Origin of the sequence: Streptomyces sp. NPDC007863 (assembly GCF_040633895.1) — a bacterium.
In the GTDB taxonomy this organism is placed as follows: domain Bacteria; phylum Actinomycetota; class Actinomycetes; order Streptomycetales; family Streptomycetaceae; genus Streptomyces.
Genome location: NZ_JBEYEI010000012.1, coordinates 169,676 through 226,350, shown reverse-complemented (window position 1 = coordinate 226,350; position 56,675 = coordinate 169,676). Strand labels below are relative to the sequence as shown.

Here is a 56,675-nt window from a genome sequence, read left to right as displayed (position 1 = left end):
GCGGTGCGGCTGCCGGAGCGGGCCGCGGAGACCGACAAGCGGCTCGTGTCGCTGCGGACCCGGGCCGAGGCGCTGGGGACGCGGGCCGAGGCCGTCGAGCCGGTGCTGTCCGAGCTGCGCCGGCGGTACTCCGTCGCCTGCTGGCAGGACCTCCAGCACGTGCCGGAGCAGGCCGCCGAGACCGTACGGCAGGCGCGGGAGCGGCTCGGGGAGGCCGCGACGGCGCGGGCCGAGCAGCGGTGGCCGGACGTGACCGCCCTGCTGTCGACCGTACGCGCGCTGCTCGACACCACCGGGGAGGCCGTCTCCGCCGCCGGTGACCGGCTGCGGCGGCTCGACGCGGTCGCCAAGGACCCGAAGGCGGAGACGGACCGGGCGAGGTTCGCGGTGCGGGACGCGCAGCGGCTCGCCATGGAGGGGCGCAGCCGGCCCGATCCGCGCCACGCCCGCCCCCTCGACGAGGCCGTCGCCCGGATCGAGCGGGCCGTGGACGGGCTGGAGGGGCGCCATCCCGACTACTGGCACTTCCTGATGGAGCTGGAGGCGGTGCGGGACGAGGCCGCCCGGGTCGTCGCCGCCATTCGTGAGGAGCGCGGCGCGGGGGCCCACTAGCCTGGTCCCATGCCTCGTTACGAATACCGCTGCCGCACCTGTGGTGACACCTTCGAGCTCAGCCGGCCCATGGCCGAGTCCTCCGACCCCGCCGCGTGCCCCGCCGGGCACGACGACACCGTGAAGCTGCTGTCGGCCGTGGCCGTCGGCGGATCCGCGGGGTCGTCGTCCGCCCCCGCCGCCTCCGGTGGGGGCGGTTGCTGCGGCGGGGGGTGTTGCGGCTGACCCTGAGGACCTCAGGACCTCAGGACCTCAGGGCCTCAGGGCCTCAGGACCTCACGGCCTCACGGCCTCAGCTCAGTGCCGCCGCTCTGAAGCGGCGGAGGATCTCCTCGCCCGCCGCCACGCCCCGCTCCGCGAGGACGTCGAGGTGGGGGGCGGTCCAGGCGCTGTCGGCGAGTTCGCCGTGGCCCGGGCGCCAGGCCCGGTCCGCGGCGAGCAGCAGATCCGCGTCGAGGAGCGAGTCGCCCGCCGCGAGGGTGAGCGCGGCGCCGGTGCGCCGGGCGACCTCGCGGACGGCGGCGCTCTTGGTGAGCGGCTTCGGCACCGCGTACACCTTGCGGCCCTGGAGCGAGACCGTCCAGCCCCGCTCGCCGGCCCAGGCGCCGAAGCGGTCCAGCCAGTCCTCCGGGAGCCGCTCCCGCTCGACGACCAGATACGCGAAGAGGTCTTCGGCGACCCGGTGCTTGCGCACCCAGGAGAGGTCCGTCGTGGCGGTCAGGTAGGCGCGGATCTCGGAGAGCGGGGCGCACTCGTCGGCGAGCCTGCGGAGGACGGACGCGTGCCATTCGTCGTCGGTGACGCCGTCGACGAGGATGTGCCCGCCGTTGGCGCAGATCGCGTACTTCGGCGCGCTGCCCGGGAGTTGGATGCGCTGGTACTGCTTGCGCGTCCGGGTCGTGGTGGGCACGAAGACGGTCTCGGCGGTGAGCCGGGCGAGGAGTTCGGCGGCCTCCTCCGTCATGTACGAGAGCGGCTTGGACTCGTGGACCTCGACGCACAGCAGCCGGGGCGCCTGCGCGTCCGGCATGCCGAGGGCGAGGGCCGCGGTCGAGTAGATGAGGGTGCGGTCGAGGTCGCTGGCGACCAGCGTGGTGGTCGAGGGGGTGCTCATCGGGTCACCACCGCCTTCCCGTCGGCGCCTGTCGCACCCCTGGTGTACTGGGGGTGGATCAGGCCCACGCAGGTGTACGGGAGGCCGTCGACCTCCTCCACGGGGACGCCGCGCTGCTCCGCGAGGAGGCGGACGTGGGCGAGGTCGGCGCCGGCGCCGCGCTTCGCGAGGATCTTCCAGGGGACGCGGCGGAGCAGGACGCGCGTGGTCTCGCCGACGCCGGGCTTCACGAGGTTCACGTCGTGGATGCCGTACTCCTCGCTGATCCGCTCGACGGCCGCCCAGCCCTCCCAGGTGGGGGTGCGGTCGGCGGCGAGGAGGTCCTTCACGTCGGTGTCGACGGTGTCGGCGACCTCGTCGAAGCGGGCCTCGACGGCGTCGAGGAAGGCGTTCGAGACGTCGGCGCCGGTCAGGTCGCGGTAGAACTTGGCACCGTGGAAGTCGTCCGCGCCGACCAGGTCGGAGCGGAGCACCGTACGCGATATCAGGCCGGAGACGGTGGAGTTGAGGCACGCGGACGGGATGAGGAAGTCCTCGCGGGTGCCGTAGGTGCGGACGCAGGAGCCGGGGTCGGCGAGGACCGCGATCTCCGGGTCGAAGCCGGCGAACTCCTCCGACTCCCGCAGGGCGGCGGCGAGTTCGCGGGTGATGGCGCCCTTGCCGGTCCAGCCGTCGACGAAGACGACGTCGGCCGGGTCGTGGTGGGCGGCGAGCCAGCGCAGGGCGTTGGCGTCGATGCCGCGGCCGCGGACGATCGAGACGGCGTAGTGCGGCAGGTCGAGGCCGTGGCGGTGCCGGGCCCAGCGGCGCATCAGGACGCCGACGGGGGTGCCGGCGCGGGCGAGCGAGACGAGGACCGGGCGGCCGGGCCTCTCGGCGAGGACGGTCTCGGTGACGGTGCCGACCGCGTGCGCGATGCGGGCGGCGGAGGACTCCAGGGCGCTGTGGAAGAGCTCCTGGTAGCGGGCGCTCGGCTGGTACTCGACGGGCAGCGACTCGGCGTAGTGCGCGCCGCCGCGCTGGATGGCTTCCTCGCGTTCCTCGGTGGGCGCCTCCAGCTCGACGTCCGAGAGGTCCTGGAGCAGCCAGCCGACCTCCTCGGGGGCGTACGAGGAGAAGGCGGGGCCGCGGAGGGGCTCGGGCAGCATGGAGCTCCTTTCGGGAGCTTCGGTGAGGGTCGCGGCCACCGGTTCCATGGCCGCCTGCGGTCGCGGCCGCCGTTGCGGCCGCGGGGTGTACGACGGGACGACGGCCAGGGCGACGCGCGGTATGTGCGCGGCGAGCTGGGCGAGCAGGCCGTCGGGGGCGTGCAGTTCGGGGGTGTCGGCGGTCGAGTCGACGACCGCGACGACGGCGTCGAAGCCGCCCCCCGCGACGTTGTAGGCGTAGCGGTCGCCGGGGCCGTCGGCCGGGTCGTCGTGGGCGGGGAAGACGAGCCGGGTGCGGATGGCGTAGCCGGGGTCGTCGACGGCGAGGACGGGCGAGCGGGTGGTGGTGGAGTACCGGACGTCGAGGCCCGCGTCCTCCAGGGCGCCGGCGAGCCGCAGCGGCGCGTACATCAGCTCCTCGAAGCCGAGGACGAGGACGCGGGGGCCGCGCTCGGCGCCGTCCGGCGCGGCGCCGGCCAGCGCCTCGGCGAGGGCCTCCGTCATGGCCGGCAGCGCCGCCTCCAGCCGCGCCCGGTGCCCGGGCGTGAACCCGTGCCGGCCCCCGTCGGGGACCTCGGCGGGCCAGTCGAGGGGGATCCGTACGACGGGGGGCGCGGGGGGCGCGGTGGAGGGGGCGGACGGGGTGGGTGCGGCCTGCGCGGCGGGCCCGGCGGGTGCGGTCGGTACGGCGGGCTCGCCGAGCGGGGCGGCCGCAGCGGGCACGGCCTCCGCGTCACGCTCGGCGGGCGCGGTCGGGACAGCGGCGCCGGCGGGTGCGGTCGGGACAGCGGCGGCGGCAGGCGCGGTGGCGAGGGCCTGGCCCTCCGACGCGGGCGGGGTCGTGGCTGGTGCCGTCCCGTGGGTCGCCGGCTCGGTGGGGGTCTCGTGTCGGGCGACCAGTTCCTGGCCCCGTGCCAGGACGCCGTCCGGGAGGGTGACGGTGCCGGCGGCGAGAGAGAGGAGGTCGACGCGGGCGCCCAGCTCGGCGGCGAAGGCGGTGAGGCGGTCGCGGTCGGCGGGGGCGCGCATGTCGACGAGGGCGACGACGACGTACCGGTCGCGGGGGTAGCGCTCGTGGAGGCCGCGGATGGTGTTGAGGACGGTGTTGCCGGTGGAGAACTCGTCGTCGACGAGGACCAGCGGGCCCTTGCCCGCCAGCAGCTCCGGGTCCTCCGGGAGCAGCAGGTGGGAGGTGGCGTGGGAGTGGGACTCCTCGAAGCCGCCCGCCGTGGCGACGCCCGGGACGGGGCGGCGGGTCGAGTGGAGGTAGGGGGCGGTGCCGAGGCCGTCGGCCACGGCGTGGCCGAGGGCCGTGGCGGTCTCCGCGTAGCCGAGGACCACGGCCCGCTCCGCCTCCTCCGCGCCGAGGAGCTCACGGACGCGCAGCCCGAGGCCGAGGCCGGAGCCGTACACGACGGAGGGGTGCTGCGGCACGTGCTTGCCGAGCACGCTGGAGACGAGCAGGTGGGCGCGCTTGGGGTTGCGGCGCAGGGCGAGGCCCAAGAGGGCCGGCAGCTCCTCGTCGCCGATCAGTTCGACGCCGAGCCGCTCCGCGACCCACGTTCCGGTCCACACCACGTCGCCGCAGTCCTTTCGTCAGCCGGCCAGGCCGGCGGTGAGCAGTTCCACGAAGCCGACGTCCTCGCGGGCGACGCCGAAGGCGTCCGCGCGCAGCAGGGTGCGCTCGGCCCAGGCTCGGTGCGGCTTCACTTCGTTCATCTTGTTCGTGTAGGCGGAGCGGAGCACTCCGCCGCCGTCCCGCTCGGGGCGGAGGATGTCCTGGGCGTCGCTCCACTCCTCGTGGCTGACCACGGACAGCGCGTGGACGGGCACCACGTGGGTGGGGTGGATGCAGGTCTTGCCGAGGAGGCCGTTGGCGCGGTCGAGCTCGATCTCGCGGAGCAGGCCGTCCATGTCGTGCTCGATGAGGGCGGTGCGCAGGTCCTCGGCGCGGCCCTCCAGGAAGGGGCTGCGGCGCAGCTGGGGCTTGAACATGCGCTCGCCGGGGCGGAAGTACTCCCAGACGGGGCCGGTGATGGTGAAGCCGGTGCCGTCGGCGCGGCCGAGGACGTTGACGACGTCGGCGATGACGTGGGCGACGACCTTGACGTCGTAGGCGGTCATGTCGGGCGAGCGGCGGAGTCCGTAGGCGGAGCAGAAGTCGGTGACGCCGAGACGGAGGGCGAGGACGCGGTCGCGGTACTTGTCGGTGATGGCGGCGATGCCGGCGAGGGTCTCGGCCCGGGTCTCCAGGTGGAGCAGCTCGGGGGACTCCAGGACTGGCATGGCGTAGAGGCGGCGGCCCGCGATGCGCTCGGCCCGGGTGAGCGCTTCGAGGAAGGCCGCGCCGCGGGCCTCGGTGAACTTGGGCAGGACGAATCCGGACAGCAGGCGCACGGTGTCGCCGAGGCGGGTGGTGAGGTCGGTGATCTGGCGGGGGTCGCGGACGCGGATGAAGAGGAGGGGCACGCCCGGTCCCTCGCCGGGGGCTTCTCCGGAGCCCGCGCCGGGGCCTCTGCCGCGACCTTCGCCGGGGCCTTCCGCGGCGGCGTCATCAGGGCCTTCCGCGGGCCGCCCGTCGGCCTCCGCGGCGAGGCGGCGAAACTCGTGGACCAGATTGGCCTCGCCCGCCTCGACGTCTCCGTCGCCGATCGAGTCCTCCAGGCAGAGCACCATGGACACGACGCCCCGGGCGGCCTGCTTGCGGATCGCGTCGGCGAGCCGGGGCCGGGTGGCGGGGCTGTAGAGGGTGGCGCCGAGGGCGACCGCGAGCGTGCCGGCGGGCGAGTCGGCGGTGAACTCGACCGGCTCGCGGTGGAACAGCCCGCTCCGTACGGTGGACGGGATGTGCCCGAAATGACGCATATAAGTCCCCCGTCTGGTTCTTTTGGCCGGATGACACGTGGCCGGTAATAGTACGTAGGTGCGGGTGTCCATAGTTCCCACCGCGCATGAAATCCAGGTAACCCGTCCCCGTCGGCTCGCTCTCCTACACCGGATTCCGTCAGGTGTACGACCCCGGTTCCGCCGCTCCGGCCGGCCGCCGGGAGGCTCGTCGCGCCCCCGCGTTGTCCCCCGGTCGGGCAGGAGGGCAGGATGACCGTCATGACGCACGCGATGCTGAAGGGCTCCAACGTCCCTCTCGACACCGCGGCCGTACGGGCCGTGCTCCGCTGGACCCCGGGCCCCGGGGTCCCCGACGTGGACGCCTCGGCCCTGGTCCTCGGTCCCGACGGGCGAGTCCGCTCCGACGAGGACTTCGTCTTCTACAACCAGCCGCGCCACCCCTCGGGCCTGGTGCGGCGGCTGCCGAAGAAGCGGGTGGCCGACGGGCTGACGGACACGGTCGAGGCCGACCTCGGGGCGCTCGACGCCGCCGTCGACCGGGTGGTGCTCGCCGCCTCCTCGGACGGCGGCACGTTCCGCTCGGTCACGGACCTGCGGATCTACCTGTACGACGCCACGGCCGCACCCGACCACGAGCCGCTGGCGCGCTTCGACGTGACGGCGGAGACCGGCGAGGAGACCGCGGTCATCTGCGGCGAGCTGTATCGCCGGGGCGACGGGTGGAAGTTCCGGGCGGTCGGGCAGGGCTATCCGACCGGCCTGGTGGGCCTGGCGACGGACTTCGGCATCTCGGTCGACGAGGCCCCCGAGGCCGCCGCCGGAGCGGCCGACGGGACCTCCGGGGACGACGCCTCCGCCGAGAGCCCGCTCGCCGGGACCGCGCTCGTCGACGCCTCCGCCGCCGGCGGAGCCGGTACGGGAGCGGATCCGGGAACGGGTACGGGAGCGGGTACGGGCTCCGCCGCGGACCCGGACCTCGACGCGACCGTCGTCCACACCCCCGTACCGCAGTCGCCGCCGGTTCCTCCCGTGCCGCCGAGGCCCGAGCGGGAGCCCGCCTACGGCTACCCTCAGCCGTCGCCGCCGGGTCCCGGGCCCGCGTACGGCTACCCGCAGCCGGTGCACGCCGGGCAGGGCGGACAGGGCGGACAGGGCGGCCCCGAGCCGGTCGCGGAGTTCCGGATGCCGCCGATGGGGCCGCAGTTCCAGCGCTCCTGACCCGGGAGCCGGGGGGCCGCCGTCAGGTCTTGGACTTGTAGCCGCGGCCCCACTGGAGTCCCCAGCCGTAGAGCCGGTCCAGCTCCGCCTGGAAGCCGTAGACGAACCGCACCTCGCGCCGGACGAGCAGCTCGTCCTTGCTGTTGTCGACCGAGAAGACGGCGCAGGAGCGGGCCTGCGGGGCGCGCTCGTCGAGTTCGATCTCGATGCGCGGGCCGTTGCTCGGATAGAGCGTGATCTTGGCGTGGGTGCGGTCGAAGGCCGGAGTCTGGTCGTAGATGTACGCGAAGAAGAGCAGCCGCTTGATCTCGTCCTTGTGGTCGAGGTTGACGAAGATCGTCTCGCCGGAGGGCGCGCCGAAGCGGTCGTCGCCGCTGAGCTTCACGTACGGGGCGGCGTTGAGGTCGCCGAAGAAGCCGCCGAGCGGCTGTACGACGCCCTTGCTGCCGTCCTTGAGCTCGTAGAGGCAGCCGAGGTCGAGGTCGACGTTGACCATGCCCTGGGTGTGGGCCTGGACGACCTCGGGCTTGAAGAACTGGGCCGGGTTGCGCAGCAGCCGGCCGCTCTGCCGGGAGCGGCCCTCGATGTCGGAGGTGCGCATCCGCCAGGAGAGGTTGACCCGGAGGTTGCCGGTGGCGCCGCCCTGGCGGGCCAGCGAGACCTGGGGGCGGCGCCTGGTCAGGTCGATGGTGTGGGACGCGCCCATCCCCGTGTCGAAGGGCGTCGCCCGCCCCGGAATCAGACTGTCCCAGAAGGCCATCGGCCCCCACCCCCCACAATCGGTCGCCTTGTCCGTCCGCCACACGCCTGCGGGGCGGCCGGACGTGCCGGCCGCCCCGCAGGGAAGCGTTCCTCATTGTCCCCGGTGTCACACCCCGTGGCGGGGCGCACACCGGGGAGCAGGGTGTCACACCCCGGAGCTCACCTCGGCCTTGTCGCCGGAGGAGCCGGAGCCGCCCTCCTCGGCCGCCAGCGCGCGGTTGCGGCGGACGGAGGACCAGAAGGACCAGGCGATCAGGACGACGCCGATGAGGCCGGTGATGACCTCGTTGATCTCGTACTGGATGGTGATGAGGAGCAGGACGGCGAGGGCGCCGATGGCGTAGTGGGCGCCGTGCTCCAGGTAGACGTAGTCGTCCAGGGTGCCCTGCTTGACCAGATAGACCGTCAGGGACCGGACGTACATGGCGCCGACGCCGAGGCCGAGCGCCATCAGGACGATGTCGTTGGTGATGGCGAAGGCGCCGATGACGCCGTCGAAGGAGAAGGAGGCGTCGAGGACCTCCAGGTAGAGGAACATGAAGAAGGCGGCCTTGCCGGCCAGCTGGACCGCGGAGACCTTCTTGCCGCTGCGCTTGGCCTCTTCCTCGGCCTCGTGCTCGCGCTCCTCTTCCTCCTCCAGCTTGTTCTCGAAGAAGCCGGAGAGACCGCCGACGACGAGGTACGTGATGAGGCCGGCGACGCCGGAGATCAGGACCGTCTGCGCCTTGTCGACGTGCATGCCGCCGTGCTGGTGGGCGTGGGTCGCGAAGGTCATCGCGGTGACGAGCAGGACGATCAGGGCGATGCAGACCGACAGCATGTCGACCTTGCCGAGCTTGGCCAGCGGGCGCTCGATCCAGCGCAGCCACTGGATGTCACGGTCCTCGAAGATGAAGTCGAGGAAGATCATCAGCAGGAACATGCCACCGAAGGCGGCGATCGACGGGTGCGCGTCGGTGACGAGTTCCTCGTACTTGTCCGGGTTGTTGAACGCCAGGTCGACGGCGTCGATCGGGCCGATCTTGGCGCTGATCGCGACGATCACGACGGGGAAGACCAGTCGCATTCCGAAGACGGCGATCAGAATGCCGATGGTGAGGAAGATCTTCTGCCAGAAGGCATTCATCTTCTTCAGGATGCCGGCGTTGACGACCGCGTTGTCGAAGGAGAGCGAGATCTCGAGGATGCACAGGATCGCAACGACCCCGAACGCCTCCCACCCCCCGTAGAGAACCGCGGCGACCAGGCCGAGCGCGGTGATCGCGAACGACCAGCCGAAGGTTTTCAGAACCACTGCCTACCCCATTGTGTGATAACGCGGCTTTACGAAACGTTGACCCCGAAGTCTAGAGCGATGCCCCGCAGCCCGGACGCGTACCCCTGGCCGACCGCGCGGAACTTCCACTCGCCGTTGTACCGGTAGAGCTCGCCGAAGATCATCGCGGTCTCGGTGGAGGCGTCCTCGGAGAGGTCGTAGCGGGCCAGTTCCTGGCCGTCCGCCTGGTTCACCACGCGGATGAAGGCGTTGCTGACCTGGCCGAAGGTCTGGCCGCGGTTGTCCGCGTCATGGATGGAGACCGGGAAGACGATCTTGTCGCACTGGAGCGGGACGCGGGTGAGGTCGATGACCAGGGACTCGTCGTCGCCGTCGCCCTCTCCGGTGAGGTTGTCACCGGTGTGCTCGACCGAACCCTCGGGGCTGCGCAGCTGGTTGTAGAAGACGAAGTAGTCGTCACCGAGCACCCGGCCGGCCTGGCACATCAGGGCGCTGGCGTCGAGGTCGAAGGGGGCTCCGGTGGTGGACCGCGCGTCCCAGCCGAGGCCCACGAGGACCTTGGTGAGGTTGGGTGCGGCCTTGGAGAGGGAGACGTTGCCTCCCTTGGCGAGCGTGACGCCCATGGTGTTCGGTTCCTCCCCGGTGGATGCTGCTGCCATGAGGCACGTCCGGCGCCGCACGAGGTGCGGCGCCGGACGTGTGCGAGCGGGCTCGGCTCAGACGTTGACGCCGAAGTCCTGCGCGATGCCGCGCAGGCCGGAGGCGTAGCCCTGGCCGACCGCGCGGAACTTCCACTCCGCGCCGTGGCGGTACAGCTCGCCGAAGACCATGGCGGTCTCGGTCGAGGCGTCCTCGGAGAGGTCGTACCGCGCGATCTCGGCGCCGCCGGCCTGGTTCACGACGCGGATGAACGCGTTGCGCACCTGGCCGAAGGACTGCTGGCGGTTCTCGGCGTCGTAGATGGACACCGGGAAGACGATCTTGGCCACGTCGGCCGGCACGCCGGCCAGGTTGACCTTGACCTGCTCGTCGTCGCCCTCGCCCTCACCGGTGAGGTTGTCACCGGTGTGCTCGACGGAACCGTCGGCGCTCTTGAGGTTGTTGAAGAAGACGAAGTCCTGGTCGTTGCGCACCTTGCCGGCCTCGCTCACCAGGATGGCGCTGGCGTCGAGGTCGAAGTCCGTACCGGTGGTGGTGCGGACGTCCCAGCCCAGACCGACGGTCACGGCGGTGAGGCCAGGGGCCTCCTTGGTCAGCGAGACGTTGCCGCCCTTGCTGAGGCTGACTCCCACGAGTCCCTCCATCATTGGTTTCCAGGGGCAGCGCCCCCGGTCGTGCGTTGGCATCGGATCAACGACTGGATCCTAGTGACGGGTTCCCAGTCGAAACAGGCGATTCGCCCGGGGAATCGGGGGATGTCGGTTCGCGTCGCCGATTCCGGGTCGCGCTCAGAGCGTTTCGAGCGCCTTCACGTACGCGTCGAGGTCACGCGCGTCCGGCAGGGCGTTGACGACCGTCCAGCGGACGACGCCCTCCTTGTCGATGATGAAGGTGCCCCGGACGGCACAGCCCTTGTCCTCGTCGAAGACGCCGTAGGCGCGGGAGGCCTCGCCGTGCTTCCAGAAGTCGGAGAGCAGCGGATACTCCAGGCCCTCCTGCTCGGCGAAGACGCGCAGGGTGTGGATGGAGTCGTTGGAGACGGCGAGCAGCTGGGTGTCGTCGTTGACGAACGTCGGCAGGTTGTCGCGGATCTCGCACAGCTCGCCCGTGCAGACGCCGGTGAAGGCGAAGGGGTAGAAGAGCAGGACGACGTTCTTCTCACCGTGGAAGTCGGAGAGCCTCACGGTGCGGCCGTGGTTGTCCTTGAGCTCGAAATCGGGGGCCTTCGTGCCGACCTCGATCGCCATCGCGTACGCATCCCTTCGACGGGGCCCGGCCTCTGGGCCGAACCGGTGAACCCCACCCTACGGCCTGGCCGGCGGCCCCCGGGCGGGGCGGGTCCGGGTGCGGGAAAGCCCCCGCCGTCGTGACGGCGGGGGCTTCGCGCAGCAGGGGGATCAGCGCTTGGGAGCGGCCAGGCGGGTGCCCGTCCAGTCCTTGGCGACGCTGATGCTCTTGGTCTGGGAGAGACCAGCGGTCTGCGCGGCATCGTTGATGTCGGACGGCTCGATGTAGCCGTCACGGCCGGTCTTCGGCGTCAGCAACCAGATGTTGCCTCCGTCCTCCAGCAGACCGATGCTGTCCACCAGTGCGTCGGTGAGATCACCGTCCTCGTCGCGGAACCAGAGGACGACGGCGTCGGCGACGTCGTCGTAGTCCTCGTCCACGAGCTCCTGGCCGATGGTGGACTCGATGCCTTCACGGAGATCCTGGTCGACGTCTTCGTCGTAGCCGATCTCCTGGACCACCTGTCCGGGCTCGAACCCCAGCCTCGCCGCCGGGTTGGTCCGCTCCTCCGCGTGGTCCGCGGTCGCGCTCACGGCTTGCCTCCTGATCATGTAACGGAAAATGCTCGGGCCACGCGTGCGCGCGGCGCTGGCCGTAGTCCACACGTGACGGGGCGGATCGCGCAAGTACCCGGCCGTGGAGACCGCCGAAACGGTGACGTTTGGGGCTGTCTCACCGCAACTTCCGGCGACTTTCGACAGCGCTCCGTGATCAGGTGTACACGATTCGTCCCGCTTCGCGGGTTTCTGCGGTTTCAGTCTGCCGAACGCATTGCCGGAACGCATGCGCGGATTGGGCGTAAGGTTGCGATTTGACCACACCGCTCGCGCACGGAGGGCGCGGGGAGGGCTACCTCTCGGTAAAGATGACGCGTGCCGCGAGCCGGGTACACGATGGACGTCCCCGGCCCCGGACATCCCGGCCTCAACGGGGCTCCCCTCCCTCATGGGGCTCCCCCCGACCAGCGAAGGAACAGCGTGGCTCCCGGATCCGACCGCAACCCGATCATCATTGGCGGCCTTCCCAGCCAGGTCCCGGACTTCGACCCGGAAGAGACCCAGGAGTGGCTCGACTCGCTCGACGCGGCCGTCGACGAGCGGGGCCGCGAGCGGGCCCGCTACCTGATGCTCCGGCTGATCGAGCGCGCCCGCGAGAAGCGGGTGGCCGTGCCCGAGATGCGGAGCACGGACTACGTCAACACCATCGCCACCAGGGACGAGCCGTTCTTCCCCGGCAACGAGGAGATCGAGCGCAAGGTCCTCAACGCCACCCGGTGGAACGCGGCCGTGATGGTCTCGCGCGCCCAGCGCCCGGGCATCGGCGTCGGCGGCCACATCGCCACCTTCGCCTCCTCCGCCTCCCTCTACGACGTGGGCTTCAACCACTTCTTCCGGGGCAAGGACGAGGGCGACGGCGGCGACCAGATCTTCTTCCAGGGCCACGCCTCCCCCGGCATCTACGCCCGTGCCTTCCTCCTGGACCGGCTGACCGCGACCCAGCTCGACGGCTTCCGCCAGGAGAAGTCGAAGTACCCGAACGGGCTCTCGTCGTATCCGCACCCGCGGCTCATGCCGGACTTCTGGGAGTTCCCCACGGTGTCGATGGGCCTCGGCCCGCTCGGCGCGATCTACCAGGCCCGGATGAACCGGTACATGGAGGCGCGCGGGATCGCCGACACCACCAAGTCGCACGTGTGGGCCTTCCTCGGCGACGGCGAGATGGACGAGGTCGAGTCGCTCGGCCAGCTCTCCATCGCGGCCCGCGAGGGCCTCGACAACCTCACCTTCGTCGTCAACTGCAACCTCCAGCGGCTCGACGGCCCGGTCCGCGGCAACGGCAAGATCATCCAGGAGCTGGAGTCGGTCTTCCGGGGCAACGGCTGGAACGTCATCAAGCTGATCTGGGACCGCTCCTGGGACCCGCTGCTCGCCCAGGACCGCGACGGCATCCTGGTGAACCGGCTGAACACCACGCCGGACGGGCAGTTCCAGACCTACGCGACGGAGACCGGCGCGTACATCCGCGACCACTTCTTCGGCGACGACCACCGGCTGCGGGCCATGGTCGAGTCCATGTCGGACCAGCAGATCCTCCACCTCGGGCGCGGCGGCCACGACCACAAGAAGATCTACGCGGCCTACGCGGCGGCCAAGGCCCACAAGGGCCAGCCGACGGTCATCCTGGCCCAGACCGTCAAGGGCTGGACCCTCGGCCCCAACTTCGAGGGCCGCAACGCCACCCACCAGATGAAGAAGCTGACGGTCGACGACCTCAAGCGCTTCCGCGACCGGCTGCACATCCCGGTGACCGACAAGGAGCTGGAGTCCGGCCTGCCGCCGTACTACCACCCGGGCCGGGACTCCGAGGAGATCCAGTACATGCACGACCGCCGCAACGCGCTCGGCGGCTACGTGCCGACCCGGGTCGTGCGGTCGAGGCCGCTGGCCCTGCCCGACGACACGACCTACGCGGCCGTCCGCAAGGGCTCCGGCCAGCAGTCGATCGCCACCACCATGGCCTTCGTCCGGCTGCTCAAGGACCTGATGCGGGACAAGGAGATCGGCAAGCGCTTCGTGCTGATCGCGCCGGACGAGTACCGCACCTTCGGCATGGACTCCTTCTTCCCGAGCGCCAAGATCTACAACCCGCTCGGTCAGCAGTACGAGGCGGTGGACCGCGAACTCCTCCTCGCCTACAAGGAGTCCCCGACCGGCCAGATGCTGCACGACGGCATCTCCGAGGCCGGCTGCACGGCCTCGCTGATCGCCGCCGGCTCGGCCTACGCCACCCACGGCGAGCCGCTGATCCCGGTCTACGTCTTCTACTCGATGTTCGGTTTCCAGCGGACCGGCGACCAGTTCTGGCAGATGGCCGACCAGCTCGCCCGCGGCTTCGTCCTCGGCGCCACGGCCGGCCGCACCACGCTGACCGGCGAGGGCCTCCAGCACGCCGACGGTCACTCGCACCTCCTCGCTTCGACGAACCCGGCCTGCATCGCCTACGACCCGGCGTTCGGTTTCGAGATCGCGCACATCGTCAAGGACGGTCTGCGCCGGATGTACGGCCCCCAGGCGGAGGACGTCTTCTACTACCTGACGGTCTACAACGAGCCGATCCAGCACCCGGCCGAGCCGGCGGACGTGGACGTGGAGGGCATCCTCCAGGGCATCCACCTCTTCAAGCGGGCCGAGGCCGGCGCGATCCCGGCGCAGATCATGGCCTCCGGCGTCGCCGTCCCGTGGGCGATCGAGGCGCAGCGGATCCTCGCCGAGGAGTGGAACGTCAAGGCCGACGTCTGGTCCGCGACCTCCTGGAACGAGCTGCGCCGCGAGGCGGTGGCGGTCGAGGAGCACAACCTGCTCCACCCGGACGAGGAGCAGCGTGTGCCGTACGTCACCCGCAAGCTCCAGGCCGCCGAGGGCCCCTTCGTGGCGGTCTCGGACTGGATGCGCTCGGTGCCGGACCAGATCGCCCGCTGGATCCCCGGCGCGTACACCTCCCTCGGCGCGGACGGTTTCGGTTTCGCGGACACCCGGGGCGCCGCCCGCCGCTACTTCCACATCGACGCCCAGTCGGTCGTGCTCGCGGTGCTGACCGAGCTGGCCCGCGACGGCAAGGTGGACCGCGCGGTCCTGAAGCAGGCGGTGGACCGCTACCGGCTCCTGGACGTGTCCGCCGCCGACCCGGGCCCCGCGGGCGGCGACGCCTGACGGGCCCCGGCGGGGCATAGCACCTGGTGAGGGCGGCGGGACCGGCGGGTCCCGCCGCCCTCACCCGTCCCCGGCATTCCTTACGATGCCCCGCATGTCCGTGAAGAAGGAGCGCCCCGCGAAGGTCCGCTGGGAAGAGCGCACCCAGACCCCGCTGCTGGTCCTGGCGGTGGCCTTCGGCATCGCCTACGCCGTGCCGATCGTGGCACCGGACGCCGACCCCTGGGTGCACCGGCTGTGCTCCCGGGTGGAGTGGGCGGTGTGGGGCGCCTTCGCGGTGGACTACGCCGTCCGGCTGGCGCTCGCGCCGTCGCGCTGGGCGTTCGTCCGCTCCCATCCCCTCGACCTGCTCGCGGTGCTGCTGCCGCTGGTGCAGCCGCTGCGGCTGCTGCGGGTGGTCTCCACGCTCCTCCTCGTCGGCCGGCGGGCCCGGATGGCCCCGCAGATCACGCTCACCACCTATGTGGCGGGCGCGGTGGTCGGACTGATGATGTTCGGCTCGCTGGCGGTGCTGCACGTCGAGCGGGACGCGCCGGAGGGCAACATCAAGACCCTCGGCGACGCCGTGTGGTGGTCCTTCACCACGATGACGACGGTCGGCTACGGCGACCACGCGCCGACGACCGGTCTCGGGCGGGTGCTGGCGGTCGGGCTGATGCTCTCGGGCATCGCACTGCTGGGTGTGGTGACCGCCAACATCGCGGCCTGGTTCATCGCCCGCTTCGAGCGGGACGACGCGGTGGAGCGCCGCCAGACGGAGCTCCTGGAGGCCCTGACCCGGGAGGTCCGCGAACTCCGCGCCGAGGTCGCCCGCCTCTCGGCCCCGGTACCGCGGCAGCCGGGTGCGGGGCCGGAGGGAGTACCGGGCGAGGGCGTACCGGGCGGCGTGCCGGAGGGAGTACCGGGCGGGGTGCCGGAGGGAGTACCGGGCGGGGTGGCGGACGGGGTGCCGGCGCCGGGTGGTCCTAGCGCTCCCAGAGCTTGAAGGCTCTGACCTCGTAGGGCGTCTGCGGGACCCAGGTGCCCCGGCCCGGATAGGTCTCGAACTCGCCCGTCTCCGCGCACTCCGCCGACTGGTAGGCCGTGACCGGCCGGCCGGTGCGGACGGCCAGGGACTGGGCCGAGGCCCCCGCCGGGAGGGCGACGCAGCTGTCGAGGTCCGTCGTCGCCAGTTCGTACGTCCACGGCCGGCCCTTGAAGTCGGGCTTGGGCCAGAGGCAGAGCCGCCCGGGCCCGCAGACCCCCAGTGCGGTCCCGCCGGCCGGTGCGGCTCGGGCCGCCGGAGCTTCCGGAACCGCCGGGGCGGCCGCGGCCGGGAGGGTGGCCAGGAGCAGGGCCGCCAGCCCCGTGAGTACGGCCATCGCCTTCGCGTTCATGCAGATCATCCCCCATGTCGTCACTCTCTGTGATCACGAGCATGGGGGAGGTGACCCGCCGGACGGAAGAGGGGCCGCCCCCGTTCCTTCGAACGGGTGACGGCCCCTTAGGGAACCTCAGGGTCAGATGTGCCCGCCGCCCATGCCCGCCTGCGCGTTCTCGCCGCGCTTGGTGAGGGTGGCGACCAGGGCCGCGACCACCGCGACGACACCGGCGACGGTGAAGGCGAGGCCCATGCCCTGGAGGAAGGTGTCGTGGATGACGTCGGTGATCTTGGCGAAGAGGTCCGGGGTCATGCCGGGCGCCTTCGCCATCGCCTCCGGGGCCATGCCGAACTCGGCGGCCTCCTCCAGGCGCGGGTCGACCGGGACCGGGATGCCGGCCTCCTTCCAGTTCCCCGCGAAGGAGCCGGCGACCTTGGAGGACATGACCGCGCCGAGCACCGCGGTGCCGAGCGCGCCGCCGACCTGCATGGCGGCCTGCTGGAGACCGCCGGCGACGCCGGAGAGCTCCAGCGGCGCGTTGCCGACGATGACCTCGGTGGCGCCGACCATGACCGGGGCGAGGCCCAGGCCGAGGAGGGCGAACCAGAGGGACATCGTCAGCGTGCTCGTGCCGGCCGAGAGCGAGATCATGCCGAACATCGCGGCGGCCGTGCAGACCATGCCGCCGACCAGCGGCACCCGCGGGCCGAACTTGGTGATGAGCGCGCCGGCCAGCGGCGAGGAGACGATCATCATCGCGGTCAGCGGCAGCAGCCGCAGACCGGCGTCGATCGGGCCGAGGCCCTTCACGCCCTGGAGGTAGAAGGTCACGAAGAAGAGGCCGCCCATGAAGGCGAAGGCCATCAGGACCATCAGCACCACACCGGCCGAGAGCGGCACGGAGCGGAACATGCCGAGCGGGATGAGCGGCTCCTTGACCTTCGTCTCCCAGACCGCGAAGACGGCGAAGAGGACGATCGAGCCGATCAGGCAGCCCCAGGTGTTGCCGCTGGACCAGCCCCAGTCCGCGCCGGCCTTGATGAGGCTCCAGACGAGCAGGCCCATCGCGCCGGAGAGCAGCGCGATGCCGAGGACGTCGAAGGAGCGCGGCGCGTTCTCGGCGCGGTGGTCCTTGAGGATCAGCAGGCCGAGGGCGAGGGCGAGGACACCGACCGGCACGTTGATGAAGAAGACGGACTGCCAGCTGACGTGCTCGACGAGGAAGCCGCCGAGGATCGGGCCGCCCGCGGTGGAGGCGCCGATGACCATGCCCCAGATGCCGATCGCCATGTTCAGCTTCTCGGCGGGGAAGGTCGCGCGGAGCAGGCCGAGCGCGGCCGGCATCAGCAGGGCGCCGAAGAGGCCCTGGAGGACACGGAAGGCGATGACGGCGGCGATCGAGTCGGAGAGGCCGATGGCGCCCGACGCGGCGGCGAAGCCGGCGATGCCGATGAGGAAGGTCTGGCGGTGGCCGAAGCGGTCGCCGAGCTTGCCGGCGGTGATCAGGGCGACGGCGAGCGCGAGCAGATAGCCGTTGGTGATCCACTGGAGCTGGTCCAGGGAGGCGCCGAGATCGGCCTGGATGGCCGGGTTGGCGATGGCGACGATCGTGCCGTCGAGCGCGACCATCATCACGCCCGCCGCGACGGCGAACAGAGTCAGCCAGGGGTGGCCGCGCAGGCCCTTCGCCGGGACCGGTACGGGTTCCCGGACGCCCCCCTGACCCTGCGGGGTCTTTTCCACGGTGGTCTGACTAGTCATGGGAACGAGGCTAGTGACAGTCACTGACAATTGACAAAGCGATTCACGCGTCGGTAACTGTCACGTAGCTCACAGGTACGCTGAGCAGGGGGAAGCTCCCGTATTCGACCGAAAAGTCATCGACGAGAAGAGGCTCCTTTGACCGTGTCCGCGCCCGGCCTGCGCGAGCGGAAGAAACAGCGCACCCGCGACGCGCTCATCAGGGTCGCCCTGGAGCTCTTCACCACCCAGGGGTACGAGCGGACCACCGTCGACGAGATCGTCGACGCGGTGGAGGTCTCCCAGCGCACCTTCTTCCGCTACTTCGCCTCCAAGGAGGAGGTCGCCTTCGCCCTCCAGCGGATCGTCGAGGAGGAGTTCGTCCGGGCGCTGGCCGCCCGCCCGCCCGCGGAGGGGCCCTTCGACGCGATGCGCAACGCCGTGCTGGCCTCCTGGGACGGGGTGGGCGACGCGATCCACGAGGTCGTCCCCGTCGAGCTGTACCTGCGGAACCTCCTCATGATCGAGTCGACGCCGGCGCTGCTCGCCGCCCACCTGCGCCGCTCCAGCGAGATGGAGGAGACGGTCGCCCGGCTCGTCGCCCGCCGCGAGGGGCTCGACGTGGACGCCGACCCGCGGCCCCGGATCGCCGTGGCCGCCTTCTGCGGCGTGATGCGCGTCACCGGACAGATGTGGGGCAAGGGGACGGACCGCTCCCTGGAGGCCATCCGCGCCCTCACCGAGCAGTACCTCGACCACCTCGGCCCGGCCCTGTCCCTGCACTGGCGGGAGCCCGGGGCACAGGGCTGACGCGAGCCCGGCACAAGGCCGGTACGAGCCGGACACGAGCCCGGCTCAAGGCCGGCACGACATCGGCACGACATCGACGCGAGGTCGGCACGAGGTCGGCACGACATCGACGCGAGGCCGGGCGCCCGGTGCCGAAGCCCTCCGGGCGGGTCCCGCGCGGGGTGCCCCCGGGCCGGTCCGTCATCTTGGCCGTCTAGGGTGTGCGCCCGTGACCTCCGCCGACGTCCCGCCGTCCCTCGCCGTCCTGCGCACGCTCCTCGCGCTGGGCGTCGTCCTCGTGATGCTGGCCACCACCGGGTGGACCACCGTCCGGCACCGGCCCGTGGCCGGGCCGTCCATGGAGGCCGCGCTGGCCGCCTGGGCGCGGGAGCGGATCGCGGACACCCCGCCGCCGGATCCGGCCACCGCCCCGCCGCGCACGGTCGCCGCCTGGTTCGCCGCCCTCGGCCCTGCCCGCGCCGAGAGCCTCGCCGAGCGGCATCCGTTCGTCGTCGGCAATCTCGACGGGGCCCCGCCGGCCCTGCGCTACCGCGCCAACCGGATCGGCCTCACCCGCGCGCTCGCGGCCGAGCGGCCCCGCGTCGACGACCCCCGGCTCTCCGCCGAGGGCCGGCACGAGGCCCGCCGGCGGGTGGACCGCCTCCGGTCCCTCCTCACCCCCGGCCGCCGGATCCTCGCCTTCGACCCCACCGGTACGGGACGGGCCGCCGAGGTCCTGGGCGACCTGGAGCGGGCCCGGCGGGTGTCGGTCGTCGTGCCCGGCGTCGACACCCACCTCCTCACCTTCCAGAAGACCAACGGCCGGTACACCGCCCCCGTCGGCATGGCCCACGCCCTGTACGAGGCCGAGCGGCGCACCGCCCCGGGGGCCAGGGTGGCGGTCATCGCCTGGGCCGACTACACCGCGCCCGCCCGGGTCGGCGTGGACGCGGCGACCGGACGGCTCGCCGCCACCGGCGCCGACCGGCTCGTCCGGCTCACCGAGGGGCTGCCGGGGACGGCGCGGGTGGCGCTCTTCTGCCACAGCTACGGCTCCGTGCTCTGCGGGATCGCCGCGCCCCGGCTGCCGGGGCGGGTGACGGACCTGGCGGTGGCCGGCAGCCCCGGGATGCGGGTGGAGACCGCCGCCGAGCTGGGCACGAAGGCGCGGATATGGGCGATGCGGGACGCCGAGGACTGGATCGCCGACGTCCCCCACCTGGAGGTCGGCGGGGTCGGGCACGGGGCGGACCCGGTGGCGCCGGAGTTCGGGGCCCGGCTGGTCTCGGCGGCCGGGGCGGCCGGGCACAGCGGCTATTTCGAGCCGGGGACGGAGAGCCTCGGCAATTTCGCGGCGATCGGCGCGGGAGCCTTCGGCAGGGTCGTCTGCGCACGTGCCGACAGCGCTTGCCACGGGGGAATCTCCGGCGGCGCCGGGATCTGACGCGCGTAGATCACGTAATTTCCCCATAGTTCCGAGGGGCGACGCACGGCCACGCGCCGCTTACGATGAGGCGTATGGGTGATGTGCTGGCCGGAATTCATGCCACCTGGGAGTTCGAGAGCGACGCCCTCGTCATCCGCTTCGAACGGGGGATCCGTACGCCGAGGCTGTTCCAGGCGCTGCGCGAGCGACGCGTGCCGTACGAGGCGCTGTCCGCGGCGACGCTCGCGCCGGGCAGGCGGGGCACCGTCGTGCTGCACGCCGTGCCGCGGCCGGGCGCCGATCCGCTGATGGAGGCGGCCGCGGGGCAGCTGAAGGAGACCTGCGACCCGTACCGCCTCGCGCTGCCCGCCGACCGCGAGGAGCTCGCCGCCCGGCTGCGGGACGAGCTGGCGGCGGTGATCCCCGGGGGGCGGCCGGACCCGCTGGATCCGGTGGACCGCTTCGACTCGGGCTTCCTGGTCGCGGCGCCGCAGGGGCCGATCGCGTTCAAGGCGTACGACGGGAAGGCGACGTTCGACGGCACGTCCGAGGTCTCCTTCCGCTGGTCGTCGACGATGGCCACCTCGGAGAAGTGGAAGACGGGGGACCAGGTCTTCCCGGTACGGGAGCTGAGCGGGGTCGAGTGGCGCACCCCGGACTCCCCCGGCGGGTTCCTGCGGCTGCTCCCCCGGGGCGGCGCGCCCCGGCCGGAGCGGCCGGACCACGATCCGGCGTCGGTGGTCTTCGGGCTCGGCTACGGCCCGGTGCACGACTCCCTGCCGTTCGCGGCGGCGGTCCTCGCGGCGATCCGCGCCAAGGACCGCGCTCCCGTCCCCGCGGGGGCGCGCAGCGCGGCGCACGGGGACCCCGGAGCCATTGCTGAAAGGATTCGCCACCTCGGCGAACTGCATCGGGCGGGCCTGGTGACGGACGAGGAATTCGCGGCGAAGAAGACGGAGCTGCTCGCCGAGCTGTAGGGCCGCCCCGAGGTGTCCGGGGACGGCTTGGGGCGTCCCCGGCCCTGCGAGGGGTGTCCGAGGCGTCCCCGGACACCCCCAGGCGGCCTCGGACACACCCCAGGCCGTCCCCGGACACCCCCAGGCGTCATACCAGGGTCTGATCCGGGATCGACCCCCCTGGTACGACGACGGGGCCGGACCGCGAACCTAGGCTGACCCGAATGAAAGCGTTCGAGAAGCGACCGGGCGCCGGCCGGCTCGCGGTGCGGCTCCAGACCTGGTCACGGCCGGCCCTCCAGGCCCTGGAGGCCACCTTCGCCACCCCCGCCGCCCCGGGCGCGTCGCCCTTCGGCGGCGCGTCGTCCCGGTGGGCGCGGCTGCTGCCGTACGCGTTCGGGGTCGCCCTCGTCGCCTCGCTGCTCCCGGTCACCGTCAACCTGCTCATCACCGACTACGGCGTGCCCGGCGCCCTCGCCGGGGCGCTCGCCACCGCGCAGACCGCGCCGCTGCTGCTCGCCACCACCCGGCCGCTCCAGGCCTGGTGGGTCGTCTTCCCCGCCGACATCGCCGGGGCGCTGCTCCTGACGGCCTTCGACGGGCCGCACGCCCAGGTGTGGCCGTGGACGCCGCCGGCGGTGGTGGGCTACTGCGCGCTGATGCTCGCGCTGGGGCTGCGCGAGCCGCGCCGCACCCTCGTCGGGGTATGGCTGGCGACCGGCGCGGCCGGCTACCTCCTGGAGCTCGTACGGCCGTACGGCCAGTCCGGCGTCACCACGCTGCTGTTCGTGCTGAGCGGCGTGCTGCTGCTCCTGGCCTCCTCGTTCCGGGACCGCGGCGAGGCCCGGCGCAGGCTCGCCGAGCAGGAGACCATCAGCGAGGCCGAGCGGGCCCGGCGCACGCTCCTGGAGGAGCGGGCCAGGATCGCCCGCGAGCTGCACGACGTCGTCGCGCACCACATGTCGGTGATCACCGTGCAGGCGGACTCCGCGCCGTACCGGATCCCGGAGCTCCCGGAGGCGGCCCGCGAGGAGTTCGCGGCGATCGCGGGCAGCGCGCGGGAGTCGCTGGCCGAGATGCGGCGGCTGCTCGCGGTGCTCCGCAGCGACGGGAGCGAGGGCGAGCGGGCCCCGCAGCCCGGGCTCGACCGGCTCCAGCAGCTGGTGGAGGCGACGGTACGGGCCGGGCTGCCGGCCGAGCTGTCGCTGGCGGCCGGGCTCGCGGACGGGCGGACCGAGGTGCCGCAGGCGGTGGGCCTCTCCGCGTACCGGATCGTGCAGGAGGCCCTCGCCAACGTGGTGCGGCACGCGCCGGGCGCGCCGACCCGGGTGTCGGTGCGGGAGGACGGCTCCGGCCTGCTGACGGTCCTGGTGGTCAACGGGCCCGCCACCGAGCCGGTCTCGCCCCTGGAGGGCGCGGGGACCGGACACGGCCTCGTCGGCATGCGGGAGCGCGTCCGGCTGACCGGCGGCACCCTCGACACCGGCCCCCTCCCGGACGGCGGCTTCCGCGTCGCGGCCCGCCTCCCCCTCGGACCGGCGGACGCGGACACGGACACGGATCCGGGGACGGATCCGGGAGCGGGTCCGGGGACGGATACGGGGACGGATCCGGGAGCGGGTCCGGGGACGGAGCCCGGTCCCGGCGCGGACGCGAACTAGAGTCGGCCGTGCAGGGGGACGTCTCACAAGCAAGGGTGTCGTGTGACCATTCGGGTGATCATCGTGGACGACCAGGCCATGGTGCGGGCGGGGTTCGCCGCGCTCCTCGCCGCCCAGGCCGACATCGACGTGGTCGGGGAGGCGCCGGACGGGCGGCAGGGCGTCGAGGTGGCGCGGGCCGTCCACCCCGACGTGGTGCTGATGGACGTACGGATGCCGGAGCTGGACGGGCTGGCCGCGGCCCGGGAGATCCTGCACCCGCCGGCCGGGGTGGTGCACCGGCCCAAGGTGCTGATGCTGACCACCTTCGACGTCGACGACTACGTGTACGAGGCGCTGCGCGCCGGGGCGTCCGGGTTCCTGCTCAAGGACGCGCCGCCCGCCGACCTCATCGCCGCCGTGCGGGTGGTCGCGGCGGGCGACGCGCTGCTCGCGCCGTCCGTGACCCGGCGGCTCATCGCCGACTTCGCCGCGACCCGCCCCGCCGCCCGCAAGGACGTGACGGCGCTGCGGCTCAACGGTCTGACACCACGTGAGACCGAGGTACTCGAACTGATCGCCCGGGGGCTCTCCAACCAGGAGATCGCGGAGCGGCTCGTGCTCGCCGAGCAGACCGTGAAGACCCACATCGGGCGGGTGCTCGCCAAGCTCGACCTGCGGGATCGCGCGCAAGCGGTGGTCTTCGCCTACGAGTCGGGCCTGGTGACCCCCGGGGGCTAGCCCCACCCCCCGCCGGGGGCGGTCTCCTCGTCCACCCCCTACCCCGGTATGGCACGGGAGTTGGCTCCCCGGTGTGACGTGCCGTCACCCACCGTCTTCCTACCTTCCTCTCGCCGACGACGAGAGAGGGAGGACGGGCATGGGCCGGATCACGAGGAGCCTGGTGACCGCCGTCATGGTGACGGCGGTCGTGGCGGGGACGGCGGGCTGGGCGTCCGGGACCGCGCAGGAGCCGGTCACCGGGCCGCCGCCGGGGACCGCCGAGTGGCGGGCGGCCGGGCTGCCGGACCCGGAGCGGACGGACCCGGCCGGGATCGCCCGCTTCTTCGCCGGCCTCGGCCCCGAGGAGCGGCAGCGGCTCGTCCGGACGCACCCGACGGTGGTCGGGAACCTGGACGGGGCGCCGCTGGAGCTGCGCTACGAGGCCAACTCCCGGGTCGTGCCCGGCCGCTACCCCGGGGCTCGGGTCCTGGCGCACGACTCCCGGGGCCGGGGGCAGACGGTCCTGGTCTACGGGGACCTGGCGACGGCCGAGCGGGTGGCGGTGCTGGTGCCGGGCTCGGACGTCGACGCCGGGCGGATGGACTCCCTCACCCGGAAGGCCACCGCCCTGCGCGGGGCCACCGGCGGGCGGACCGCCGTCGTCGCCTGGGCCGGCTACACCACCCCGCTCGGCGTCGGACTCGACGCCGCCGCCGGCGACCTGGCGGAGGCGGGCGCCGAGCGCCTCACCCGCTTCGCGGAGGGGCTGCGGGCCGCCGGGGTGCGCCCCGAGCCGTCCCTGTTCTGCCACAGCTACGGCTCCGTGGTCTGCGGGCTCGCCGCGCAGGGGCTGAAGGCCAAGGACCTGGTGGTGTTCGGCTCCCCCGGCATGCGGGCGGAGAACGCGGCGGCGCTGCGGACCACGGCCCGGGTGTGGGCGGCGAAGGACCCGACGGACTGGATCGACCGGGTGCCGTACGTGTCGGTGGGCGGGTACGGGCACGGCGCCGATCCCACGGCACCGGAGTTCGGCGCGCGGGCCGTGCCGGCGGGCGACGCGGACGGCCACGACGGCTACTTCGCGCCCGGGACCTCCTCGCTGCGCGCCTTCGCCGCGATCGCCGAGGGGGACGTCCGATGAAGACCCCCACGCGCGTGCAGGCACCCGCTCCCGTGCGGGCGAGCGCCCCCCTGAAGGCCCTCGCGCCCGTGCAGGCCCTCGTCCGGAAGATCGAGGCCGGCACCCCGGCCCACCGCGACCGGGCCGTGGACGGGCTGCGGGCGCTCGCGCTGCTCGCCGTGCCCACCGGGCACTGGCTGCTCGGCGGGTTCACGCTCTCCGCCGACGGCGCGATCCACAACGCCTCGCCGCTCGCGGCCTTCGGCGCGCTCGCCCCGGCGAGCTGGATCCTCCAGATGCTGGGGATCTTCTTCCTGGTCGGCGGCTACGCCTCCGCCCTCTCCTTCCGCCGCCGGACCGGCACCGTCCGCGCCTGGCTCGGCGGGCGGCTCGCCCGGCTCGGCCGGCCGGTGCTCGGGGTGACGGCGGTGTGGGCGGCGCTGCTGCCGCTGCTCCACCACGGGTTCGGGGTGCCGGTGGACACCCTGCGGACGGCGTCCACGCTGGTGATCCAGCCGCTGTGGTTCGTCGGGGTGTACACGGTGGTGACGGCGCTGACCCCGCTGTGCGTGCGGGCCGCGCGCCGGTTCGGGGTGTGGGCGGCGGCCCCGCTGCTCGGCTCGGTCGCCGTCGTGGACTTCCTGCGGTACGGCCCGTACGCCGACGCCGTGCCGTCCTGGCTGAGCCTGCTGAACATCCTGCCGGGGTGGCTCTTCGCGTACCAGCTCGGCACCGCCTGGGGCGAGGGGCGGGTGCGCCGCCGGCACGCCTGGGGGCTGCTGCTCGGCGGGGCGGCGCTCTTCGCCGCGCTGCTGCTCGTCTTCGGCTACCCGGCGTCGATGGTCGGCGTGCCCGGCGAGGCCCGCACCAACTCGCACCCGCCGTCGCTGCTCGTCCTGGCGCTCGCCGCGCTCCAGAGCGGCGCCGCGATCCTGCTGCGGGACCGGCTCGGCCGGTGGCTGCGGCGGCCCGCGCTGTGGGCACCGGTGGTCGTGATCAACCTGTCGGCGATGACGATCCTGTGCTGGCACCAGACCGCGATGCTCGCGGCGGCGGTCCCCGCCTCGTACCTGGGCGAGGTGCCCGGTCTCGTCGGGGCGCCGGACTCGGCCGGCTGGATCCTGGCCCGGCTGGCCTGGATGCCGGTCTTCGCCGGACTCCTCGTGCTGATCGGCCGGTACGCGCGCGGCTTCGAGTCGCCGTGGGCGCGCACCGGCCCGGCCCGCCGCACCCTCGCGGGCGTGCTCGCGGCGGGGTTCGCGGTCTTCGCCCTGGGCCTGGCGTGAGGCCCGGGGACCGGGTGTCAGAGCTCGCGGGCGACGGAGGTGAAGCTCATGTCCGGGTAGCGGTCGCCGGCGACCAGGCCCGCGAGGGGTTCCAGGGCGGCGAGTTCGGCGGTGGTGAGGGTGATGCGGGTGGCGGCGGCGTTCTCCTCCAGGCGGGACCGCTTGCGGGTGCCGGGGATGGGGACGACCGTCAGGCCGTGGACGGCGGCGCGCTGCTGGACCCAGGCGAGGGCGATCTGCGCGGGGGTCGCCCCGTGGGCGGCGGCGATCTTCCGGACCGGGTCCAGGAGGGCCGCGTTCCGCTCGGCGTTCTCGCCGGTGAAGCGGGGCTGGTGGCGGCGGAAGTCGCTGTCCGAGAGGTCCTTGCCGGCGTCCGCGAAGGCGCCGGTGAGGAAGCCCCGGCCGAGCGGCGAGTACGGGACGAAGGTGACGCCCAGGTCGGCGGCGGCGGCCACGGCGGAGCGCTCGACGTCCCGGGAGAAGAGCGACCACTCCGACTGGAGGGCGGTGATCGGGTGGACCGCGAAGGCCTCCCGCAGCTCGGGCCCGGTGACCTCGCTCAGGCCGAGGTGGCGGACCTTGCCCTCGGCGACCAGTTCGGCCATCGCGCCGACGGACTCGGCGAGCGGCACGGCCGGGTCGCGGCGGTGCATGTAGTAGAGGTCGATGGTGTCGGTGCCGAGGCGGCGCAGACTGCCCTCGACGGCCTGCCGGATGTAGGCGCGGTCGTTGCGGACGCCCCGGTGGGCGGGCCGCTCCGGGTCGCGCTCGATGGCGAACTTGGTGGCGAGGACGATCTCGTCGCGGTGCGCGGCGACGAAGGGGGCGAGGAACTCCTCGTTGGCCCCGCTGCCGTAGATGTCGGCGGTGTCGATCAGGGTGACGCCGGCCTCCAGGGCCGCGTCGAGGGTGTCGCGGGCGGCGGCCTCGTCGGTGGCGCCGTAGAACTCGCTGATGCCCATGGCGCCGAAGCCCTGGACGCCGGTCTCCGGCCCGTCCTGGCCGGGCCCGAGCCGTACGGTGTCGATCTTCCCGGTCCCGCGGGTCCCGCCGGTCCTGTCGGTCGTCTCGGTCATGAGGGAGTACCTCCGCAGATGGTTCCGTAGTGGTCGATCTTGAGGTCGAGCACGGCGAGCGTCGACCGGAGCTCCTCGATCCGGGTCAGCACGTCCCGGCGGGTGGCCTCCAGGAGGGCCCGGCGCTCCCCGTGGGTGTGCTCGCCCTCCCGGACCAGTTCGGCGTAGCGGACCATGTCCGCGACCGGCATCCCGGTCAGCCGGAGCTTGCCGACGAAGTCCAGCCAGGAGAGGTCCCGCTCGGTGAAGCGGCGCTGCCCGGTGTGCGACCGGTCGACGTGCGGCATGAGGCCGATCCGCTCGTACCAGCGCAGGGTGTGCGCGGTGAGTCCGGTCAGGGCGGCGACCTCGCTGATCGTGTAGCGGTCCTTGCGGGTGGCCGGCGGCCGGGGGGTGCTCTCGATCGCGCTCATGCCCCCACGCTAAAAGGTTGGAGCGCACTCCAAGCAAGTAGGCTCGGCCCCATGGAGAGCAGCAGCGTGCCCAGCCTGGCGGCGACAGAGAACTGGCCCGTCCCCACCGCGGCGACGGCCGTGGTCCGCGCGGACGGCACGGTGGCCGGGAGCCACGGCCCGACCGGGCAGCGCTTCCCGCTCGCCTCGGTGACCAAGCCGCTGGCGGCGTACGCGGTCCTCGTCGCGTACGAGGAGGGGGCGATCGACCTCGACGAGCCGGCCGGGCCCGAGGGCGCGACCGTGCGGCACCTGCTCGCCCACACCTCCGGGCTCGCCTTCGACGAGAACCGGGTCCAGGCCGCGCCGGGCACCCGCCGGATCTACTCCAACACCGGCTTCGAGGTCCTGGGCGATCTGGTCGCCAAGGCCACCGACATCCCCTTCGCCGACTACCTGCACCAGGCGGTCCTGGCGCCGCTGGGCATGACCGCCACCACCCTGGAGGGCTCCCCCGCCAAGGACGCGGTGTCGACCGTGGACGACCTGGTGCGGTTCGCGGCCGAGGTGCAGGCCCCCCGGCTGCTCGACGCCCGCACGGTTCTGGACGCGATGACCGTCACGTACCCCGGGCTCACCGGCATCCTGCCCGGCTACGGGCACCAGCGGCCCAACGACTGGGGGCTCGGCTTCGAGATCCGGGGCGCCAAGTCGCCGCACTGGACCGGCACCACCTCCTCGCCGCGCACCTTCGGCCACTTCGGCCAGTCCGGCACGTTCCTGTGGATCGACCCGGACGTCCGCGCCGCCTGTGTGGCGCTCACCGACCGGGCCTTCGGGCCGTGGGCGATCGAGGCGTGGACGCCGTTCACGGACGCGGTCCTCGCCGACCTGCGGCGCTGACCCACGACACCTACCGCCGCCTCAGCCGGCCGCGGCCTCACAGGTGGTGGCCGGGAGGGCGCCGTCCGGGCCCTGGACGGTCACCGGGAGCGTGCCGGCGCGGTCCACGGCGTGGGCGGCCGTGCACACCAGCTGGACGACCGCGCCCCGCGACAGCTCCCGCGCCGGGAAGGGGGTGCGCAGCCGGATCCCGCCCGCGAGCTCGGACTCGACGCGGATCAGCTCGTCGCTCTGGGGCAGCTCGGTGGTGATGCCCGCCTGGAACTCGGCGCCGCCGGGCCCCGCGAGCAGGGCGGAGAGCACCTTCATGGTGGCCGGGGCGGAGCCGTACGGGGGGTCGTCGTCGGAGGACTCGAAGCTGCGGCCGGTCCCCTCCGTGGACGCGTCGTCCGCGCCGGAGCCGCCCTCCGGCCGGGTCTTCTCGGGGAGGGGCACGAAGGTCAGGCCGGTGTCCCGGGAGACCGGCATCGGCTCCCCGTGGGGGCCGAGGAAGTAGAGCAGCATCCGGCTCTCGGGGATCGGCTGGACGACGACGGTCGGGGCGCCGCCCGCCTCCACGACGTCGCTGCCCTGGATGCCGCAGCCGGCGGCCAGCGGCAGGGCGGCGAGGAGCGCGCCCAGCGTCGTGCGGCGCCTCACAGCGGGATCCTGACCGTGAACACCGCGCCGCCCGCCGGGTGGTTGGCGGCCCCGACGGTGCCGCCGTGCAGCCGGACGTTCTCCTGGGTGATCGCCAGGCCGAGGCCGCTGCCGGCCGAGCGGGCGCGGGCCGGGTCGGCCTTGTAGAAGCGCTCGAAGACGTGCGGCAGGACGTCCGGGTGGATGCCGGGGCCCCGGTCGGAGACCTGGACGACGAGCGTGGAGCCGCAGTCGACGTACACCCGGACGGTGACGAGCGCGCGGCCGTGCCGCAGCGCGTTCCCGACCAGGTTGGCGACGACGACGTCGAAGCGGCGGGGGTCGAGCCGGGCCCTGATGCCCTCCCCGAGGACCGCGTGGACCTGCTCGGGGTCCGTCCAGTGCCGGCTGCTCAGGGTCTTGCGGACGCAGTCGGCGACGTCGACCTCGTCGGTGTGGAGCTCGGCGGCGCGGGCGTCGAAGCGGGAGATCTCCATCAGGTCCTCGACGAGCACGGCGAGCTTGACGGTCTCGGCGCTGATCAGCCGGACGGCGCGGGCCGTGTCGCTGTCGAGGGCGCCGGCGTCCTCGTCGAGGACCTCGGTGACGGCGAGCATCCCGGCGAGCGGGGTGCGCAGTTCGTGCGAGACGTCGGAGGCGAAGCGGCGGGCGCGGGCCTCGGCGCGGCGCAGTTCGGTGACGGAGCGCTCCAGTTCGGCGGCGGACTCGTTGAAGGTGCGTGCCAGGTCGGCGAGTTCGTCGCTGCCCTTGGCGTGGATGCGGGTGTCGAGCCGGCCCCGGCCCATGCTGGCGGCGGCGTGGCGGAGTTCGCGGACCGGGCGCAGGACGCCGCGGGCGGCGATCAGGGCCGGGATCAGGGCGATGGCGAGGGCGGGCAGGGCGCCGTCGCGGGCGGCGGTGACGAGGGCCTCGATGTTGGCCTCGTCCTCGCGCAGTTCCATCACGGCGTACAGGACGAGGCCGGTGGGCTGCGGCTCGCCGCCGGCCTGGGTGAGGAAGACGGCGGGGACGGCGATCGTCAGATAGGGGGTGCCGTTCGTGACCACGCGCTGGAAGCCGGTGTGCGGGGTCGCCTCGCGCGCGTGGGCGCGGGCCCGCAGCTCCGGGGTGAGGACGGAGGAGGTGGGGCGGTCGGTGGAGGAGACGCGGAGGGTGCCGTACTCGGCGTAGACCCGCCAGGGGCGCGGCTTGCCCTGCCGGGCGATGTGGAGGAGCCGGTCGCGGAGCGAGCCCTCGTCGAGGGGCAGGCTGATGTTGAGGTCCTCGACCTGCTGGCGGAAGGCGGAGACGGCGGTGTTCTGCGTCTGCTCCAGGATGGCGCTGCGGGCGGCCCGGTAGGTGAGCGCGGCGGTGGTGCCGCAGCCGACGGCCGCGACGAGCAGGAACGCGAAGACCAGCCGCGTCCGCAGCCCGAACGGCCGGGGCCTGCGCCCCCGCGTCCGGACCCGGCGGCGGCCGCGCGGCCGGCCGGCTCCGTCACCGGTCTCCTCGGGCCGGGCCTCGGGCTCCCGGACGGCGGTCTCCCGGGCGGTGCCGTACGCGGGCCCGGCGGCGGGTTCGTACGCCGTCGTCCCGGGGTCGTACGCAGTCGTCCCCAGTGCGTGTCCCGTGCCCGGTGCGTGTCCCGTGCCCGGCTCCTCGCCGGGGACGCAGGCCTTCACAGGGGTCCGAAGCGGTAGCCGAAGCCGCGCAGGGTCTGGATGTAGCGGGGGTCCCCGGGGGTGTCCTCGATCTTGGCGCGGAGGCGGCGCACGCAGGCGTCCACCAGGCGGGCGTCGCCGTGGTAGTTGTGCTCCCAGACGTGCTCCAGGAGCTGCTGGCGGCTGAAGACCTGCTCGGGGGCGGCGGTGAGGTGGAGCAGCAGCTTCAGCTCGGAGGGGGCGAGGGCGAGGCGCTCGCCGTTCTTGGCGACGGTGAGACCGGCCCGGTCGACGGCGAGGGCGCCGTGGTGCTCGACGGCGGGACGGCCGCCGCCGGGCTCCTCGATGCGGCGCAGCACGGCCCGGATGCGGGCCTCGATGACCTCGGTGCGGGCGGGTTTGACGATGTAGTCGTCGGCGCCCGCCTCCAGGCCGATGACGACGTCGAAGTCGTCGCCCCGGGCGGTCAGCATGATGATCGGGAGCTGGCTGTCCTCGCGGACCCGGCGGCAGACCTGGACGCCGTTCATGCCGGGCAGCATCAGGTCGAGCAGCAGCAGGTCGGGGCGGAACTCGCCGAGGGCGGCGAGCCCGGCCTCCCCGGTGGCGGCGGTGCGCACCTCGTGCCCGCGGCGCCGGAGCCCGAGCTCGACGCCTTCGCGGACCGAGGGGTCGTCTTCGATGAGGAGCACGCGAGGCATTCGTGGAGTATCCCAAGGTCGGTGGAGGCCCCCGCGGGAGGGGAGCCCCTGGGGTCAGGACCGGCGGGTGAGCCGGCCGGTGGCGGTCTTGAGCAGGGCGGAGACCTCGGTGAGGCGCAGCGGCCCGGCGAGCAGGACGAAGGAGCCGAGGACGGCGGCGGCGCCCGCGAGACCGGAGACGACGGCTCCGGCGGAGGCGGTTTCGTCGGCGGCGAAGAGGCCGTAGCCGGCGGCGGGGACGGCGGCGAGCAGCAGCCTGCCGAGGCCGGTGCCGGTGCCGTCGTCTCCGGCCGCGGGCAGGCGGCGGCGCAGGACGTACGCGGTGAGCGCCCAGCCCGCCCAGAGGGCGAGCGAGTAGCCGGCGGCCATGCCGGTGACGATCCAGTAGGTGGGCAGCCAGTGGTACGCGGCGAGGGAGAGCGCCGCGTTGAGCCCGGCGATCACCAGGTTGAGCAGGAAGGGGGTGCGGGTGTCGCGGAGCGCGTAGAAGGCGCGGGTGCAGACGTACTGCCCGGAGAGGGCGACCAGGCCGGGGGCGAGGGCGGTCAGCGTCCAGGCCATGGCGCGGACGTCGGCGGCGTCGGTCGCCCCGTACCCGAAGACGACCGACATCAGCGGTGCGGCGAGGGCGAAGAGGGCGCAGGCGGCGGGGACGACGGCGGCGGCCGTGGTGCGCTGGGCGTAGCCGACGTCGCGGCGGACGGCGGCGAGGTCGCCGTCGGCGGCGGCGCCGCTCATCCGGGGCATGAGGGCGGTGACCAGGGAGACGGTGACGATGCCGTGCGGGACGGCCCACAGCAGATAGGCGTTGTTGTACGCGGCGAGGCCCGAGCCTCCGGCCGTGTCCTCGCCGGCGGAGGTGGCGACCCAGGTGGTGACCCAGTAGGCGGCCTGGTTGGTCAGGACGAGGAGGACGAGCCAGCCGGCGGCGCGCAGCGGGGCGGTGAGGCCGCTGCCGCGCCAGTCGAAGCGGGGCCGGAAGCGGAAGCGGGCGGCGCGCAGCGAGGGCAGCAGGGCGAGGGCCTGGACGGCGATGCCGGCGGTGGTGCCCCAGCCGAGGAGCGCGGTCTCGCCGGGGGTGAGTCCGCCGCCGTCGCTCACCGCCAGGAAGAGGCCGAAGACGGCGACGACCACGACGTTGTTGAGGACCGGGGTCCACATCATGGCGCCGAAGCGGCCGCGGGCGTTGAGGACCTGCCCGAGGAGGGTGAAGAGGCCGAGGAAGAGGATCTGCGGGAGGCACGCGCGCGTGAAGGCGATCGTCAGGTCCCGCTGGGAGCCCGTGTAGTCGGTGTAGCCGTCGACGAGCGCGGGCGCGGCGAGGACGGCGCCGGCGGTGAGGACGGCGAGGGCGAGGCCGCAGAGGGTGAGGAGGCGGTCGGTGTAGGCGGCGCCGCCGTCCTCGTGCTCCTTGGCGGCCTTGACCAGCTCGGGCACGAAGACGGCGTTGAGGGCGCCGCCGAGGAGCAGCATGTAGACGATGGTGGGGACGGAGTTGCCCACCGCGTAGCCGTCGGCGACCAGGCCCGCGCCGAGCGCGGCGGCGACGACGGCGGCGCGGACGAAGCCGGTGGCGCGGGAGACGAGCGAGCCGGCCGCCATGAGGGCTCCGCTGCGCAGCGCGGACGCGGGCTTGCGCCGGGACGGCGCGGGCGGGGCGAGGGTCGTGCCGGCGCTCATCGGCGGTTCAGGTAGGCCTGGAAGGCGCGGTACAGCGCCTGGTTGGTCGTGCCGTGCATCGGTGTCTCCCACTCCCCCAGCGTCTCGACGACCTGTCCGCCCGTGCCGAGCTTCCAGCGCAGCAGCCCGTGGGCGCGGTCGTCCGGATCGAGGGTGGAGGGTACCCCGCGGAGGTCGTAGACGTCGGCCCCGAGGGCGTGGGCGTCGAGCAGCATCCGCCACTGGAGGGCGTTGGAGGGGCGGACCTCGCGGCGGTGGTCGGCGGAGGCGCCGGTCTGGTACCAGACCCGCCGGCCGACGGTGATCATGGTGTGGGCGGCCAGGATCTCGCCCTCGTGGCGGGCGAGGTAGAGCTTCATCCGGCCCGCGTGCTCGGCGTTGAGGACGGCGTACTGGCGCTCGTAGTAGGCGAGGGAGCGGCCGAGGCGGAAGCCGTCGCGCTCCTCGGTGATCTTCAGCAGGCGGTGGAACTCCGGCAGGTCGGCGGCGGAGCCGACGGTGATCTCGACGCCGGACTTGCGGGCCTTGCGGACGTTGCGCCGCCACTCCTGGTTGAGGCCGGACCACAGGTCGTCGGGGGTGCGGCCGGTGAGCGGGACCTGGAAGACGTGGCGGGGCTGGGCGTCGGCGCCGTCCTCGGAGTCGCCGCCGCAGCGCTTCCAGCCGCGGGCGCGGAGCCGTTCGGCGACGGCGGTGCCGAGCGGGTCGACCTCGTCGGCGAGGACGTCGCCGAGCCGGCGGCCGGGCCCGGTGGCGGCCTTGACGGTGGCGGCGGTCCAGCGGCGGTGGGCGGGCCCGGGCCCGATGCGTACGGCGAAGACGCCGGAGGCCTTCAGATGGGCGAGGAGCGGGTCGAGCCAGCGGTCGAGGTCCGGGTCGGCCCAGTCGGCGACCGGCCCCTCGGGGAGGTAGGCGAAGTGCTTGCGGGTGCCGGGGAAGGTCCGGAGCAGGACGAGGGCGACGCCGGTGAGCTCGCCCGACTCCGTCCCCCAGCCTATGAGTTGATGGCTCCACCCCTCCTTCACCTCGGCCCAGGCGGGGAGTTGGAGGAAGCTGGGGCCGTCCGCGCCGTCGGCACGGGCCGCGAGGAAGGCGCGGTACGCCTCCGGGGAGACGGGGCCGAGCCGGAGCGGTCCGGCGGGCGACGGCGCGGCGGCGGGGCGGCGCTTCACGGGTGCGGGCGTCACGAGCAGCGCTGACACAACGGGAGCCTCCTTGGTTCGGCCGCCCCTCGGTGGCGCGGCGCACAGCAGGCTCACAGCCGGATGAGACGGGTCCGCGCGGCGTGTGTGACGGGACGATGACCGTTTTCCATCAGCGCCCGTCACATGGGCCTCCGGCGGGGCGGAGGGGCTCCCGGGCGGCCTAGAGTCCGGGCATCCCACCCTTTTCTCTCCTCTTCCGGAGGTGCTCCGTGCCGCCGATACGCACGTCCCGGCCCGCCCTTGCCGCCGTCGCCCTCGCCGTCTCCCTCACCGCCTGCACGGCCCAGGCGGCGAGCGGCCCGGGCTCCTCGGCCGCCCCGTCGGGCGGAGCCGCGAAGGACGGGGCGCCCGCGCGGGTGACCGTGGCGAAGCCCGAGGCCGGGAAGCAGGTGACCGTGACGGCGGACGGCGGGACGATCGCGTCGGTGACGGTCACGGACGCGGACGGCGGGCGGCTCGCCGGGAAGTCCGCGGCGGGCGGGGCCCGCTGGACCTCGGACCGCAAGGCGGCGCCGGGCGCCTCGTACACCGTCGAGGTCGTCTCGCGGGGCGCCGGCGGGAAGGAGACGACGACGAGGTCCGCCTTCACCACGGAGAAGGCGGACCGGGTCAACAAGCTGACGCTGGCGCCCGGGAAGAACACGACCGTCGGCATCGGGCAGCCGCTGTCGATCGTCTTCGACCGGCCGGTGACGCGGAAGGCGGACGTGGAACGGCAGTTGAAGGTGAAGACGTCCAACGGCACCGAGGGCTCGTGGGGCTGGGTCACCGACTACTCCGGGCGCGACCGCGTCGACTGGCGGCCCCGGGAGTACTGGAAGCCCGGCACGAAGGTCACGCTGGAGGCGGACCTCAACGGCACGGACTCCGGCGACGGCTGGTTCGTCCGCGACTACCGGACCGGGTTCACCGTCGGCGCGGCGCAGGTCGTGAAGGTGGACCTGGACACCAAGCGGCTGTCCCTGGTCGAGGACGGGCGGACGGTGCGGACCATTCCCGTCTCGGGCGGGACGCCGGGCGGCGACAAGCGGTCGTGGCGGGGGACGGCCGTGCTCATGGCCAAGGAGGGGACGATCCGGATGAACTCCGAGACGGTCGGCCTCGGCGACGCGTACGACAAGATGGTCGACTACTCGATGCGGCTGACGTGGTCGGGGATGTACGCGCACGCGGCGCCGTGGAACGCGGGGAACTTCGGGGTCGCGAACAAGAGCTCCGGCTGCATCGGGATGAGCACCGCCGACGCGAAGTCCTTCTACGCGAGCGTGAACGTCGGGGACCCGTTCGAGATCCGCGGCGGCGACACGAAGGGGGTCGTCGCGGAGGGCAACGGGTACGGGGCGTGGAACCTGTCCTGGGCCGACTGGAAGGCGAAGAGCGCGGTCCGTTGAAGGGCCTCAGACCTCCGACGCCCAGACCAGTGCCTCCGCGTCGGAGGCCGCCCGGAGCGTCTGCCCCGCCGCGTCCGTGACGCGTGCCGCGTCCCCGCGCGCCAGCTCCTCGCCCGCCAGGGCGACCGTGCCCCGGACCACGTGGAGGTAGAGGGTCCCGGCCGCCGGGAGGCCGGCCTCCTCCCCCGCCGCCAGCCGGTGGACGTGGAGCGTGGCCCCCGCCGCCGGGACGGGGTACGGGCCGTCCAGGCCGCGGACCAGCTCGTACGAGGGTGAGCCGCCCGGCTCCAGGGGCGCCAGCCACATCTGGACGAAGGTCAGCGGGGCCTCGCCCGCGTTGCGCTCCACGTGGCGGACGCCGGCCGCCGAGGAGAGGTGCTGGAGGTCGCCGGGGCGGACCAGCGTCTCGTGGCCGGTGGTGTCCCGGTGGGTGAGCTCGCCCTCGACCACCCAGGTCACGATCTCCGTGTGCGCGTGGGCGTGCTCGTCGAAGCCCGCGCCGGGGGCGAGGCGCTCCTCGTTGACGGCGAGGAGGGGCCCGAAGCGGAGGTTGTCGGGGTCGTAGTGCGCCCCGAAGGAGAAGGCGTGCCGGGTCTCGACGCCGGCCGCGGGGTCGCCGCCCGGATAGCGGTCGGACGCGCGCTGGATGCGGATCATCCCCCGTACGGTAGCGGGGCCCGTCGTGGCGAAACCGCCCCGACCCCGCACGTCCGCGCCCGGATGAGGCAGTCTTGTCCCGTGTCTGAACCCACGAACGCCGCTCATCCGCACCCCGCGACCCTGAAGCGCCTCGAACAGTCCTCCGGGCGGCTGGCCGCGAACGCCATCGCCCGCATGGACGAGACGCTGCCGTGGTACCGGGCGATGCCGCCAGAGAACCGCTCGTGGATCGGACTGGTCGCGCAGGCCGGTATCGCCGCGTTCACCGAGTGGTTCCGCCACCCGGAGACCCCGCAGGCGATCTCCACCGACGTCTTCGGGACGGCGCCGCGCGAGCTGACCAGGGCGATCACCCTGCGGCAGACCGTGGAGATGGTCCGGACGACCATCGAGGTCATGGAGGTGGCGATCGAGGACGTCGCCGCGCCCGGCGACGAGTCGGTGCTGCGCGAGGCGCTGCTCGTGTACGCGCGGGAGATCGCCTTCGCGACCGCGCAGGTGTACGCGCAGGCGGCGGAGGCGCGGGGCGCCTGGGACGCGCGCCTGGAGTCGCTGGTGGTGAACGCGGTGCTGTCGGGCGAGGCCGACGAGGGCGCCGTGTCCCGGGCCGCCGCGCTCGGCTGGAACTCGCCGGACCACGTGTGCGTGGTGCTCGGCACCGCCCCGGACGGCGACAGCGAGCTGACCGTGGAGGCGATCCGGCGGGCCGCCCGGCACGCCAAGCTCCAGGTCCTCACGGGGGTGCTCGGCAACCGGCTCGTGGTGATCGCGGGCGGCTCCGACAATCCGCTCGGCGTGGCGAAGGCGCTGCTCGGGCCGTACGCGGCGGGGCCGGTGGTGGCCGGTCCCGTGGTGCCCGACCTGCTGGCGGCGACCCGTTCCGCGCAGGCCGCGGCGGCGGGGCTCAAGGCGTGCACGGCGTGGCAGGACGCGCCCCGGCCGGTGCTCGCGGACGATCTCCTGCCGGAACGCGCGATCGCCTCCGACCCTTCGGCGCGTGAACAGCTGGTGGAGGAGATCTACAGACCGCTGGAGGAAGCGGGCTCGGCCCTTCTGGAAACTCTGAGTGTCTACCTGGAGCAGGCCAGTAGCCTCGAAGGCGCGGCGAGGATGCTGTTCGTCCACCCGAACACCGTGCGCTACCGGCTTCGACGTGTGACCGACGTCACCGGTTGGTCACCCTCCGACGTCCGTTCCGCCTTCACCCTGCGGATCGCGCTGATCCTCGGACGCTTGGCCGAGGCGGAGGGCCAGTCCTAGACTTTTGTCGAACACCGACAATTACCCCGACGGTTCTTCGTCCTAGTCCCCACGGGCGCCGGACACCGTCCGCAAGAGAGAGTGTGAGGGTGCTCGTACTCGTCGCTCCCGGCCAAGGCGCTCAGACGCCCGGCTTCCTGACTCCCTGGCTCGAACTCCCCGGTGCCGCCGACCGCCTCGCGGCATGGTCGGACGCCATCGGGCTCGACCTCGTCCACTACGGCACGAAGGCGGACGCGGACGAGATCCGCGACACCGCCGTGGCCCAGCCGCTGCTCGTCGCGGCCGGCCTGCTCTCCGCCGCCGCCCTCGGCGACGACCTCCGCCCCGGCGTGGTCGCCGGCCACAGCGTCGGCGAGTTCACCGCCGCCGCCTTCGCGGGCGTCCTCGACGACACCGCCGCGCTCCGTCTCGTACGGACCCGTGGTCTGGCGATGGCCGACGCGGCCGCGATCGCCCCGACCGGCATGTCGGCGCTGCTCGGCGGCGACCCCGAGGTGACCGTCCCGCACCTGGAGAAGCTGGGCCTGACCCCGGCCAACGTGAACGGCGCGGGCCAGATCGTGGCCGCCGGCACGCTGGAGCAGCTGGCCGCCCTGGCCGAGGACAAGCCCGAGGGCGTCCGCCGGGTCGTCCCGCTCAAGGTCGCCGGCGCCTTCCACACGCACCACATGGCCCCCGCGGTCGCCACCCTGGAGCAGGCCGCGAAGGAGCTGACCCCGGCCGATCCGAAGGTGACGTACGTCTCCAACAAGGACGGACAGGCCGTCGCCACCGGCACCGAGGTCCTCGCCCGGCTGGTCGGCCAGGTCGCCAACCCGGTCCGCTGGGACCTGTGCATGGAGACCTTCCAGGCGCTGGGCGCCACCGCGCTGATCGAGGCCTGCCCGGGCGGCACGCTCACCGGCATCGCCAAGCGCGCGCTGCCGGGGGTCGCCACCGTGGCCCTCAAGACGCCCGACGACCTGGATGCGGCCCGTACGCTCGTCGCCGAGCACACGGCCGTCTGACGAGGAGTGTCGAGAAGCATGTCGAAGATCAAGCCCAGCAAGGGCGCCCCGTACGCGCGGATCATGGGCGTCGGCGGTTTCCGCCCGGCCCGGGTCGTGCCCAACGAGGTGATCCTCGAGAAGATCGACTCGTCCGACGAGTGGATCCGCTCGCGCTCGGGCATCGCCACCCGCCACTGGGCCTCGCCCGAGGAGACCGTCACCGCGATGTCCGTGGAGGCGTCCGGCAAGGCGATCGCCGCGGCCGGGATCGCTCCCGAGCAGATCGGTGCCGTCGTCGTCTCGACGGTCTCGCACTTCAAGCAGACCCCGGCCGTCGCCACCGAGATCGCCGACAAGATCGGGGCCGGGAAGCCGGCCGCGTTCGACATCTCCGCGGGCTGCGCGGGCTTCGGCTACGGCCTGACGCTCGCCAAGGGCATGATCGTCGAGGGCTCGGCCGAGTACGTCCTGGTGATCGGCGTGGAGCGGCTGAGCGACCTGACGGACCTGGAGGACCGCGCGACGGCCTTCCTGTTCGGCGACGGCGCCGGCGCGGTCGTGGTCGGCCCCTCCGACGTGCCGCACATCGGCCCCACCGTCTGGGGTTCCGAGGGCGACAAGTCGGAGACCATCAAGCAGACCGTGCCGTGGAACGAGTTCCACATCGGCGACGTCACGAAGCTTCCCCTCAACGAGGCCGGCGAGATCAAGTTCCCCGCCATCACGCAGGAGGGCCAGGCGGTCTTCCGCTGGGCCGTCTTCGAGATGGCGAAGGTCGCCCAGCAGGCCCTGGACGCGGCCGGGATCACCGCGGACGACCTGGACGTCTTCATCCCGCACCAGGCCAACATGCGGATCATCGACTCGATGGTGAAGACCCTCAAGCTGCCGGAGCACGTCACGGTCGCCCGTGACGTCGAGACCACCGGCAACACCTCCGCCGCCTCGATCCCGCTCGCGATGGAGCGGCTCCTGGCGACCGGACAGGCCAAGAGCGGCGACACGGCGCTCATCATCGGCTTCGGGGCGGGTCTCGTCTTCGCCGCGACGGTCGTTACTCTCCCCTAGGCGACCGGGACCCCTCCCGGAAGTCTCCCTTTACCGAAGTAATCGCAAGAAGGAGCGCCACTATGGCTCACACCCAGGAAGACATCGTCAAGGGTCTCGCCGAGATCGTGAACGAGATCGCCGGCATCCCGGTCGAGGACGTCGAGATGGACAAGTCCTTCACCGACGACCTGGACGTCGACTCCCTGTCCATGGTCGAGGTCGTCGTCGCCGCCGAGGAGCGCTTCGACGTCAAGATCCCCGACGGTGACGTCAAGGACCTCAAGACCGTCGGCGACGCCGTCTCCTACATCCTCAAGCACCAGGCCTGATTCGGCCTTGGTGGACCAGGCCCCACCGGGCCCGGTCCCCGCTGACTCGGTCCGCCACCCGGCGGTGGCGCCGTCTTTCGACCATCACACACATGGAGAACGAATTCCTGTGAGCTCGACCAATCACACCGTGGTCGTCACCGGTATCGGCGCAACCACACCGCTGGGTGGCGACTCCGCGACGACCTGGGAAGGTCTCCTGGCGGGACGCTCCGGCGTCAGGCCGCTGGAGGGCGAGCGCTTCGCCGAACTTCCCGTCCAGATCGCCGCGTTCGCCGCGGTCGACCCGGGTGAGGTACTGCCCCGCCCGCTCGCCCGCAAGCTGGACCGCTCGGCGCAGTTCGCGCTGATCGCGGCGCGTGAGGCGTGGGCCGACGCGGGCTTCACCGCCCCCGCCGGCGAGGACGCCGCCATCGCCCCCGAGCGGCTCGGTTCCGTGATCGCCTCCGGCATCGGTGGTGTCACGACCCTGCTCGACCAGTACGACGTGCTCAAGGAGAAGGGCGTCCGCCGCGTCTCCCCGCACACCGTGCCCATGCTGATGCCGAACGGCCCCTCCGCGAACGTGGGCCTGGAGGTGAACGCCCGCGCCGGCGTCCACACCCCCGTCTCCGCCTGCGCGTCGGGCGCCGAGGCGATCGGCTACGCCATCGAGATGATCCGCAGCGGCCGTGCCGACGTGGTCGTCGCCGGTGGCACCGAGGCCGCGATCCACCCGCTGCCCATCGCCGCCTTCGCCAACATGATGGCGATGTCGAAGAACAACGACGAGCCGACGAAGGCCTCGCGCCCCTACGACACCGGCCGCGACGGCTTCGTGCTCGGCGAGGGCGCCGGCGTCGTGATCCTGGAGTCCGAGGCGCACGCCAAGGCCCGCGGCGCGAAGATCTACTGCGAGGCGATCGGCCAGGGCCTGTCGGCCGACAGCCACCACATCGCGCAGCCCGAGCCGACCGGCCGGGGCATCGCCTCCGCGCTCCAGCACCTGCTCGACACCACGGACCTGAAGCCGTCCGAGGTCGTGCACCTCAACGCGCACGCCACGTCGACGCCGCAGGGCGACGTCGCCGAGATCAAGGCGCTGCGGAAGGTCCTCGGCGACGACCTCGACCACGTGGCGGTCTCCGCCACCAAGTCGATGACCGGCCACCTCCTCGGCGGCGCCGGCGGCATCGAGACCGTCGCGACGGTCCTGGCGCTCCATCACCGCCTGGCCCCGCCGACCATCAACGTCGACGAGCTGGACCCGGAGGTCGACGCCGACATCGTCCGCGACGAGCCCCGCGCCCTCCCCGAGGGCTCGATCGCCGCGGTCAACAACTCCTTCGGCTTCGGCGGCCACAACGTGGTCCTGGCCTTCCGCACGGTCTGACCCGCACGACACGCGAGGCCCGCTTCCCGACTCGGGGGGCGGGCCTTCGCCGCGTCCGCCGGACGGAGTCCGGCACAGCGTCCCGAAGCCCGCGAAGCGGTGCGAGGGGCGCACGGGGAAGGGGCCAGCTCCTTCGGCTTCGGCGGCCACAACGTGGTCCTGGCCTTCCGCACGGTCTGACCCGCACGACACGCGAGGCCCGCTCCCCACTCGGGGGGCGGGCCTTCGGTGTGTCCGGTTCTCGTGTCAGCGGGGTTCGGTGAGCGGGGGTGCCACCGCTGTGGTCTCGGGGCGCAGGGCTTCGTAGCCGGCGATGCCCAGGGGGCCTCCGACGACGAGGCCGAAGAGCACGAAGCAGAAGGTCAGCGCGTCGAACCAGCCCTCGGAGGGGGCCGTCGGCTCGTCCGGCAGCATCGCGCCGAAGAGGAGGAAGAGGACCACCGTCAGCGCCAGCAGCCCCGCCGCCCACGCCGCCAGGGCGACGGTCACGTCGCCGGCGGCCAGTTGGTAGGCGAAGCCCGCGAGGAGCACCAGGGTGGTGCCCAGCGCGGTCGCCGCCAGCAGGACGGCGGCCCCGCCGACCATCCTCCGCAGATTGCTCAACGCCCGTCCCCCGCCCGCGCGCCGCACGGCGCGCCTCGGGGCGCGAAGCTAGCCGAGCCGGGTGAACGGGCTCAGACGACCTGGTGAAGCCAGCGGACCGGGGCGCCCTCGCCGGCGTAGCGGAAGGGTTCCAGTTCGTCGTCCCAGGGCTTGCCGAGGAGCCGGGCGACCTCCGCCTCCAGGACCGTCTCGCCCTGCGCGGCGCGGGCCAGGGCGGCGCGCAGGCGGTCCTCGGGGACGAGGATGTCGCCGTGCATGCCGGTGACGGCGTGGAAGATGCCGAGGTCGGGGGTGGCGCTGTAGCGCTCGCCCTCGGCCGTGGGGCAGGGCTCGGCGGTCACCTCGAAGCGGAGCATCTGCCAGCCGCGCAGGGCGGAGGCGAGTTTCGAGGCCGTGCCGGTCTCGCCCTGCCAGGAGAACTCCGCTCTCCAGGTGCCGGGCGCCGCGGGCTGCCGGATCCAGTCGAGCTGGGCCCTCGCGCCGAGGACACCCCCCACCGCCCATTCGACGTGCGGGCAGAGCGCGCGCGGTGCGGAGTGTACGTACAGGACTCCACGTGTCGTCACCGGGACCTCCAGTGTGGGACGAGGTTCGCCTTCCCAGCGGCCTCGGTAAACAGCATCAGGCGAAGAACTCCGCAAACCTTCTGAAAAGGGACAGCATGTGACGTGATGTAATTTACCGGAGCCGGTCGGCGCGGGCGCGCCGCAGGTTCGACGGGGGAAAAGCTACCGTGCCGCGCCGTCGTCAGGGTGACGTACGGTCGGTCCGGGGGCGGGTGGACACGAAGCTTTCACTCGCCAGGACGTCTGCGTGAAGGAGGGGACCGGTGCCGTACGGCCGACACCGCATCCGTACCGCCGTCGTGGGAGCGGTGCTCGCGGCCGCCGCGCTCGCGGGGTGTACGAGTGCGTCGCCCGGTCCCGGGAGCGAGGCCGCCCCCGCGCGGAAGCCGTCCCCGTCGACCGCGCCGGCCCCGGCCCCGACCTCGCGGTGGGACGTCTCCCCCGCGTCCGTCGCGGCCGTCGGCGACTCCGTGACCCGCGCCTTCGACGCCTGCTCGCTGCTCGCGGACTGCCCGGAGGCGTCCTGGGCGACGGGGACGGACCCGGCGGTGAACAGCCTGGCGCTGCGGCTGCTCGGCGCCGGCCGGGTGGCCGGGAACAGCTGGAACCTGGCCCGGACGGGCGCGCGGGTGGCGGCGCTGCCGGAGCAGATGGCGCGGGCGGCGGCGGAGCGGCCCGAGCTGGTCACGGTGATGATCGGGGCCAACGACGCCTGCCGGCCGACCCCGGCGGGCATGACGCCGGTGGCGGATTTCCGCCGGTCGTTCGAGGCGGCGCTCACCCGGCTGCGGAAGGACGCCCCGGAGGCGCAGGTGTACGTGGCGAGCGTGCCGGATCTGCACCGCCTGTGGGACACCGGCCGGGCGAACCCGCTGGTCCGGCGGGTCTGGGAGCTGGGCGTCTGCGGCTCGATGCTGGCGGACCCGGAGGACCTGGGCGCGACGGCGAAGGAGCGGCGGACGGCGGTGCGCGACCGGGTGGTGGCGTACAACGAGGTGCTCGCGGAGGTCTGCGCGGCGGACGAGCTGTGCCGGTACGACGGCGGCGCGGTCTTCGGTTTCCGTTTCGACGCGTCGCTGCTGAGCACCTGGGACTGGTTCCACCCGAGCCGTGACGGGCAGGCGCGGCTCGCCGAGCTGGCGTACCGGAGGATCACCCGGAAGTAGCCCCGGGGGCGGCGGGCGTCAGGTCCGCCGCCCCCGGGGCCGGTCGGGGGCGCCCTACAGCTCCACGGTGGCGGTCAGGCGCGGTTCGGCCAGCGAGTGGGCGGCGTGCACCTCGTAGCGGCCGGGGACGAGGGTCCAGGCGTGCTTCTCCTCGTCCCAGATCTCGAAGGCGCGGCGCGGGAGTTCGATCACCGTCTCGACGGTCTCGCCGGGCGCGGCCTCGACGCCGGCGAAGGCGGCGAGCCAGCGGGCGGGACGCTCGGCGGTGTCCTGGACCGGGGCGAGGTAGAGCTGGACGGTCTCGCGGCCGGGGCGGTCGCCGGTGTTGGTGAGCCGGACGGTGACGCGCTCCGGGGTCGCCGTGACGGAGTCGTACGACCAGGTGGTGTAGCCGAGGCCGTGGCCGAAGGGGTACGCGGGGACGGCGCCGGTCCGGTCCCAGACGCGGTAGCCGATGTACAGGCCCTCGGTGTAGTCGAGGGCGCCGTCGGTGGGGGTGACCTCGGTGACGGGGACGTCGGCGAGGGCGGCGGGCCAGGTGGTGGGGAGGCGGCCGCCGGGCTCCTCGGCGCCGGTGAGGACGTCGGCGAGGGCGTCGCCGCCCTCCTGGCCGGGGAACCAGCTCAGCAGGATCGCGGCGACGTCCTCGCGCCACGGGAGTTCCACCGGGGAGCCGGCGTTGACGACGACGACCGTGTTCGGGTTGGCGGCGGCGACGGCGCGGACGAGGTCGTCCTGGCGGCCGGGGAGGGCGAGGTCCTTGCGGTCGAAGCCCTCGGACTCGACGCGTTCGGTGGTGGCGACGACCACGACGGCGGTGTCGGCGGCGCGGGCGGCCTCGACGGCTTCGGCGATCAGTTCGTCGGGGTCCCGGCGGGGACCGAGGTGGACGAAGGAGAACATGACGGCCGGGAGCGGGGCGGCGAACTCCTTGGCGAGGGTGTGGCGGAGGGAGACCTCGACGGTCTCGCCGGCGGTGAGTTCGACGGTGCCGCGCGCGACCGGGGAGCCGAAGAAGGCCTCGAAGGGGTCGGTCTCCGGGCCCATCTCCTGCACGCCGTCGAAGAGTTCGCGCCCGTCGACGGTGAGGGTGAAGGCGCCGAGGCCGCGGGTGCCGAAGGCGTGGGCGCCGGTCTCGCGCGGGGTGAAGACGCCGGTGACCTCGATGGAGGCGAGGGTCTCGTGGGTGACGCCGGCCGGGAGGTCGTCGCCGATCCACTGGACCTGACCGTTGGGGAGGGTGCCCTCGCCGAGGACGGTGCCGTCGGCGTCGCGGCAGACCGCGCGGAGGGTGAAGCCCTGGTCGGCGGGGGCGAGTTCGTCGCTGGGGTCGGCGCCGATCACGTAGGTGAGCGATGCCCCGCCGGGAAGTGCCGCGAGGGCGGCGGTGAGGCCGTCGAGCGGGGAGACGACGTGCTCGGGGAAGACCTGGGCGGAGCCTCCGCCGAGGACGCGGGCGTCGCGGGCGGCGGCGCCGGAGAGGGCGACGGTGCCGGGCCTCAGGGGCAGCGCGCCGTTCTCGTTGCGGACGAGGACGAAGCCGCGGCGGGCGACCTCGCGGGCGAGGGCGTCGCCGTCGATCGGGGCGGGGTGCTCGGTGACGGCGGCGGGGGCGCCTTCGAGGGCGCCGACGCGGGCGGCGAGCCGCAGCACGTTGCGGACGGCGGCGTCGACGGCGGACTCGTCGACCTCGCCGGCCCGGACGGCGGCGGCGAGGTGCTCGCCGTAGACGGTGGCGGGGCCCGGCATGGCCACGTCGAGGCCGCCGGTGATGTCGCCGGTGGTGGAGCGGGCGGCCATCCAGTCGGAGACGTTGTAGCCGTCGAAGCCCCACTCGCCGCGCAGCACCTCGTTGACGAGGTGGCGGTGCTCGGTCATCGTCACGCCGTTGACCTGGTTGTAGGCGGTCATGATGCCCCAGGGGTGGGCGTTGGTGACGATCGCCTCGAAGGGGGCGAGGTAGAGCTCGCGCAGCGGGCGCGGGGCGATCCTGTTGTCGACGGTGAAGCGGTCGGTCTCGGCGTCGTTGGCGACGAAGTGCTTGACGGTGGTGCCGACGCCGCCGTCCTGGACGCCCCGGACGTAGCCGGTGCCGATGGCGCCGGTGAGGTACGGGTCCTCGCTGTAGGCCTCGAAGTGGCGGCCGCCGAGCGGGGTGCGGTGCAGGTTGACCGTGGGGGCGAGCAGCACGTGGACGCCCTTGCGGCGGGCCTCCTGGGCGAGGAGGCGGCCGGCCCGGCGGGCGAGGGCGGGGTCCCAGGTGGCGGCGAGGGCGGTCGGGGACGGCAGGGCGACGGACGGGTCGTCGGCGGTCCAGCGGACGCCGCGGACGCCGATGGGCCCGTCGGACATGACGAGCGAGGCGAGTCCGATCTCCGGGACGGCGGGCAGCGACCACATGTCCTGGCCGCCGAGCAGCCGGGTCTTGGTGTCGAGGTCGAGCCGGGCGAGCGCGGCCTCGACGGCCGCCTCGCGCACGGCGTCCTCGTTCACGTCCGTCTCATTCACGTCGGTACCTCCGCGTCGAAGTGCTGGTGCCGCCATGATGGGCACACCTACCTGTAGATCGGTAGGTGATGTTACCTTTTCGTTATTCCCCTGGTCGGCGGATGGCGTACGGTCCTGGGGACAGGACCTGCGGAGAGGGAGCCGGCGATGGTACGGACCAGGAGCGAGGAGCGCCGCGCGGAGATCCTGCGCGCCGCCCTGGAGGTGATCGCCGAGCGCGGCTACCGGGGCGCCACCCTGGGCTCCGTCGCCGAGCGCGTCGGCCTCACCCAGCAGGGGCTGCTGCACTACTTCCCCACCAAGGAGGCGCTGCTCGTCGCCGTCCTGGAGGAGCGCGACCGCTGGGACACCACCGGCGGCCGGGACCGCGAGGGCTGGCGGCTCGACCTGCTCGACTCGCTGGTGGAGTACAACGCGATGCGGCCGGGGATCGTGCAGACCTTCTCCGCGCTGCTCGGCGAGAGCGTCACCGACGGGCACCCGGCGCGGGAGTTCTTCACCGAGCGGTACGCGCAGGTGCGGGCCGGCATGGCGGACGTGCTGCGCCTGGAGTTCGGCGAGCGGCTGCCGGGCGGCCTCACGCCGGAGCGGGCGGCGCCGCTGCTCACCGCCATGATGGACGGCCTCCAGTACCAGTGGCTCCTGGACCCGGCCGCGGTCGACATGCCGGGCGCCTTCCGGGACTTCCTCCGGCTGCTGCGCGGGGACGCGGAGGAGTAGCGGGGACGGGTGCGGGGCCGACGGGATTCGAACCCGCGCGAGCGCACCGCCAGGTCCGGCGGCCACTCCCTGCTTCCCCGGCTCCGGGGACCTCCTCGGCCGGGGAAGGCGATCGACCGCTCTGCCACGGCCCCGCGCCCTGCGGCACCGCGCGCGGCACCGCTCCGGCGAGCGTAGGTCACGGCGTCCGGGCGAGTCCCGCGGTTTTCCGGGGGCGGGGCCTCGCGGGTCGCCGCCGTCCGGGTGCTGCGAGCATGGGCGGCATGAGAATCGCCGCCGCCCAGTTCGCCCCGGCCGCCGGGGACGTCGAGGCCAACGTCCGTACGGTCGCCGGTCTGGTCCGGGAGGCCGGGGCCGCCGGGGCCCGGCTCGTCGTCTTCGCGGAGCTGTCGCTCACCGGCTACGAGACGGCCCTGATCCGGGAGGACCCGGCCCTGGTTCTGACCGAGGACGACCCGCGCCTCGGGCCCGTCCGGGACGCCTGCCGGGCCGCGGGGACGGCCGCCGTCGTCAACGGGCCGGTGCGCGGCGGGGGGCCGCTCCCCGGTCTGACGACGCTGGTGATCGGGCCGGACGGCACGACGCTCGCCCGCTACGACAAGCGGCACCTCTTCGACGGGCCCGAGCAGACCACCTTCACGGCGGGCACCGCCGACGGGCGGTTCGTCCTCGACGGGCTCCGGTTCGCGCTCGCCACCTGCTACGACAACCGCTTCCCCGAGCTCGCCGGGCGGGCCGCGGCGGACGACTGCGCGGTGTACCTGGCCAGTTCCATGCTGGAGGGCGGGAACGACTCCTTCGAGACCGTCTACCCGGTGCGGGCACGGGACTTCGGGCTCTTCGTCGCGCTCGGCAACTCGCTCGGGCCGAGCGAGGTCGGCGAGGGCGGCGGCCGGGCCGGGATCTGGGGCCCGGACGGGGGGCGGCTCGCGGACGCGGGGCCGGAGCGGCCCGGGTTCGTGGTCGCCGAGGTGGGCTGACCTCGCGGGAAGGCGTACGGGAAGGGGCCGGGCCGCCGTGGGACTCCGGCGGCCCGGCCCGGGAGGCCGTACGACGGAACCCCCGGTCCGTCGCGCGGTCTCCCGCCCGGGGGCGGGGGCCGATGCCCCGCCCCTGGGCGCTCGTCGGCCCTTAGGGGGCGCTCAGGCCCAGCGTGTAGGCGCCGGAGCCGCTGTAGGCGTGCACGACGTAGCGGTAGTAGCCCGCGGTGCCGTAGTAGTTGGTGTCCTCGTCGGCGCCGGCGGTGCCGCCGACGGCCACGTCGGCCCAGGCGGCGCCGTTCCACTTCTGCAGGTAGAGGTCGAAGTCGGTGCCGGCCGGACCGCGCAGGCAGCCGACGTGGGTGCCGGCGCTCGCCGAGTAGTAGTACGAGCCGTCCGGCTGGGCGGCGGCCTGACCGGAGGCCAGCGTGCCCTGGTAGGTGTACTCGGTGGAGTCGCAGCCGGTCGGCGGGGTCGTGGAGCCGACCGTCAGCTGGTAGGTGACGGTGTGGGTGGCGGAGCCCGTGCCGGTGACGGTGATCGGGTAGGTGCCGTTCGGGGTGCCGGCGGCGACCTTGACGGTCATCGTCGAGGAGCTGCCGGAGGTCACCGAGGCGGGGCTGAAGGAGACCGTGACGCCGCTCGGGGCGCCGCTCGCGGAGAGCTGGACGGTCTGCGCGGCGCCGCCGGTGGTGCTGGTGTTGACCGTGGCGGTGACCTGCGTGTCCGGCTGGGCGTTGCCCGAGGACGGGTTCAGGGAGAGCGAGAAGTCCGGGGTGGAGGTGCCGCCGCAGTCGGTCTCGCCGGACTGGGCGGGGACGCCGATCGCGTTCCAGGCCGCCTTCACCGCGTTGCACTCGGTGGCGCCGTAGGTGTTCTTGGCGGTGGTGAGGGTGGCGCGGCGGGCCGCGGGGTGGTTCCAGGAGGAGGTCTTCATGAGCAGGGCGCCCATGAAGATCTTGCCGGCCTTCTGGATGCCGATGCCGGTGACGGAGGACGGGCCGCCGGAACATATCGGGCTGCTGGGCTTGCCGCCGCCCGGGTTGGAGCCCTCGGCGAGCAGGTAGAACCAGTGGTTCTGCGGGCCGGCCGCGGCGTGCACCTCGGTGCCGGAGGAGAGCTGCGGGTAGCAGTTGGGGTCGTTGTTGATGAGCGAGGGGTTGTACATGTTGCGGATCGGCTGGTTGTTGCCGGTGAAGTTCAGCTCCTCGCCGACCGTGTAGTCCGGGGTGTCGTTCGGGTTGTCGGCGTAGTGCTCGGTGAGCGCGCCGAAGATGTCGCCGGTGGACTCGTTCATGCCGCCGTTCTCGTTGGACGAGCCGGCCGAGCCCGGGGTCCGGTCGAAGATCTCGTGGCCGTACTCGTGGGCCACGACGTCGATGCCGGTGAGCTGGTTGGTGCCGTTCTGGTTGCGCCCGTAGGTGGTCTTCGTACCGTCGTAGTACGCGTTGACCTGCGTGAGTCCGGCGCGGGCCGGGACCATGCCGCCCTGGCCGTTGATGCCGTTGTAGCCGAACCACTCCTTGAGCATGTCCGACTCGCGCTGGGCCGCGTACATGATGTCGACGCAGGCGGTGACGAGGTCGTTGGCGCCGCCGTTGCCCCACGGGGAGGAGCCGGTGTACGCGCTGCCGTTCTGGCCGCCGCACTTGAAGGCGCCGCGGCTGGTGTCGGTCATCGAGGAGGCGGCGGTGTCGATGGTGACGTTGCCGTTGTGGTAGCCGCGGCCCTCGGCGTGCCTCACCTTGTCGGTGGCCTGGGCGACCTTGCCGGTGCGGGCGTCGACGTAGGTGTCGAGCGAGCTGGGGAGCCGCGTGGCGGTGGTGCCGACGACCAGGGTGTGCCAGGCGAGGACGGGCTTGCCGCCCTTGAGGAGCACGGTCAGTTCGGGGGCGCTCGCGCTCTCCACGGCGGCCAGCTGGCCGCGCGCGGTGGCGAGGGCCTTCTCGGCGGTCACCTTGGCGCTCGTGGAGACCTTGATGGCCGGGGCGGCGCTGCCGCTCACGTCGCGGACCTTGCCGGAGGAGTCGGAGAGGACGACGCCGTCGCCGCCGCCGTGGACCGGGAGGCCCTTGTACGTCCGCTGGTAGGCGGCGTAGTAGAGGCCGTTCGCCCATGGGGTGACGGACGTCCGGACGAGGTCCTCGTCGGCGCCGTGCCGCAGTTCGTCGAGGCCGCTGGCGGCGGCGGAGTCCGCGGCCGCCAGGGCCAGGGACTTGCCGTGGCCCGGCGGGACCGGCTGCGCCTGGGGAGCGGCGGAGGCGGTTCCGGCGAGGGCGGTCGCGAGGCTCGCCGAGAGGGCCAGGGCGGCCACGGCCGCCGTGAGTCTGCTGGGGTGCAACGTCGTGCTCCGTTCAGGGTGGGGGAGACGGATCGTCGCGCCGAGTATGGGCGTGGACATGGCGGGTTCGGGACATCTCATCGGGCATAAGACGCGGGTTATGGTGCGGCCGTGCGGTGCTGCGTACGCTGCTGAAATGCAGCTGGAGTTGAGGCATCTGGAAGCCGTCTGCCGGATTGCGGAGGCGGGAAGCCTGGGCCGCGCGGCGCAGCGGCTCGGCATCTCGCAGCCGGCGCTCTCGGCGCAGCTGCGGCGGATCGAGCGGGTCGCGGGCGGGGAGCTGTTCCTGCGCGGGCGGCGGGGTGTGGAGCCCACGCCGCTGGGCGAGTTCGTCCTCTCGAAGGCGCGGCTCGTGCTCGGCGAGATGGACGCGCTGGCGGCGGGGGCGCGGGCCGCCGACCCGTCGACGCCGCTGCGGCTCGGCTGCATCCTGCTGGTCCTGGTGGACCGGCTGCTCGTCGGGCTCGAACAGGTCGTGGCGGGGCGGGAGATCGCGGTGACGGTCGAGCAGTCGGCGACGACGCTCACCCGGCAGCTGGGCGCGGGCCGCTACGACGCGGTGCTGTACGGCGAGGTGAACGACCACGAGGTGCCGTTGCCGGAGGGCACGACGGCCCGGACGCTGATCGCGAAGGAGCCGTTCTGCGTGCGGCTCTCGGCGGAGCACCCGCTGGCCGCGAAGGAGCGGATCGCGCTGGCCGAGCTGGCGGGCGAGTCCTGGATGACGCTGGTCGAGGACGACGACGGCGGCCCCGAGGCGCTGGTCGCCGCCTGCGAGCGGGCCGGCTTCACACCGTCCCTGCGGCACCGGGTCGCCGACCGGAAGATCCACTACGACCTGATCGCCTCGGGCCGCGCGATCTCCCTGAGCCAGCCGACCGCCCCGCCGGCCGAGGGCACGGTCCTGCGCCCCCTGGAGGGCGACCCGGTCACCGGCCGGATCCGGCTCGCCTGGAACCGCGCGGCCGTCTCCGCCCGGCACGCGGAGCTGCTGTACCGGGCGGCGGCGGAGGCGTATCTGGCGAACGTCGGCAACAACGCCTTCCACCAGGAGTGGTGGGCCGCCAGGCCGGAGCTGCATCCGGTCCTGACGGCGGAGTGACCGGGCGGTCGGGCCCCCGCTAGTCGTAGGTGACGTCGGAGGCCGTGTAGCGGCAGGTGGTGCCGTCGGGGCCGGAGCCGGTCTCCTTGGGCTCCTTGCCGGTGTTGTTGCCGGTGAAGCGGGTGCAGGGCTTGATCTTCTTCTTGGTGTCGCCGTGGATGCGGACGTTCCGCAGGGAGGCGGTGTCGCCGTAGTTGGCGTTGACGCCGACCAGCGACGTGCCGGGGACGGTGACGTCGACGTCGTTGACGATGATCGTGCGCTGGTACTGCTTCTTGCAGTTGCCGCAGGAGCGGACGAGCTTGCCGAAGTCGGAGACCTGGAACTTGGTCACGACGAGCTTGCCGGCGCCGTTGAACTGGAAGACCTTGTCGGAGGCGCCCTTGGCGCCGCCGCCGTACACCGAGTAGACGGCGCCGGCCGAGGTCCCCTTGAAGGTGGCGGCGTCCTCGCCGACGTTCTCCCACCAGACGTTCTGGAGGGTGCAGCTGCCGAGGCAGTGCACGCCGTCGGCGGCGGGGGTGCCGAGCACGACGTTCTTGAGGACGGCGCCGTCCTTCAGGACGAAGAGCGGCCGCTGGCTCTCGTCCTGGCCGTCGGAGCCGAGCGCGCCGGTGCCGGAGAAGCGCTTCAGCTTGCCGTCGTAGGTGCCGGAGACCTCGATCGTCGTGGCGACCGGCTTCTCGCCCTTGGCCGTCGGCCAGGCGGGGACGGCGGCCGGGGCCGCGCCCGCGGGGGCGAGCAGGCCGGTCGTGACGAGGGCCGCGCCGGTGACTCCGAACGCGGCCAGACCGCCGACGAGCGCCCTGCGGCGGCCCGTCCTGCGCTTGTGTGACGTCATGGTTCTCTTCCTCAGTGGGGGATGTGGTGCACCCCCTGGTCGCCGCCCGCGGAGGAAAGGTTGCCGTCTTCTTGATCGTTTTCTTCGGGGTCCTCGCCGCGCAGGTCGCGGACCATGAGGGTGGCACCGGCGACGGCACCGGGCATCAGGAAGACGGCCACGAACGGCACGACGAAGGCGACGGCGAGCGGGACCCCGAAGCCGAGGGTCGCCCGGCGCCGGCCGCGCAGCAGCGCGAGGCGCTCCTTGAGCTCGACGCCCCGGCGCTGGAGGGCGACGGCGGTCAGCTCCTCGGCGAGGAAGAAGCCGGAGACGCAGAAGGCGAGGGCGGGGACGACGGTCTGGCCGACGACGGGGATGAAGCCGCAGGCGAAGAGGAGCACGGAGTAGAAGGCGACCCGGAGCACCACCCGCAGGCTGTCGCGGGCCGAGATCAGCAGCTCGCGCCAGAGCGGCAGCCCGGATTCGGGCACGTCGCCGCCCATGCTGCGGTCGACGTCCTCGGAGAGGGCCTCGTAGAAGGGCTGGCCGATGAGGAGGGTGACGGCGGTGAAGGTGACGACGGCGAGGAAGGCGCTGAAGCCGACGAGGAGGGCCGTCATGGCGTTGCGGAAGATCTCGCGCCACAGGGTGGACCAGTCGTCGGCGAAGGGGGTCGCCCAGGCCGTGAGCTCGGTCGCGTTGAACGCGAGGGCGCCCAGCGCGGCCAGGTAGAGGACGAGCGTCACCAGACCGGGCAGCAGTCCGAACCCGAACCGGCGCCCGTGCCGCGCCACCCACTTCTGGCCTTGGACCAGATGACCGAAACCCACGCCGAATTCACGCATGCGCGCAGCCTATCGGGGCGGATCACCGGATCCGTACGCACGTGCGGGCCGCACCCCGGTCGGTCGGGGTGCGGCCCGCACGGGCGTGCGTCCGGTGTGGCTCAGACCGCGAGCTCGACCGTGATGTTGCCGCGGGTCGCCTTGGAGTACGGGCAGACCTGGTGGGCCTTCTCGATCAGGCTCTTGGCGGTCTCGGCGTCCACGTTCGGGATGGAGGCCGAGATCTTGACGATGATGCCGAAGCCGTCGTCGTTCTTGCCGATGCCGACCTCGGCGGTGACCGTCGAGCCGGAGATGTCCGCGTTCTCGTTCCGCGCGACGACGCCGAGGGCGCCTTGGAAGCAGGCGCTGTAGCCGGCCGCGAAGAGCTGCTCGGGGTTGGTGCCCTCGCCGGAGCCGCCCATGGCCTTGGGCGGGTTGACGACGACGTCGAGCCGGCCGTCGTCGGTGGCGACACGGCCGTCGCGGCCGTTCTCCGCGGTGGCGACGGCGGTGTAGAGAACGTCGGTGTGCTGGATGGACATGCTGGTTTCTACCTTCTTCTCCCCGTCTCGACTCGCGCCCACGATCGCGACGGCTGAGGGAAGACTACCGGTCCAGCGAGACGATCATCTTTCCGGTGTTGTCGCCGCGGAGCAGACCGAGGAAGGCGTCCACGCCGTTCTCGATGCCCTCGGCGAAGGTCTCGCGGTACTTGAGCTCGCCGGAGCGCAGCCGGGCGCCGACCTCCTCGACGAACTGCGACTGCAGGCCGTAGTGGTCGCCGACCAGGACGCCCTGGAGGCGGAGCCGCTTGCCGATGATCATCGCCATGTTCCGCGGGCCGGGGACCGGCTCCGTGTCGTTGTACTGCGCGATCATGCCGCAGATGGCGGCGCGGCCGTGCACGTTGAGCGAGGAGATGGCGGCCTCCAGGTGGTCGCCGCCCACGTTGTCGAAGTACACGTCGATGCCGTCGGGGGCGGCCTCGCGGAGCTGGTCCTTGACCGGGCCGTTGCGGTAGTTGAAGGCGGCGTCGAAGCCGAGCTCCTCGACCAGCCACTTCACCTTCTCGTCGGAGCCGGCCGAGCCGATCACCCGGGAGGCGCCATTGAGCTTCGCGAGCTGGCCGACCTGGCTGCCGACCGCGCCGGCCGCGCCGGAGACGAAGACGGCGTCGCCCTCCTTGAAGGAGGCGGTCTCGAAGAGGCCCGCGTAGGCGGTGAGGCCGGTCATGCCGAGCACGCCGAGGTAGGCGGAGAGGGGGGCGAGCTCCGGGTCCACCTTGGTGGCGTGCCGGGCGGGCACGTCGGCGTACTCGCGCCAGCCCAGGCCGTGCAGGACGTGGTCGCCCTCGGCGAACCCCTCCGCGCCCGACGCCACGACGACGCCGACCGCGCCGCCGTCCATCGGCTGGTCCAGCTGGAACGGCGGGATGTAGGACTTCACGTCGTTCATCCGGCCGCGCATGTACGGGTCGACCGAGTAGTGGAGGTTCCGCACCAGGATCCGGCCCTCGGCGGGCGCCTCGACGGGGGTCTCGCGCAGGGCGAAGTCGGTGGGGGCGGGCCAGCCGTGCGGGCGGGCGACGAGGTGCCAGGCGCGGCTGGTGGCGGGCAGTGCGGTCATGGGGGGGACCTCCGGGGCGAACAGGAAAGCTTCACTTACTGAAACAACCATGCTCCTGAATATTTCATGTTGTCAAGCATCGGAGTACGATGGTGCCCATGCCCACCTCACACACCGACCCCGTGACCCTCGAAGTCGTCGAGCTGATCGGCACGGTCGTGGCGCGCTACCACCAGGAGTACGAGGAAGCCGCCGCGGCCCACTCCCTGACCGGCGCGCAGGCCCGCGTCCTCGGGCTGCTCGCCCTGGAGCCCACCCCGATGCGGAAGATCGCCGAGAAGCTCAAGTGCGAGCCCTCCAACGTCACCGGGATCATCGACCGCCTGGAGTCCCGGGGCCTGGTCGAGCGGCGCCCCGACCCGGCCGACCGCCGGGTGAAGCTGGCCGCGCCCACCGACCAGGGCCGGGACACCGCCCGCCGGCTGCGCGACTCCCTCCACTTCGCCCGCGAACCGCTCGGCGAGCTCACCGCCGTCGAGCGCACCCTCCTGCGCGACCTGCTGCGCCGCATGGTCGGCGCGGAGCTGCCGTAGGGCGGAGCCGCCGTCGGAGCGGGCCCGGAAGCGGGCCGTCTAGACGCACCACCACAGGAAGGGGGTGCAGGTCTCCGAGGGTTCCGGGGACGGCGTGGCCGTGGTCGGCCGGGGGCTCGACGGGGCGGACGGGGTCGCGCTGCCCGAGGCGGGGGCGGTGGGCGAGCCCGAGGCGCTCGGCGTGCCGCCGGGGTTCTCGTCCTGCGGGTTCGCGGTGACCTCCGGCACGGACGGCGCCGGGGAGGAGGGCGCGGCCGAGGAGGGCCGGCCGGTGGGCGTGGCGCCCGCGCCCGCACCGGAGCCCGTCCCCGTCCCCGTACCGGATCCGCCGCCGGAGCCGCCGCCCCGCGCGGGCGCGGCCGTCGCGCCCGTGCCGGAGCCGCCGCCCGTCCCCGTGCTGATCTGCCGCGGGCGGCCCGTCGGCGAGGCGGGGGCCGTCGAGACACCGCCCGCCCGGTCGCCGTCCTCCGCGTCCTCGGTGTCCCCGCCGCCCGGGTTCCGGGTCGGCAGCGCGGGCGGCAGCGGGGTCTCGGTGACCTCCAGCTCCTCCACCGCCGTCGCGGCGCCGCCCTTCTCCTCCGGCTCCTCGAAGACCGCCTTCGCCAGACCCAGCGACCCGGCCGCCAGGACGAGCCCCAGCGCGCTCACCGCCACCGTCCGGCCCCGCCCGGAGCGCCCGGAGCGCCCGGAGCGCTCCCGCTTGCGCCGTGTGGCGGCGCGTCCCGCCGCCCGCCGCCCGGCCGGCCTCGGCGGCACCACCAGGTCCAGTTCGTAGACGTGCTCGGGAGCCACGGGCTCACCGGCCGGCGCCTCCGCCTCCGGCACGGACGCGTACGCCTCCGGATCCGGCGCGTACGCCTCCGGACCGGGCGCGTACGGATCCGGCGCGGCCGTGTAGGCCTCCGGGCCGGCCGCGTACGGACCGGGAGCGGGCGCGTACGGATCCGGAGCGAACGTCTCCGGCGCGTACGGATCCGGCGCGTACGACGGGCCGGGCGCGTACGAGGGGCCGGGCGCGTACGGACCGGGTGCCTCGGCGCCCTCGTGAGGCGCGGGGTGAGGCGGGGCGTGGGGGGTGTCGTACCGCAGCCGCTCGACGGGAGTCCCGCACCCGGCACAGGCGAGGGCCCCATTGAGATGCCGCCGGCACGCGTGGCAGTAGTCCATGGGGCTCGCACGCTAGGACGAGTGCCGCGACTCCGGGTAGGCGAGGACGTGAGGATCCTGTGAGGAAACCGCAGGTGGACGCCGTGGCGTCGCGATTCTCCCGGTTCGCCTGATCCCCCCTCGCCGCCGCCCCGCCGGCCCGTCACCACCGCCCCGCCGCCGTCGCACCGGCCCCGCCCCCACTCCCGCACCGGCCCCGGGCGGCGCAGCCCAGCGCGCGCGGCGGGCCCGGCGGTCGCACGATGCCAACAGGAAACCCGCACCGCGACACCTCGCCCGTGTCAGCACCGCACCCCGGAGGATCCGCCGTGACCGTCAGCCTCGATCAGCTGCGCCGTTGCCATGTCGCCGTCGACCTGGGTGCCGCCCGCACCCGGGTCTTCGTCAAGGGGGCCGGACTCGTCGTCGACGAGCCGAGCGTCGCCGCCGTCAACACCCGCACCGGAGCGCTGATCGCGGTCGGCGCGCTCGCCGAGAAGATGACCGGCCGCACCCCCGACTACATCCGGGTCGTGCGCCCGGTCTCCGGCGGCACGGTCGTCGACATCGAGATGGCCCAGCGGATGCTCCGTCACCTCCTCGGCGAGAAGCTGCGCCGCCAGCTCCGCCGCAAGCCCCGGCTCCGCGCCGCCGCCTGCACCCCGCACGACAGCGATCCGCTCGCCCAGCGGGCGGCCGTCGAGACCCTGGTGGGGCTCGGGGCGCGCCGGGTCGAGCTGGTCGACACCCTGATCGCCGCGGCCGTCGG

52 protein-coding genes and 1 pseudogene (2 of these 53 running past the window's edge) are annotated in these 56,675 nt (G+C 73.4%); 25 read left to right on the top strand and 28 right to left on the bottom strand.

The features are described from left to right. A protein-coding gene (locus ABZ621_RS20675; RefSeq protein ID WP_360606488.1) for a hypothetical protein crosses the window boundary here: on the top strand, positions 1-612 show its 3' end. Its footprint begins 678 nt before the window's first position; the window shows 612 of its 1,290 coding nt (coding positions 679-1,290); its start codon lies off the left edge, out of view; its stop codon occupies positions 610-612. A gap of 9 nt (positions 613-621) precedes the next feature. Beyond that, a complete protein-coding gene (locus ABZ621_RS20670) occupies positions 622-837 on the top strand; it encodes a zinc ribbon domain-containing protein (RefSeq protein WP_360606486.1) in 216 nt (71 codons plus the stop codon). A 67-nt stretch (positions 838-904) separates the two neighbouring features. Here ABZ621_RS20670 and ABZ621_RS20665 read toward each other — a convergent pair whose 3' ends face one another. The 3 genes from ABZ621_RS20665 to ABZ621_RS20655 are packed head-to-tail and all read right to left on the bottom strand — an operon-like array spanning position 905 to position 5,739. Beyond that, the gene (locus ABZ621_RS20665) at positions 905-1,726 is read right to left on the bottom strand and encodes an HAD family hydrolase (protein ID WP_360606484.1); all 822 of its coding nucleotides are present in this window, start codon (positions 1,724-1,726) and stop codon (positions 905-907) included. Then, positions 1,723-4,452 carry a phosphoribosyltransferase gene (locus ABZ621_RS20660; protein WP_360606482.1) on the bottom strand — a complete coding sequence of 910 codons (2,730 nt, stop codon included), beginning with the start codon at positions 4,450-4,452 and terminating at the stop codon, positions 1,723-1,725. The genes ABZ621_RS20665 and ABZ621_RS20660 overlap by 4 nt, the downstream gene beginning before the upstream one ends. An 18-nt stretch (positions 4,453-4,470) precedes the next feature. Next, the gene (locus ABZ621_RS20655; RefSeq protein ID WP_360606480.1) at positions 4,471-5,739 is read right to left on the bottom strand and encodes an HpcH/HpaI aldolase/citrate lyase family protein; all 1,269 of its coding nucleotides are present in this window, start codon (positions 5,737-5,739) and stop codon (positions 4,471-4,473) included. 231 nt (positions 5,740-5,970) lie between these two features. On the opposite strand from ABZ621_RS20655, the gene ABZ621_RS20650 reads away from it, so the two are divergent. Then, a complete protein-coding gene (locus tag ABZ621_RS20650) occupies positions 5,971-6,939 on the top strand; it encodes a TerD family protein (RefSeq protein ID WP_360606478.1) in 969 nt (322 codons plus the stop codon). Between the two features lie 22 nt (positions 6,940-6,961). Here ABZ621_RS20650 and ABZ621_RS20645 read toward each other — a convergent pair whose 3' ends face one another. The 6 genes from ABZ621_RS20645 to ABZ621_RS20620 all read right to left on the bottom strand — a co-directional run bounded on the left by ABZ621_RS20645 (position 6,962) and on the right by ABZ621_RS20620 (position 11,457). Then, positions 6,962-7,699 (bottom strand): Tellurium resistance, encoded by a 738-nt coding sequence (locus tag ABZ621_RS20645; RefSeq protein ID WP_360606476.1) that lies wholly within the window; start codon positions 7,697-7,699, stop codon positions 6,962-6,964. Positions 7,700-7,846: 147 nt separating this feature from the next. After that, the gene (locus ABZ621_RS20640; protein WP_360606474.1) at positions 7,847-8,995 is read right to left on the bottom strand and encodes a DUF475 domain-containing protein; all 1,149 of its coding nucleotides are present in this window, start codon (positions 8,993-8,995) and stop codon (positions 7,847-7,849) included. Positions 8,996-9,024: 29 nt separating this feature from the next. After that, positions 9,025-9,600 (bottom strand): TerD family protein, encoded by a 576-nt coding sequence (locus tag ABZ621_RS20635; RefSeq protein ID WP_360606568.1) that lies wholly within the window; start codon positions 9,598-9,600, stop codon positions 9,025-9,027. Between the two features lie 93 nt (positions 9,601-9,693). Then, on the bottom strand, positions 9,694-10,269 hold the full coding sequence (locus ABZ621_RS20630; RefSeq protein ID WP_030495317.1) for a TerD family protein: 576 nt from the start codon (positions 10,267-10,269) through the stop codon (positions 9,694-9,696). A 156-nt stretch (positions 10,270-10,425) separates the two neighbouring features. Further along, the gene (locus tag ABZ621_RS20625; protein WP_360606472.1) at positions 10,426-10,884 is read right to left on the bottom strand and encodes a peroxiredoxin; all 459 of its coding nucleotides are present in this window, start codon (positions 10,882-10,884) and stop codon (positions 10,426-10,428) included. 150 nt (positions 10,885-11,034) lie between these two features. Continuing rightward, positions 11,035-11,457: a DUF3052 domain-containing protein gene (locus tag ABZ621_RS20620; RefSeq protein ID WP_360606470.1), complete on the bottom strand. Its 423-nt coding sequence runs from the start codon at positions 11,455-11,457 to the stop codon at positions 11,035-11,037. A gap of 444 nt (positions 11,458-11,901) precedes the next feature. Here ABZ621_RS20620 and aceE point away from each other — a divergent pair, with 444 nt between their 5' ends. Together aceE and ABZ621_RS20610 are read left to right on the top strand one after the other, a co-directional pair. Next, positions 11,902-14,634 carry a pyruvate dehydrogenase (acetyl-transferring), homodimeric type gene (aceE, locus tag ABZ621_RS20615; protein WP_360606468.1) on the top strand — a complete coding sequence of 911 codons (2,733 nt, stop codon included), beginning with the start codon at positions 11,902-11,904 and terminating at the stop codon, positions 14,632-14,634. Positions 14,635-14,728: 94 nt separating this feature from the next. Then, complete coding sequence (locus ABZ621_RS20610; RefSeq protein ID WP_360606466.1) at positions 14,729-15,619, top strand: potassium channel family protein; 891 nt, start codon at positions 14,729-14,731, stop codon at positions 15,617-15,619. Here ABZ621_RS20610 and ABZ621_RS20605 read toward each other — a convergent pair. Continuing rightward, positions 15,600-16,010: a peptidase inhibitor family I36 protein gene (locus ABZ621_RS20605; protein ID WP_360606464.1), complete on the bottom strand. Its 411-nt coding sequence runs from the start codon at positions 16,008-16,010 to the stop codon at positions 15,600-15,602. The two genes, ABZ621_RS20610 and ABZ621_RS20605, sit on opposite strands and share 20 nt — an antisense overlap. 123 nt (positions 16,011-16,133) lie before the next feature. Next, the gene (locus tag ABZ621_RS20600) at positions 16,134-17,756 is read right to left on the bottom strand and encodes an MFS transporter (RefSeq protein WP_360606462.1); all 1,623 of its coding nucleotides are present in this window, start codon (positions 17,754-17,756) and stop codon (positions 16,134-16,136) included. Between the two features lie 144 nt (positions 17,757-17,900). Here ABZ621_RS20600 and ABZ621_RS20595 point away from each other — a divergent pair, with 144 nt between their 5' ends. From ABZ621_RS20595 to ABZ621_RS20565, 7 genes are all read left to right on the top strand, one after another. After that, positions 17,901-18,545 (top strand): TetR family transcriptional regulator, encoded by a 645-nt coding sequence (locus tag ABZ621_RS20595; protein ID WP_360606566.1) that lies wholly within the window; start codon positions 17,901-17,903, stop codon positions 18,543-18,545. Between the two features lie 208 nt (positions 18,546-18,753). Then, positions 18,754-19,968 (top strand): alpha/beta hydrolase, encoded by a 1,215-nt coding sequence (locus ABZ621_RS20590; protein ID WP_360606460.1) that lies wholly within the window; start codon positions 18,754-18,756, stop codon positions 19,966-19,968. A 74-nt stretch (positions 19,969-20,042) separates the two neighbouring features. After that, positions 20,043-20,927, top strand: a complete 885-nt coding sequence (locus ABZ621_RS20585) for a DUF4429 domain-containing protein (protein WP_360606458.1) — start codon at positions 20,043-20,045, stop codon at positions 20,925-20,927. Positions 20,928-21,130: 203 nt separating this feature from the next. Then, positions 21,131-22,567: a sensor histidine kinase gene (locus ABZ621_RS20580; RefSeq protein WP_360606456.1), complete on the top strand. Its 1,437-nt coding sequence runs from the start codon at positions 21,131-21,133 to the stop codon at positions 22,565-22,567. 42 nt (positions 22,568-22,609) lie between these two features. Next, entirely contained in the window at positions 22,610-23,287 is a 678-nt protein-coding gene (locus ABZ621_RS20575) for a response regulator transcription factor (protein ID WP_360606454.1), read from the top strand. 139 nt (positions 23,288-23,426) lie between these two features. Continuing rightward, a complete protein-coding gene (locus tag ABZ621_RS20570) occupies positions 23,427-24,410 on the top strand; it encodes an alpha/beta hydrolase (RefSeq protein WP_360606452.1) in 984 nt (327 codons plus the stop codon). A 68-nt stretch (positions 24,411-24,478) separates the two neighbouring features. Further along, positions 24,479-25,675 (top strand): acyltransferase, encoded by a 1,197-nt coding sequence (locus ABZ621_RS20565; protein WP_360606564.1) that lies wholly within the window; start codon positions 24,479-24,481, stop codon positions 25,673-25,675. Positions 25,676-25,692: 17 nt separating this feature from the next. Here the strand turns inward: ABZ621_RS20565 and ABZ621_RS20560 are convergent, their stop codons facing one another. Together ABZ621_RS20560 and ABZ621_RS20555 are read right to left on the bottom strand one after the other, a co-directional pair. Beyond that, a complete protein-coding gene (locus ABZ621_RS20560; RefSeq protein WP_360606450.1) occupies positions 25,693-26,751 on the bottom strand; it encodes an aldo/keto reductase in 1,059 nt (352 codons plus the stop codon). After that, positions 26,748-27,164, bottom strand: coding sequence for a MerR family transcriptional regulator (locus tag ABZ621_RS20555; protein WP_360606448.1), 417 nt, complete (start codon positions 27,162-27,164; stop codon positions 26,748-26,750). Before ABZ621_RS20555 ends, ABZ621_RS20560 begins: the two co-directional genes overlap by 4 nt. A 51-nt stretch (positions 27,165-27,215) precedes the next feature. On the opposite strand from ABZ621_RS20555, the gene ABZ621_RS20550 reads away from it, so the two are divergent. Next, positions 27,216-28,046: a serine hydrolase domain-containing protein gene (locus ABZ621_RS20550; protein WP_360606446.1), complete on the top strand. Its 831-nt coding sequence runs from the start codon at positions 27,216-27,218 to the stop codon at positions 28,044-28,046. Positions 28,047-28,067: 21 nt separating this feature from the next. Here the strand turns inward: ABZ621_RS20550 and ABZ621_RS20545 are convergent, their stop codons facing one another. The 5 genes from ABZ621_RS20545 to ABZ621_RS20525 form a co-directional block, all read right to left on the bottom strand. Then, complete coding sequence (locus ABZ621_RS20545) at positions 28,068-28,685, bottom strand: hypothetical protein (RefSeq protein ID WP_360606444.1); 618 nt, start codon at positions 28,683-28,685, stop codon at positions 28,068-28,070. Continuing rightward, entirely contained in the window at positions 28,682-30,094 is a 1,413-nt protein-coding gene (locus ABZ621_RS20540; protein WP_360606562.1) for a HAMP domain-containing sensor histidine kinase, read from the bottom strand. Before ABZ621_RS20540 ends, ABZ621_RS20545 begins: the two co-directional genes overlap by 4 nt. A gap of 248 nt (positions 30,095-30,342) precedes the next feature. Further along, entirely contained in the window at positions 30,343-31,026 is a 684-nt protein-coding gene (locus ABZ621_RS20535; protein WP_360606442.1) for a response regulator transcription factor, read from the bottom strand. A gap of 54 nt (positions 31,027-31,080) precedes the next feature. Beyond that, positions 31,081-32,706 (bottom strand): murein biosynthesis integral membrane protein MurJ, encoded by a 1,626-nt coding sequence (murJ, locus tag ABZ621_RS20530; RefSeq protein WP_360606440.1) that lies wholly within the window; start codon positions 32,704-32,706, stop codon positions 31,081-31,083. Further along, a complete protein-coding gene (locus tag ABZ621_RS20525) occupies positions 32,703-33,878 on the bottom strand; it encodes a peptidoglycan bridge formation glycyltransferase FemA/FemB family protein (RefSeq protein ID WP_360606560.1) in 1,176 nt (391 codons plus the stop codon). The genes murJ and ABZ621_RS20525 overlap by 4 nt, the downstream gene beginning before the upstream one ends. Positions 33,879-34,120: 242 nt before the next feature. Between ABZ621_RS20525 and ABZ621_RS20520 the strand changes: the two genes are divergently transcribed. Beyond that, entirely contained in the window at positions 34,121-35,302 is a 1,182-nt protein-coding gene (locus ABZ621_RS20520; protein ID WP_360606438.1) for an Ig-like domain-containing protein, read from the top strand. A 6-nt stretch (positions 35,303-35,308) separates the two neighbouring features. On the opposite strand, the gene ABZ621_RS20515 is transcribed toward ABZ621_RS20520, so the two are convergent. Then, entirely contained in the window at positions 35,309-35,959 is a 651-nt protein-coding gene (locus ABZ621_RS20515; protein ID WP_360606436.1) for a pirin family protein, read from the bottom strand. Between the two features lie 81 nt (positions 35,960-36,040). Between ABZ621_RS20515 and ABZ621_RS20510 the strand changes: the two genes are divergently transcribed. The 5 genes from ABZ621_RS20510 to ABZ621_RS20490 all read left to right on the top strand — a co-directional run bounded on the left by ABZ621_RS20510 (position 36,041) and on the right by ABZ621_RS20490 (position 40,965). After that, a complete protein-coding gene (locus ABZ621_RS20510; RefSeq protein WP_360606434.1) occupies positions 36,041-37,222 on the top strand; it encodes a helix-turn-helix domain-containing protein in 1,182 nt (393 codons plus the stop codon). Positions 37,223-37,311: 89 nt separating this feature from the next. Beyond that, positions 37,312-38,232, top strand: coding sequence for an ACP S-malonyltransferase (locus ABZ621_RS20505; protein ID WP_360606432.1), 921 nt, complete (start codon positions 37,312-37,314; stop codon positions 38,230-38,232). Positions 38,233-38,250: 18 nt separating this feature from the next. Next, positions 38,251-39,282, top strand: a complete 1,032-nt coding sequence (locus tag ABZ621_RS20500; RefSeq protein ID WP_360606430.1) for a ketoacyl-ACP synthase III — start codon at positions 38,251-38,253, stop codon at positions 39,280-39,282. Between the two features lie 62 nt (positions 39,283-39,344). Further along, positions 39,345-39,593: an acyl carrier protein gene (locus ABZ621_RS20495; RefSeq protein WP_360606428.1), complete on the top strand. Its 249-nt coding sequence runs from the start codon at positions 39,345-39,347 to the stop codon at positions 39,591-39,593. Between the two features lie 109 nt (positions 39,594-39,702). Continuing rightward, a complete protein-coding gene (locus ABZ621_RS20490; protein WP_360606426.1) occupies positions 39,703-40,965 on the top strand; it encodes a beta-ketoacyl-[acyl-carrier-protein] synthase family protein in 1,263 nt (420 codons plus the stop codon). A gap of 246 nt (positions 40,966-41,211) precedes the next feature. On the opposite strand, the gene ABZ621_RS20485 is transcribed toward ABZ621_RS20490, so the two are convergent. After that, positions 41,212-41,568 carry a hypothetical protein gene (locus ABZ621_RS20485; protein WP_360606424.1) on the bottom strand — a complete coding sequence of 119 codons (357 nt, stop codon included), beginning with the start codon at positions 41,566-41,568 and terminating at the stop codon, positions 41,212-41,214. 71 nt (positions 41,569-41,639) lie between these two features. Beyond that, positions 41,640-42,134, bottom strand: coding sequence for a DUF3145 domain-containing protein (locus ABZ621_RS20480; RefSeq protein WP_360606422.1), 495 nt, complete (start codon positions 42,132-42,134; stop codon positions 41,640-41,642). Between the two features lie 263 nt (positions 42,135-42,397). Between ABZ621_RS20480 and ABZ621_RS20475 the strand changes: the two genes are divergently transcribed. Continuing rightward, a complete protein-coding gene (locus ABZ621_RS20475) occupies positions 42,398-43,300 on the top strand; it encodes an SGNH/GDSL hydrolase family protein (protein WP_360606420.1) in 903 nt (300 codons plus the stop codon). A 54-nt stretch (positions 43,301-43,354) separates the two neighbouring features. Here ABZ621_RS20475 and ABZ621_RS20470 read toward each other — a convergent pair whose 3' ends face one another. Next, positions 43,355-45,808, bottom strand: a complete 2,454-nt coding sequence (locus ABZ621_RS20470) for a glycoside hydrolase family 3 C-terminal domain-containing protein (RefSeq protein ID WP_360606418.1) — start codon at positions 45,806-45,808, stop codon at positions 43,355-43,357. Between the two features lie 147 nt (positions 45,809-45,955). Here ABZ621_RS20470 and ABZ621_RS20465 point away from each other — a divergent pair, with 147 nt between their 5' ends. Continuing rightward, positions 45,956-46,528, top strand: a complete 573-nt coding sequence (locus tag ABZ621_RS20465; RefSeq protein WP_360606416.1) for a TetR/AcrR family transcriptional regulator — start codon at positions 45,956-45,958, stop codon at positions 46,526-46,528. A gap of 263 nt (positions 46,529-46,791) precedes the next feature. After that, complete coding sequence (locus tag ABZ621_RS20460) at positions 46,792-47,508, top strand: carbon-nitrogen hydrolase family protein (protein ID WP_360606414.1); 717 nt, start codon at positions 46,792-46,794, stop codon at positions 47,506-47,508. Between the two features lie 151 nt (positions 47,509-47,659). Here ABZ621_RS20460 and ABZ621_RS20455 read toward each other — a convergent pair whose 3' ends face one another. Next, entirely contained in the window at positions 47,660-49,849 is a 2,190-nt protein-coding gene (locus ABZ621_RS20455; RefSeq protein WP_360606412.1) for a M4 family metallopeptidase, read from the bottom strand. A 136-nt stretch (positions 49,850-49,985) separates the two neighbouring features. On the opposite strand from ABZ621_RS20455, the gene ABZ621_RS20450 reads away from it, so the two are divergent. After that, the gene (locus ABZ621_RS20450; RefSeq protein WP_360606410.1) at positions 49,986-50,951 is read left to right on the top strand and encodes a LysR family transcriptional regulator; all 966 of its coding nucleotides are present in this window, start codon (positions 49,986-49,988) and stop codon (positions 50,949-50,951) included. Between the two features lie 19 nt (positions 50,952-50,970). Here ABZ621_RS20450 and ABZ621_RS20445 read toward each other — a convergent pair whose 3' ends face one another. The 4 genes from ABZ621_RS20445 to ABZ621_RS20430 all read right to left on the bottom strand — a co-directional run bounded on the left by ABZ621_RS20445 (position 50,971) and on the right by ABZ621_RS20430 (position 54,227). Then, a complete protein-coding gene (locus ABZ621_RS20445; RefSeq protein ID WP_360606408.1) occupies positions 50,971-51,792 on the bottom strand; it encodes a pectate lyase in 822 nt (273 codons plus the stop codon). 11 nt (positions 51,793-51,803) lie between these two features. Next, positions 51,804-52,619 (bottom strand): EI24 domain-containing protein, encoded by an 816-nt coding sequence (locus ABZ621_RS20440; protein WP_360606406.1) that lies wholly within the window; start codon positions 52,617-52,619, stop codon positions 51,804-51,806. Between the two features lie 101 nt (positions 52,620-52,720). Next, entirely contained in the window at positions 52,721-53,143 is a 423-nt protein-coding gene (locus ABZ621_RS20435) for an organic hydroperoxide resistance protein (protein ID WP_360606404.1), read from the bottom strand. A 64-nt stretch (positions 53,144-53,207) separates the two neighbouring features. Next, positions 53,208-54,227, bottom strand: coding sequence for an NADP-dependent oxidoreductase (locus ABZ621_RS20430; protein ID WP_360606402.1), 1,020 nt, complete (start codon positions 54,225-54,227; stop codon positions 53,208-53,210). Between the two features lie 98 nt (positions 54,228-54,325). Here ABZ621_RS20430 and ABZ621_RS20425 point away from each other — a divergent pair, with 98 nt between their 5' ends. Next, a complete protein-coding gene (locus ABZ621_RS20425; RefSeq protein WP_360606400.1) occupies positions 54,326-54,760 on the top strand; it encodes a MarR family transcriptional regulator in 435 nt (144 codons plus the stop codon). Positions 54,761-54,799: 39 nt separating this feature from the next. Here the strand turns inward: ABZ621_RS20425 and ABZ621_RS20420 are convergent, their stop codons facing one another. Then, entirely contained in the window at positions 54,800-55,927 is a 1,128-nt protein-coding gene (locus ABZ621_RS20420; RefSeq protein ID WP_360606398.1) for a hypothetical protein, read from the bottom strand. A gap of 308 nt (positions 55,928-56,235) precedes the next feature. Here ABZ621_RS20420 and ABZ621_RS20415 point away from each other — a divergent pair. Next, a pseudogene (locus tag ABZ621_RS20415) lies at positions 56,236-56,675 on the top strand (rod shape-determining protein) (its annotated part continues 589 nt past the right edge of the window); the annotation flags it as partial.

Coding starts and splice junctions, on each gene's coding strand:
- ABZ621_RS20670 (WP_360606486.1), top strand. CDS start 622: ATGCCTCGTTACGAATACCGCTGCCGCACCTGTGGTGACACCTTCGAG.
- ABZ621_RS20665 (WP_360606484.1), bottom strand. CDS start 1,726: ATGAGCACCCCCTCGACCACCACGCTGGTCGCCAGCGACCTCGACCGC.
- ABZ621_RS20655 (WP_360606480.1), bottom strand. CDS start 5,739: ATGCGTCATTTCGGGCACATCCCGTCCACCGTACGGAGCGGGCTGTTC.
- ABZ621_RS20650 (WP_360606478.1), top strand. CDS start 5,971: ATGACCGTCATGACGCACGCGATGCTGAAGGGCTCCAACGTCCCTCTC.
- ABZ621_RS20645 (WP_360606476.1), bottom strand. CDS start 7,699: ATGGCCTTCTGGGACAGTCTGATTCCGGGGCGGGCGACGCCCTTCGAC.
- ABZ621_RS20635 (WP_360606568.1), bottom strand. CDS start 9,600: ATGGGCGTCACGCTCGCCAAGGGAGGCAACGTCTCCCTCTCCAAGGCC.
- ABZ621_RS20625 (WP_360606472.1), bottom strand. CDS start 10,884: ATGGCGATCGAGGTCGGCACGAAGGCCCCCGATTTCGAGCTCAAGGAC.
- ABZ621_RS20610 (WP_360606466.1), top strand. CDS start 14,729: ATGTCCGTGAAGAAGGAGCGCCCCGCGAAGGTCCGCTGGGAAGAGCGC.
- ABZ621_RS20605 (WP_360606464.1), bottom strand. CDS start 16,010: ATGAACGCGAAGGCGATGGCCGTACTCACGGGGCTGGCGGCCCTGCTC.
- ABZ621_RS20600 (WP_360606462.1), bottom strand. CDS start 17,756: ATGACTAGTCAGACCACCGTGGAAAAGACCCCGCAGGGTCAGGGGGGC.
- ABZ621_RS20585 (WP_360606458.1), top strand. CDS start 20,043: ATGGGTGATGTGCTGGCCGGAATTCATGCCACCTGGGAGTTCGAGAGC.
- ABZ621_RS20580 (WP_360606456.1), top strand. CDS start 21,131: ATGAAAGCGTTCGAGAAGCGACCGGGCGCCGGCCGGCTCGCGGTGCGG.
- ABZ621_RS20570 (WP_360606452.1), top strand. CDS start 23,427: ATGGGCCGGATCACGAGGAGCCTGGTGACCGCCGTCATGGTGACGGCG.
- ABZ621_RS20560 (WP_360606450.1), bottom strand. CDS start 26,751: ATGACCGAGACGACCGACAGGACCGGCGGGACCCGCGGGACCGGGAAG.
- ABZ621_RS20555 (WP_360606448.1), bottom strand. CDS start 27,164: ATGAGCGCGATCGAGAGCACCCCCCGGCCGCCGGCCACCCGCAAGGAC.
- ABZ621_RS20550 (WP_360606446.1), top strand. CDS start 27,216: ATGGAGAGCAGCAGCGTGCCCAGCCTGGCGGCGACAGAGAACTGGCCC.
- ABZ621_RS20535 (WP_360606442.1), bottom strand. CDS start 31,026: ATGCCTCGCGTGCTCCTCATCGAAGACGACCCCTCGGTCCGCGAAGGC.
- murJ (WP_360606440.1), bottom strand. CDS start 32,706: ATGAGCGCCGGCACGACCCTCGCCCCGCCCGCGCCGTCCCGGCGCAAG.
- ABZ621_RS20515 (WP_360606436.1), bottom strand. CDS start 35,959: ATGATCCGCATCCAGCGCGCGTCCGACCGCTATCCGGGCGGCGACCCC.
- ABZ621_RS20500 (WP_360606430.1), top strand. CDS start 38,251: ATGTCGAAGATCAAGCCCAGCAAGGGCGCCCCGTACGCGCGGATCATG.
- ABZ621_RS20495 (WP_360606428.1), top strand. CDS start 39,345: ATGGCTCACACCCAGGAAGACATCGTCAAGGGTCTCGCCGAGATCGTG.
- ABZ621_RS20465 (WP_360606416.1), top strand. CDS start 45,956: ATGGTACGGACCAGGAGCGAGGAGCGCCGCGCGGAGATCCTGCGCGCC.
- ABZ621_RS20460 (WP_360606414.1), top strand. CDS start 46,792: ATGAGAATCGCCGCCGCCCAGTTCGCCCCGGCCGCCGGGGACGTCGAG.
- ABZ621_RS20450 (WP_360606410.1), top strand. CDS start 49,986: ATGCAGCTGGAGTTGAGGCATCTGGAAGCCGTCTGCCGGATTGCGGAG.
- ABZ621_RS20445 (WP_360606408.1), bottom strand. CDS start 51,792: ATGACGTCACACAAGCGCAGGACGGGCCGCCGCAGGGCGCTCGTCGGC.
- ABZ621_RS20440 (WP_360606406.1), bottom strand. CDS start 52,619: ATGCGTGAATTCGGCGTGGGTTTCGGTCATCTGGTCCAAGGCCAGAAG.
- ABZ621_RS20435 (WP_360606404.1), bottom strand. CDS start 53,143: ATGTCCATCCAGCACACCGACGTTCTCTACACCGCCGTCGCCACCGCG.
- ABZ621_RS20430 (WP_360606402.1), bottom strand. CDS start 54,227: ATGACCGCACTGCCCGCCACCAGCCGCGCCTGGCACCTCGTCGCCCGC.
- ABZ621_RS20425 (WP_360606400.1), top strand. CDS start 54,326: ATGCCCACCTCACACACCGACCCCGTGACCCTCGAAGTCGTCGAGCTG.
- ABZ621_RS20420 (WP_360606398.1), bottom strand. CDS start 55,927: ATGGACTACTGCCACGCGTGCCGGCGGCATCTCAATGGGGCCCTCGCC.